This window comes from Paenibacillus periandrae (assembly GCF_022458865.1).
In the GTDB taxonomy this organism is placed as follows: domain Bacteria; phylum Bacillota; class Bacilli; order Paenibacillales; family NBRC-103111; genus Paenibacillus_S; species Paenibacillus_S periandrae.
In genome coordinates this window covers 173,015-213,594 of sequence record NZ_JAJNMU010000019.1, presented here as the reverse complement: position 1 = coordinate 213,594, position 40,580 = coordinate 173,015, and the positions used below count along the sequence as shown (strand labels likewise).

Here is a 40,580-nt window from a genome sequence, read left to right as displayed (position 1 = left end):
CCGAATCATCCGCTCTCACCCACGCTTTTTTAAGATGACTCAATTATACGGCAAAAAAGGTACAGGCTCTTCAACTTTCTTGAAGAACTGTACCTTTTTCTTAAAGATGGACTTTTTCAGTGGCCTCCGCGGCGCGATGGGGGTTTCTCTTGATCGGATTATTATTTTCACTCGTCTGCCCATACATCCTTCATGAGCTTTTTGATGCGGCTCTCTCTCTCTTTGGTAGCTGCAGCGTCCGTTACCCAGATTCCCTTCTGCTGCTCGACCGCATGTCCTGGCTTCACACCAGCTGCAACCTGACTCCGTGGAACATCAGTCATCACGCCCGCAATTTCAATGATGTAGTATTTGCCTTCAATGCGATCTACAATTCCTTTCAAGCTACTTCTCCTTCCTTTCCGTAGCAATCGTGACGTTCTTTCCATCCGATATGACTGACACCGTCCCCTGCAAATCATTGCGATACACGCTAACTCCTGCTTTTTTCAGGCGGGATAATATCGTCTTGTCCGGGTGACCATAATTGTTATCTTTGCCCGATTGAATAATCGCATATTGAGGCTTCACCTTGTTCAGGAAGGTTAAGGAGGTTGAAGTCTTCGATCCATGATGTCCTACCCCCAACACGGTCGATGACAGATCCACACCCGATTTGATCATATCCTTCTCACTTTCCGCCTCCGCATCACCCGTTAACAGCAGCGAAGTCGTACCATAAGTAATTTTCACGACAGCACTCATGTTGTTGGCACTGTCGTATACAGCTGCAGGTGCGATCATCTCTACTTGAACCTCTTTGTCCCAGTCCAACGTTAAACCGGCTTTGGCCGTTTGGACCTTGAGCTTTTTATTGCTGATCGATTCCAATAACGATTCAAAGGTACGGGTATTCGACGATATTTTGGGCATATATATACTGTCCACCAGCGTTTGATCAATGACCTTATCCAAGCCTCCGATATGATCCGCATCCGGGTGTGTCCCGATTACGATATCGAGCTTTGTGATTTGATATTGCTTGAGATAATCCAGCATGACTTGTTCTTTGTCGTTATTGCCTGCATCAATAAGCATCGTTTTGCCGGATGGACTGATCAGCAGCTGGCTTGCCCCTTGCCCGACATCCAAGAATAGCACCTGGAGCTTTCCATCCGCTCGTAAAATTGTCGTTGAACCCGCAGATTCATTAAAAACACTCATAGGTGAACAGCCCGTCAACACAACCAGGACGAGCCCCATTATCCAAACCTTCCATTGTGCCATACTTCAGTTAGCTCTCCTCGTGATGATTGTAGGACATTGGAATAAATAAAAGCCCCTAAGCTAGTTTATAACTCGGAGCCGTTCTTTTCAATGTTTTCCATGCAATAAATGTTCATCGTATGCAGGCTTTAAGCTGGTGGATATCATACTGGCCTTGCTGATCATCTCTCTAAAGCTCGAAGAAGCATAATTGTGATCGAACCCGTTAATATAACCAACTGCTGCCGAAAGGGTAATATTCATCACTTGCATCGGCTCCGACAACTGCTGAATCAGCTTCTCTACCTCCTGCAATTTCCGCGTTGATATAATGACGAACTCGTCGCCGCCATATCTGCATATGTAATCCTGTTCATTCGTTATGTTTTTAAGCAGGGTTGAAAAATGAATGAGTACATCATCACCGACTGGATGTCCGTGCTTTTTATTAATAAGGCCAAAATCATTCAGATCGATAAACAAAATATGAAACATCCGATTCAGAGCAACAAATTGATTAAACACATATTCCATATAAGCGGATCGATATAAGCCTGTTAGCAGATCCTCATATTTGCCAAGTGTTGTCTTCAGCACCTCTCTGGTTACAATGCCCTCTGCATGATTGCCATCCTTGACAATTAAACGTTTTACTTGATGCTGCTCCATGATGGAAATAGCATCTCCAATAAAGGTTGACTTGGGAATACAAATCGGATTTCCCGTCATCGCATCTGCGACGATCCGGTTGGGATGAACCGAACGTAAATCCCTGGAAGTCAGAATACCAGCAATTTTACCTTCATCATTCACCACAAGTGAATTGACACCGAGTTCATCCATCAGCCTGGCTGCGTATTGAACACTTTTGCCAGAAGTGATGTATTGCAGCTGTTCCGATATCAAGTCCTCCACCTTCAATTTAATTCTACCTCCCGTTCAACGAACATCCTAAATTTCAACTCGGCTCGCAGTACCATGCATTCATTCACCATACAATTGGCTTCCTCCATAATAATTTCCAGCAGCTGCTGCTGTTCCATCATTTCCAATAAGGAGCGACGAATTAATATTCCCTCCACCTTGGGGTGATCGATTTTTAATACTGTAAATTGTTCGGGGGAAAGCGCTTCCGCCATGCGCATAACAGCTTCGGGTCCCACTGGAGCGTGCTTGCCAATGATTAATAAATCCTGCATGGGGGGTAGTTCGAATTCACTGATAACCATGGACAAATTAGCTTTTCGGGAATAAGAAGACTTATTTCTCATCAATAACATCCTTAAACTATTTTGACTTGGGGGAACTTTCTTAAATATGTATTAAATATACATGAAAGTGCTACCAAAATCCACTATTAATCGACAATGATTACCATTTATTAGGCCTTATTTACCACTTTTATTACGATCCTCCGTTTAATAATACCAGGATGAAAGTATGATATAAAAAGCAGCTTCGATTAAAAACAAAAAAGGCGCTCATCGCTCGGTGGAATAGTGTTTGTCCGTAAGTCCGTAACACCACCCCAAAGAAAGGAGCACCTTTTATGTGAAGTTTACTTCGGTAACCTGGATAATAACGATTCCCCAAACGAATCCTGATCTACATAAAGTGTACAGCTGGGATGTGTACGAAGAATAGTAGACGGATTGGCTGTCGTTATCGGCATATTTAATGTACGGTGAACAGCGTCCCGTTTAGTCGGGCCAGGGACCATGCAAAACAGCTCAGACGCAGACATAAGGGCAGGTATGGTTAAAGTAAGCGCATGCGTCGGCACGGATTGCAATTCCGGGAAACATCCGTCATTCACCTGCTGCTGTCGGCATGCATCCTCCAGTACAATAGGTTTGATGATAGCCAGATCTGCAAAGTCTGCTACCGGCGGATCGTTAAAGGCGATATGTCCATTCTCTCCGATACCGAGAAAGACAAAATCGATCGGCGCCTCCTGCAACAGTTCCGCGTACCTGTGACATTCCATCTCTGCGTCTAAGCTGCCATCAATTAGATGCACAACACCTGGGTTCACTTTATCGAAAATGCTTGTTTTCAGAAATTCCGCAAAGCGCTGAGGCGATCCTTGCGGTAATCCTATGTACTCATCCATATGAAATGCGGTGATTCGCTCCCAGTCGAGACCCTCCTCTTGGCATAACTGCTCCAGAAACTCATTCTGAGAAGGGGCTGCTGCAAATACGATACGTACACGCTCCTGTTCCGCAAGTCGTTTGCGTACAGCCTGCGCCGCCTGTCGTCCAGCCGCAGCGCCCAATTCGCGTCTTCCTCTATAAACGTTCACCTGCAAATTATCAACCTTCAGACTTTGATGCGGCTTATCCAGCACGACTTCACGCTGCCTGTTAGAAGATTCATAGGTACCCAAAATAATTTCAAGCGCATGAATACCTTCTTCCCCTGGGATAATCGGTGCGCGATGTTCCTGAACAGCCAGAGCCATATCGCGAAGCTGCAGACGGTGTCCGTCAGGGATAACCTGGAACGGCTCAAAGGCAGGGATCTCCAGCTCTTCACCATTCACCTTTAGCAGCTCAATGTCGTCTTCCTTGTAAATGAGGGTTCCCCGTTCACCATGGATCTCCAGCCGTTGGCCTAAGTTAGGATATACAGTTGTGGTGATTTCCATGACACCCATGGCGCCATTATGGAAGCTGAGCAGGGAAACAGCGGTATCCTCTACCTCAATTTGTCTTAACATCGTGTTGGCCCGTCCATAGATGGATTTGACCGGACCCACCAGCCATTGCAGCAGGTCAACCGTGTGAATCCCCTGATTCATCATGGAACCGCCCCCGTCAATCGCCCATGTCCCCCTCCAGCCGGCACTGTCATAATACTGCTGGCTGCGGTATATTTTCACATAGGCATCACACAGACTTAATTTTCCCAGTCCGCCATTAGCGATAAACTGCTTAACAAATTGGGCGGCTGGAGACATTCTTCTTGGAAAAATCGTCGCAAGCAGAACACCCTGCTCCTTACATTCCTGAATCATCCGGTACGCATCTTCCATATGGATCGCCATGGGCTTCTCCACCACCACATGTTTGCCCGCTCTTGCGGCAAGCAGTGTTTGCTCAGCGTGGTATCCGCTTGGTGTACAAATGCAAACAACCTCGATCTCGTCATTCTGCAGCATATCCTCGAGCTGCACGTACAGCTGACCTCCATGCTTATCTGCAAATTGCCTTCCTTTCTCCTCATTCTTTTCACATATGGCAACCAGTTCCGCCTCTTCGATCTCGTGGATAGCATTTGCATGAATCTCGGCAATGACACCACATCCCAGAATGCCAAACTTGGTCTTCTTTACTGTGCTCATACCTGTCGCTTCCTTTCCTGCGTATTTAAATGGATAACAAGATCATCCGCCGTGACGGTCGCTTCGGACGTCTTGAGAATGTCATCCTGAGACACAGTAGCATCTTCTCCTTGAATACGCCGTATAAAGTCGCTTGTAATGGAATGCTTCGGCTGTTCGAGTGGAACCAATCCCATAGGCGATTGATTCGTCAATTGGATCATAACGGTATCCTTCTGCAGCAGAGGATCGCCTTGCAGACGGAGCTCGGCACAACCTTCGGTACCTGTTACGAAGATACGGCCATCCCCCCAAGTCCAGCTCTGGCTTGGCGTGTGCCAATCCGTATACAACTGGGCGGTGATACAATTCTCCAAGACGACCTGTACGCTGGCCGTGTTATAGAAGGTCGGGTATTCAGGCAAAATCGTTTTGCCGACATACCCGTTAATCGTTTCTATTTCTTTACCGGTCAACCATCGCAGAAGATCGAAATCGTGCACCAGCAGATCAATCAGAATCCCGCCAGACTGCTGTTTGGAGAAGAACCATTCCGGTCTTTTCGCGGCATCCAGTCGATGAGGCTTGCGCATGCCGATCGAGACGATATCGCCCAGTACCCCTTGATCAATCTGTTTCTTTAAGGTGTAGATTGCGGGATGAAATCGTTCGGTCAGCAGCATCCCGACTTGAATTCTACCCCGTTCGATCACTGCCTTCAGCCGCTCCAGCCCTTCTGCGCTCGTAACAGCCGGTTTATCGATCATGATAGGTTTGTCATGGCTTTCACATAACTCAATCACATTCATCTTTTGATCATTAATCGATGCACAGCCGACAATCGATACCGACTCACCCAGCAGGCTTTCTTTCTCTTTCACAAGAGGGATTCCGAATTTATCTGCAAAGCTTTGTGCCAGCTCCACATTCTCATCCTCGTAGATTCCGGCACATGTATATCCGAGCTCAAGCATCTCACTGATAAATATTCCGATATGCGCATGCTGACAACCAATAATTGAAAACTGACGAGCATTCATCATTGTAAATCCCCATTTCACACAAATATAATAGCAGAACAGGATAGAAGCCCATCGTTAGATAGTTTTCCACCTGTAAAATTATTCCATTAATTGTTTTTCTCGAAGATTTTGTCGGCTTCTTTACGGAAATCAACGACCGCCTCATCAATGGTCACTTTACCAAATTGCTGCTTTTGCACTGTTTGTTCAAACAGCTTGGTCACTTCACCCGTGCCTTTAGGTCCGCCATCATACATCGAAGGTTTATTGCTGGTTACATGCTGCAGCATTTTCACCATTTTCTTATCACGCTCATTGAATTTCGCGGTCAGGTACTCCAGCATTTTTTTATTTTCCGGCATGCCTCTTTCCGTTTCCAATATATCTGCCGCTTCCTTCGAATTCAGGAAAAAATCAAGGAACATTGCTGCTTCCTTCGGATACTTCGTTTTGGCCGAAGCGGAAAGGAACATCGCCGGTAAAATCGCACTGCCGGATTGTTTATCCTTCGGATAAGAAACCATATCGATTTTATCCTTCATCACATTCTCATATGCCGGGAACGTAGCTGTAAATTGAGGTCCCATGATGGGAACAATCCCTTTCATTAATCCATCCTTATTAGGATCAGCATTACCGATTGGCAGAAACGAAGCGGTCATGGTAGCTGGCGGTACAATGCCTTCCTTACGAGCGTCATCCCACATTTTCAGCCAGTTTGTGAACGTCGGGTCCGTGTAGCCGAGTCGGTTATCCTTATAAAGCTGCTCACCGACAGAAAACACATAATACATGTAGGCTTCCAGGGACGTCGACATATCGAATGCACCATATACTTTATCTCCAAGCTTGGACTTCACTTCACGTGCCTTATCAAAATATTCCTTCCAGGTCATGTCGAGCTTCGGAGGCTCAACCCCTGCCTGTTGGTACATTTCTTTATTGTAGATTAAGACGGAGGCATTATCGGAAACCGGCAATCCGGTCAGCTTGCCTTTAACCGTTCCTTGATTCTTCACAACATCCGCATTTAAATCATCAATTTTGAGCTCCTTACCCACTTGAGGAGTGAGGTCGGCAAGCACACCACGATCCGAATATTCCTTAATGTAGAGAATACTCATCTGCATGATATCAGGAACATTATTGCCGGCTACCTGGGTGGACAGCTTCTCCCAGTACCCATCAAAGCTCGTATATTCCGGTTTAATTTTGATATTCGGATGGAGCTGTTGGAACTTGTCAATGACCTTCAGCGTTCTGTCGTGCCGTCCTTGACTTCCCCACCAGGCAAATCTCAGCTCCACGTTCTGCTGGGCTTGCGTTTGTTTGGGATCGACTTTTTCTGAAGCGGTTGCATTTTTCTGCTCCGTAGGAACGCATCCGGCCATAAGGCCTCCTAGTAAGGTTAAACTTAGTAACGAGTTGAAAAATGTGCGGCTCCTTGCATGATGACTAGCCATTGTTGATACACCCCTTATCCATTTACTAGCTTACATCACTATTATAAAATTTGTGGATTTTAATAGAATAAGAGAAATCTACAAAATATATCGAAAATATACGGACTGTTTATTACTGGTTAAACTCGGAAGGATTTAATCCCGTATGTTTTTTGAATAATTGGCTGAAATACGCATGGTTCTTATAACCGACCAATTCAGAGATTTCAAAAATCTTATAGTTGCCGCTGAGCATAAGCTCCTTGGCTTTGCCCATACGGATTCGCGTCATATAGCTGTTGTAGTTTTCACCGGTTTCCTGCTTAAAGATCTGACTCAAGTAATTCCGGGTCAAATAAACCTTATCCGCCAAAACATCGAGTGTGATGTCTTCGGCATAATGCTCCTGCACATAGCGCATGATGAAATCAATCGTTTTGCGATGCTTCTGACTGCTCCTTCGATTCATAACCTCACAGATCGGGAGCAGCAGCTCACGTAGCCAGGCGGCAAAATCAGGAATGCTGTACAGAAGCTCAAGTTCCTTGTACATGTTGAAGCCGGCATGAATATCCTCGATCTGCAAGCCGTGATCATACAGAGCCAATGCAAGGATGCCAACGATATCGACGGAAAATTCCCTTAGTACGCTGATGCTCGGCACGTCGCCCTTATGAAGCGATTTGGTCAGCTCTGTGATTCGTTCCTCTACCAAATCCTCTTGGCCTGATATAACGGCATCGATGATAACCTGATAGCTTTCCATGGGACGGCGCGTAGCCGTTTTGGACAAATCCTTAACATCCTCGGCGACGATAAGCTGCTTATTCCGCATTGCTTCCCGCTCCGCCAACAAATCAACAGCAGCCGAATAAGATTTAGGAATGTCGGAAATATGATCCCCGATGAAGCCAACAGAAGCCCATACCTGCAGCTTTAAGTACTTTTGTATTTTTTCCAAAAATTCGTGCGCTATTTCCTTAACCTGCATCTTCACATAGTCCTTTTTCACATGAGATGGCGTCGAGACAATAACCGTAATTAAATTACGCTGAATGTCGGCCACGTACACGCCCTTCTTGCTTTGAGACAGCTCATCCACAATATTACTGATAGCATATGCAAACAGGGATACATCGCTCGGTTTAAAGCTCCGCTCCCGATTAATAAAAAATTCAATTAATAAAACGGTGAAATATTGTCCGGACAAATCGATCTTCAAATATTCGGACACTTTGCGATAAAATGGCGTATGGCAAAATTCCGGTTCAAGCAGCCCTTTAAACATCTGCTTTTTCGTGATCGGCAGGTTGTATTCCAGAAGCTCTCGCAGCTCCTTGTCTTCCCTCTCGGAAGCCACCCTTTTCTCAATTTTAAGTGCCGTTTCCTGAAGCACACGTTCAATTTCATCGAGTGTCGCCGGTTTGGATAAGTAATCGTTGACCTTCAGCTTTACTGCAGATTGTGCGTATTTAAAATCCTCATAGCCGCTCAGGATAATAACTTCCACCATATTTCCATCTTCGCGTACAGCTTTAAGCATTTCGATTCCATCCATCACAGGCATAAAAATATCGGTCAATATGAGTTCAGGTCGATAAAACCGGATCTTCTCCAATCCATCTCTGCCGTTCCTGGCGGTTGCCACCACCTCAATCCCGAATTCGTTCCAACGCACATTACGAGTAAGGCCCTGGATCGTGGTGATATCATCATCGATAATTACCGCTTTGATCATGAAACTGCTCCTTCGTAAGGTCTGGGTGAGTCTGTAAGCATTTTGGGCAAGGACAAGACAACCTTGGTTCCCACATCGATTTGACTATACAAGTGCACCCCAAAGTTTGCACCAAAATACAGCTGAATGCGTTCATGTACATTGCGTATGCCATTATGCTCTCTGCTTGGCTCAGCACCGCCCACATCCATCCCAATTCCGTTGTCTTCAATGGCCAAATATATACTCCGTTCGTCTTCCCATCCTGTAATCTTAATCATACCCTCACCTCGGGAATGAAGCCCATGAATCAGGGCATTTTCTACAAATGGCTGGATGATCAGTTTAGGCGTGTAGTAGGTTTTTAACGAATCCGGTACCGAGATATCGAACTGAATCTTGTGTTTATGCCTGATTCTTTGCAGCTCCACATAACAATGCAGATGCTCAAGCTCCCTCTTCACCGTAATGAAGGTAGCTCCGCTGGATAGACCGATACGCAGCATCTTGCCAAGTAGAGCCAACATTTGGCTGATTTCCTTGCTGCCTGATTCAATCGCATGCCAATTAATCATATCTAAAGTATTGTACAAAAAGTGCGGGTTAATCTGCTCCTGCAGGATTTGGATCTCTGCTTCTCTTTTTTTCAGATGCTGCTCTTCCACCTGAACGATCAGCCGATCTATACGCTGCGTCATTTGATTGAAATTTTCATTTAAATGTCCAAACTCATTCTCATAATCATTATCGATCTGAACGTTCAGCTTGCCAATTTTCATTAGGTTCATAGCATGAGTCAGTTTTCGAATGGGCGCGGCGAATTGTCGGGATAATAAGAACGCCATAATAATAGCGAGCAAAATACACAGAACAGCTGCAATAAAAATAACCATTTCAATTTTGCGGCTTCCTTTGGTAATATCCTCCCAGGGAATAACGTCCATCGTTATCCACAGCGTCCGATCCTGCTGATTCCAGATGATTAACTTCTTCTTCTCCAGCTTGACTACTGCGAATTGCTCCGATTCCGATTGTGCCAATATGGAAGCCAGTTCGTTCTTATGGCCCTCATAGGTAACTGCTTCTCCGGTCGCATCGTTGAATTCCGCAATCAGCCGGGAATGTGTATCAAGCACAAATCGGCTTACATGGGTGCCGCTGCTCGAAACAATCTTTTGCACAAACGGCATTTTTAAATTCACAACAAGAATGCCGATCTCCTTGCCTGAGGGAGACAGCACCTTGCGGGCAAAGCTGACAACAAGCCGATCTTCGGGAGCGTAGCTGCCTACCTCAACGGGGTGGGTGCCTATCCAGCAGTAGTCGGCATCCTTGATCTCGTTATACCAGGAGCTTCTTTCGATGATTTGATAATCGTACACGCCGCTGCCTGCAATCTGCTTGTCTACGCTGGTATCTTTGGCATACAGCTGTAAGGAGTGAATGCCTTCCTTGACATAGCTGGGTCGGCTCAGCATATCCACCATGTCTGAATTTTGCCCAATCCGCTCGAAGGATTGCTCGCTAAGCTGCAAGTAATGGATCAGCTTCGGGTTACTGGCGAGTACAAGTGAATCATATTCGACGGACTGCAGCTGAATATCCAGCTGTTTATTAATTTCGTTCAATAAAAGCTTTCTGGAAGAGATCGTTTGCTCCACGACCTCCTGATTCGTAATATAATAGCTTGTAATACCGAGAAGCATGATCAATAATGCTGAAATGATAATGAAGGAAGCAAAGAAAGTTACCTGGAATGAAAAGGTTTTAAATGGATTCTTCATGATAAAGATCACCTACTGTCCAGCCATTTAGCACTAGCATAAGGCCCGTGAACTCCTTTTGTAAACCCTTATCCTTTAATCCCCGTAGTGGTTATTCCTTCCACAAAATATTTTTGGGCAAGGATAAAAATGATAAAGCAAGGGATGACCGACAATAGCGACATTGCATACATGGGCCCCCATGTAACAGCCGAGGAGTTGTCCAGAAATAAACGCAAAGCGAGCGGCACCGTGTACTTCGCGGTATCGGTCAAATAAATCATTTGTCCCAAGAAATCGTCCCAGGTCCAGATAAAGCTGAATATCGCTGTCGTGATGAAAGCTGGTGAACAGAGCGGAAGTACAATTTTAAAAGCGATCCCCGGTGTAGAGCAGCCGTCTATCTTGGCGGATTCGTCCAAATCTCGTGGAATGCCACGAATGAACTGAATGATAAGGAACACAAAAAACGGGCTTACCGCCAAAAAATGCGGAACAATCAGCGGCAGTGTCGTCCCTACCCAATCAAAATATTTAAACAAAATATATTGCGGCACTAAAGTAACCTGTGCAGGAAGCATTAAGGTCAGCATCAAAATCGCGAACCACATGTTCTTCAGTGGGAAGTTAAGTCTGGCAAAGCCAAAAGCAACAAATGCGCTCGATATTAATGTCCCAATTACGGAAAGAACTGCGATGAAAAAGGAGTTGTAAAAAAAATGAGCAAAGCTGAAGCCAGGAATCGCTGTCCAGCCATTGGAGAAATTGTCCCAATGAAACTCACTTGGAATCAAATTCGCTTTAGGGATATCCTCATTTGATTTCAGAGAGCTCCCCACCAACCAGAAGACAGGGTAAATCATCACGATACTGCACAAGGTCAAGAAAATATACTGAACTAGATTTTGTCGTTTCACCCTAATCCCCATCCGATCCATATAATTAAATGTTTGTTAAGTCTCATAGTGAACCCATCGTTTGGCCGACCAGAAAATCAATGCTGTAAATACGGCAATAAACATAAGCAGGATCCACGCTAAGGCACTGGCATAACCCATGTTAAAGTAAGCAAATGCTTTCTGGTATACGTACAAAGCATATACCAATGTCGAATTGATCGGCCCGCCTTTAGTGACGATGAACGCTTGCGTGAACATTTGAAAACTGCCAATAATTTGCATAACCAGATTAAATAAAATGATGGGGGTCAGCATGGGAAGCGTAATCGCAAAAAACGAACGAATCTTGGAAGCTCCATCCACAGAAGCAGATTCGTAAAGATCCCGAGGAATTTGCTTCAGTCCAGCCAAAAAAATAACCATCGAGGATCCAAACTGCCATACGGCCAACAAAACCAATGTGTATAGTGCCGTCCCTGGCGTATTAATCCAGTCGATACCTTGAATCCCTACAAGGCTCAATAACTTGTTGAGAAAACCATCAGCACCAAACAGGTTTCGCCATATCGCTGATATCGCTACGCTGCCTCCGATCAGAGAAGGCAAATAAAATATCGCCCGGAACACAGACATACCGCGTATCGCACGAAATAGAAGCATAGCTACCATTAAAGCAAAAAATAATTTCAGTGGTACTGAAAGCACTACATACGTGAAGGTTACCTGCATCGCCTTCCAAAAATCTTTATCATCTGTAAAAATTTCATGATAATTCCCAAAACCGATCCAGGTTGGCAGCTCCAGCAGGTTGTACGCTGTCAACGATAAATAAAAGGATTGGGACATCGGCCCAATCGTGAGGACGAATAGTCCCAGCAGCCAGGGAGAAATGAATACATAACCCCATATGGGTTCAATAAATCTGTTGAATTTTGCCACTCCAGTTCACTCCCTATCATTTGATCTAGTAGTTTTATAATCAAATGTTAGCTTGAATAGCCGTATTAATAAATGAGGGAAATCTATAAATAATAATACAAATATACAGTGTTTCGGGGTTAATCACCCATTGATAGAGGAACAACCGATCTGCTATCAGTATAATTTGTCGAAAATTTATATAATATTACCTATTTTTGTAATTTTGCTACTATTATATTAAACTATGGAAAGGAGGCGATGGAATGATGAGGAAAAGAACCTGGTTACTCTTTTTGCTGCTTTGACTTTATTTATGGTAGCGCTTACAACAGCTTGGGCAGATGGTCGATACAATTGTCCTACTTGCACCTGCAATCAAAGTTCTCCCTGATTCAGCCTGGATAGACAGCCCGACATAAAATGATCATAGGAAGCACAAATAGACTGTTCCTTGGCTGCATGCAGCTGCGGGAACAGTCTATTCATTTAGTTAATCCACTCATTAATCACCTGGCTTCTAATCCAGGTCTACTTTATAAATACATGGAATCCCTTCCATATCGGATGTGAATATAATAAATGTGCCATCCGGTGAAAAGGCCGGGTGTGGATGCGCATCCTGCGTATTGCCATAGCTTTTCCAGCTGGTTCCATGAGAGCACAGCTTATATTCCTTGCGCTCCTGAACATCAACAAGATAAATAAAATGCTGTTCGGGAAGCTGCCCGTCCCCGACAATTCGGGAATGATCATGATTAGATATAAAATGACAATATTTGGATGAATCCATCCATATTTCCTCTTCCAACGTATCCGGGTCCATAAAACGAATACTTTCGTGCCATTGATAATCTTCATGCCGATATACAAATGCGAATTTGGAGCCGTCTGCGAGCCAGTATTCATGAGTGATCAATTCCTCATGAGTTTGCTCCTTGGCACAGCGCAGGTTTGTGCCATCAGCCTGAATCAGCCACAGCCTTGCATCAATCCGGTTACCGGGCCCCTCATGGCAAAATAATATCGTCGACGGATCATGGGGACGAATTTGTGGATGTCCCAGCCAGCAGTTCAGCTCCTCATGGACGATTCGACTCGTCTTTTGCTCAATATCGATATACATGATTCGGCAGTGCGGCTGCTTCGCCCACTGTAATTCAAAGGTGGACCAATCCCCTTTGCTGGCAATTATGTCACGATCATTCATTTCGACAAGCACTAGATAACGATCGCCCGAGCTTATCCCATTTGGTGTCCAACCCGCTTCAGTTTCGTAAAAAACCTCATCTTCCAATGTAGCCATATCCATGCGGATTAATTGATGCTCACGGCAGTATATGAGATAACGATCATCACTGGTAAGACTGCAGCCGAAATCTTGAACACCTGCCCCTTCCGTTAACTGAAGAGCGGATCCATCCTGCAAATCCATACGATACAGGTTGCGCTGCCCATTTCTTTCGCTGGCATATATGAGATAACGATTATCATTCGTTATCATCTTGTAATAGAAATAAGGATGATGATTCACTTGCTCAGGTGCAGTAAGCCGTGTCAATGTTCGACCCGTGTATGAATCGGTAAAGCTGTGAAATTCATTGTGTATGATGGCGCCTTTTGCCATTCCAATACCTCCCTGCCCATGATAGGACCTTGCAAGATTTACTTGGATCTCAGCATCTGCTGCTTCTCAGTCGGCTTAACCGGCAGGTGCAGCTGCAGCACAGTACCGCCAGTCGAATGATACTCGGCGTGAACCTCCCGGTTAGCGCCCTCTTCAGAACCATCATCCTTACGATCCACATAATTGGCTGTTGCATCCAGCTCGCCACTGTTTCCTTCGGTTAAGCGAAATGCGAACATAAGCAGCGCCTGCTGGATCTCGATAAACGAGAACCGCTTGCTTTCCCCCGCATAGATGACGTAGTCCACGCACAGCTTATTTGGTTCACTAACCAGTTCCCATGCCGGCTGCTCCCCATCAAATGCTGCAAACAATAACCTCACCCGCATCGTCTGATCCTCAATTCGAACGGACACAGACTCTGTATCAGCAGCAAAATCTTCGACTTCAATACCCTCCAGGCTTCCGCCAATTTCAAATCGAAGCCGCAGATCGGCTGCTTCAATCGTTCCGTCAATGGGATCGAGACCAATGTGGGTATCCCCGCCATTCGTGCAGAAGCCGATACCGAACAGCACATCACCTTGATCCTGCACACTGGAGTACACCGCAGATGAATAGTCGTAGCCATCGTGCAACAACCGCAGATGCATGTAGCTGAAGCTATCGCCGTTTCTCACATAGCCAAGCAGGTTGCGGCGCTGATTCCACATCACATCCTTGCTAAAGGTGCCTATACTAACAGCTCCACTCATATAAGTGGTGGCAATATTCAAGGCATGGCCTGCCTCGTCCTTTTGAATAACCTGCCGTTTCGTAGTGGTTTCGGTATGCTCGAATGCAGATAAATATGCCTTGGGGCAATGAATATCATTCCCATACCAATCCAGATTGTAGATGATGTCCTCATTCGGTTTCAATGAGAGCGTGCCACCGCTAGCCATTTGCAAAAATGACAGCACCTCCGGTGTCATTACCGTACTGTAGCTGCGACTGTGCGGTCCCGACCATTGGCGACTTGGAGCATGAAAATGCTCGGCCGTCATACGCCATGCCACATCCAGCATATCGGCACTGAGCTGCCTGGCTTCCTCATTAACCGTTGCCGTGTGTATGCTCGCCAGCTCCTGAATCGCGACAATCGTATAGGTCGGACTGTTGAACTCCTGAAAAGTACCCAATGCCTTCGTGTAATCACTGAATTTGCGCAGCCGCTCAAGTCCATACTCTGCATACGGCTTATGTCCGTACAGCTCTCCGGCAATTAGAGTTACAAATGCTCCCATAATCGCGATATTCGTGTAGCCGGGGCCTACATCGCGCTTCATAATCGCATCGCAGGCGCAATATACAGCCTGCTTAATCTGCTCCCTCAGCGTAGGGCTGAGCAGGTCGGCATGACGCTGCTCAGCTAACACAAGTCGTTTTCCGCAAAAGTCGGCCCAGTTCCAATCCGGTGGCGCCATCATCTCAAGCGGCTCCTCCATAAACCACGACCATATGCCATAAGTGGAGTGCTCCGGGTTCTGATCCTGTAGACCGATCACCTTGCTGAGGATCCCGGATGCACGCTCTGTATATTCTGCCTGCCTGCTGTCAAGCAATCCCAATGCGTATACCAGAGCAGCAAGTGTAGGGTGGGTATACGCGACATTTTTCAAGGTGCTGTGGTAACCAGGCGTATGGAACGGCTTGCGCACCATCTGCACCTCTGGGTTATATTGTCCGTGCCATACATCCAATTGTTTAAGCAGCATTTGTTTATGATCCAGCACCATGGTCCCTTTGAACACTCCTTTATTCTAATAATCAGGCTTTACTTGCCTTTTAAATTTTTCTCGTACCATTGCTGGGCTAGCTTATCGACATTATCACCGCCCAGACGTTTCCATTCCTTGCGCAGCTGTTCAATCCCCCACTGAGCATTGTATTGATTACCGCCGGTGATGACCTTGGTTTCGATCTCCTCAGCCAGTGGCGTAAACGCTGTTGCCGTTTCACTGAGCTCAGGGAACGTAGGGTTAAACGGGATATCCCTTCTAAACTTATTTTTCATAGCAACCTTCAACGATTCACCCTGAATCTTGGCGTATTCCTGTGATATGGCATCCTGTGCGGCCATCACGGCAAAGTCCTCCGGCTTCGGACTGTATTGGTCCAATACTGCGTATTCAGGGGCATATAGCAGCTCTTTTTTGTTTTTCTCGGCATCAATCGCTTGTGGCACACCATTAACCAGCTTATAATGAACGCCCTCTTGGCCGAATCTGACGTCGAACCAATTTTTATCAATCATCCAATCCAACAGCTTCACGGCTGCTTCCGGATCCTTCATATTTTTGTTAAATACGATCAGCTTGTTCGCAGGCGGCTCCTGAAACAGTCCGAACTTACCATACTTCGTGGACACAGGCTCCAAAGGAACCAGCTTGGCATCCGGTACATTTTGCTTGAGCTCACGATATTCTGCGCTAATATTCCAGCTCGCAAAGTACACACCGGCTTTCCCTGTCACTAACAGCTGCCTTTCCTTTTGGTAGTTCTTATCGGTAATATATTCCTTATCGACCAAGCCTTCATCAAACATCGTTTTCAGCAATGACAATACATCTGTATACCGGTCAGTAAAGTTTCCTTTAACCATCTTGTCATTTTCCAGGTACCACAGTCCGCTGTGCGCAGCAAACATCGCTTGAATAATACCGGTGTAATTAAAATTAAAAGCAGCGCCTAGCGTATCATTTTTCCCGTTGCCATCGGGATCCTTATCCTTAAACGCCCGCATCACCGTCATCAGCTCATCCATCGTTGTCGGGGTTTTCAAACCGAGCTTGTCAAGCCAGTCCTGACGAATCCACATCGCATGGTTCGCTATCGCATCGACACCGCGCGCACTGGTAGCAATATAGGTTTTACCATCAAACATCGTATACGGCTTCAATTCCGGGTGCGCTTTCAAATAATTTTTGTAGGAGGTACTGTACTTTTCAATATAATCGTCGATTGGCTGAATCGCTCCCTGATCCTTCAGCGTCGACATATAGTCACGGCCAAATTCCCACATCAGGTCCGGCGCCTCGCCTGCAGCGATTAACGTATTCATCTTTTGCGTGGATTGCGTTCGTACGACAGGCACCCATTTGACATTGATACCTGATTTTTCATTGATATACTTGGTGACACGGTTGCTTTCATAGGTTCCTTCGTCGCTGGCCACCTGTCCACGATCCAGGATCGTAATGCTGACCTCCTGCTTTTTCTTTTTATCGGCCCCATTTGCTGCCGTATCCGTCTTCTTGTTGTCTCCTCCATCCGTACTGCATGCAGCGATCGGCACGATAGCCAAAGCGCCTGCCAGCATAAGAGCCATGTGTTTCTTGTGTAACATCATGATTTCGCCTCCGTTTGTTGTATGTTTGAGCCTTGCATGACTACCCTGCTGCGATCTGGATCAGCCTTTAATCGATCCGATCAATACCCCTTTGACAAAATACTTTTGTAAAAACGGATAAATACACAAAATCGGAGTGACAGATATAACGATGGCTGCCGCACGTATGCCCTCAGGTGTAACGAGATTTTGCATCGTCGCTCCCTCACCACCGCTTGTGGCGTTCGCATTGAGCAGATTCTGGCTTGTTGTATCAATCATTTGCAGCAGCTTGACCATGAGGGACAGCTTGCCCGAGCTCGTAATAAACATCAGCACGTTCATATACGAATTCCACCAGCTCACCGCATAAAATAACGTGAGTGCTGCAATGATAGGCATCGATAGCGGAAGAATGATTTTCCAAATAATGAACAGGTCATTAGCACCATCGATCGCTGCCGACTCTTCCAATTCCGCAGGCAAATTTTCAAAAAACGTTTTCATGACGAAGAAATTGTACGTACTCAACAGCCCTGGAAGCCATAATGCCCAATACGTATTCATAATCCCCAATGTCTTGATCAAAATATAGTTCGGAATCAGCCCGCCACCAAACAGCATCGTGAAGGTAATCAGCATCAGAATCAAATTCCGCCCCTTCAACCGTTTCCTGCTGAGCGGATAAGCGGCAATAATCGTTGCGATAATATTAAATAACGTTCCGAGCACTGTGATTACTACCGTATTTTGCATCGCCTTGAACAGCTGGCCATCATCAATCAAATTCGAAAAAGAGGAAAAATTGATTTCCTTAGGCCATAAAAACACTTCACCGGACATCACAGCGCGCGAACCGCTCATCGAGGTAGCCAGCACGTGGATGAATGGAAACAAAGTCATCATAGCCAGCAGGGCCATTAGCGTATACAACGTGCCGTAGAGGATTCTTACCTTCATTGACTGTCTGCCTATCACCTTATTTCCCCCTTTACCACAGCCCGTTTTCACCCATGGCTTTAATAAATTTGTTCACGCTTACAATCAAGATCAAACCGATAATCGATTGAAACAGTCCGAGAGCTGTCGTATAGCTGTACTGCATGCCTTCAAGTCCAGCGTGGTACACATAGGTGCTGATGACATTGGATACCTCATATACGGCTTTATTTTGCAAAATATAAATGTGCTCGAAGCCGACATCCATCATCTGTCCCACGCGCAAAATCAGCAGAATGGCAATCGTACTGCGGATTCCAGGCAGCGTTACGTGCCAAATTCGCCTCAGCTTGTTTGCTCCATCAATTTTGGCCGCTTCATACAGCTGAGGATCGATACCCGCCATAGCCGCCAAATACAGGATCGTTCCCCACCCGGCATTTTGCCAAATTCCTGACAAAATGAACATGATCGGCCACCAAAAGTTGCTCGCCATAAAGTAAATCGGCTCAATCCCGAGCAGCTTGACCAGCGCAATGTTGACGACACCTGTAGAAGGGGACAACAGCGCAATTACGATACCTCCCAGCACAACCCATGAAATAAAATGCGGGATGTACAGCAGGTTCTGGATCGTCCGCTTATACCATTCTACACGGACCTCATTCAAGATAATGGCCAATACAATAGGCACAGGAAAAGCAAACACAATGCTGTACACATTCAGCAGCAGCGTATTTTTCAATACATTAAAGAAATCCGGACTCGTAAACAGCCGTTCAAAATGCTTGAGCCCTACCCATTGGCTGCCCCAGATGCCATCGGCGAACCGATAGTTTTTGAAGGCAATGATCTCTCCGAACATCGGCGCGTACTTAAAAGTAAAATAGTAAGCCAATATCGGAAGCAGCAGCAGGTACAAATATTTATCCCGCTTGAGATATTTCCATGCCAGCTTCATTCGAGTCGGCTGCGCCGATTGATGTAGACCCGCTTCTGCGGACGCCCCGCCGATTTGTGTTTTCAAAGCTGCACCTCCTTTCTGTTCTCCAGGATTACACCCTCATCGTAACGGTTGATGCTCCATTTGAAAATGTTCACTTTTTATCCTCTGCACCTTTTTTATGGTTTTCCCTGAATTCTCCTGGTGTTTGCCCCGTATATTTCTTGAAAATTCGTATATAGCTGTGGGTGCTGTTGTAGCCGACACTCTCTGCTATCGTATTGATTTTCCGCTTCGGATCCATCAGCAGCTCCTTCGATTTTTCCATCCGGATTTGAATCAAGCTGTCCATAAAATTCGTTTCTGTCGTTTCCTTGAACAGCTTGCTTAAATAAGGAACACTCAGCCCGAATTGGGAAGCTAGCAAATTAAGCGACAAATCGCTGTCCATATAATGCTGCTCCAAATACTCCTGCACCTGCTTGATGGTATCATTGGTGCCTCTGCTTGAGCGCTTCTCCTCGGTGTGGACAATCAACTGCTGCAGGAACGCAGCGATATAGCTTTTGATATCGTCAACGCTTACGCAGGACTCAATCCGGTTATAAATATTTTCCTTCGGATCGAGAAATTCCTTGACCTCCATGCCTTTATCCGAGATCACCTTGATCGATTTCATAATCAATTGGATGCACATCTGCCTGATCATTTCTGGCGGTACATTGCTGGCGATAATTTCGTCAAATATTTTCTCCACCTGTAAGCCTGTCTTCACCTTATCCGTTTCCTGAATAAAGTTAACGACGGCATCGCTCATACCGGAAATCCGATAATATTTGTCGTTGAGATTGTTGCCTGCAATATCATCGATCGATATAACCGTGTTATCACCCATAACGAGCTTATATTTTAGCGCGCTCAACGCTTCCTGATAGGAAGCATGGATACCATCCAGATACAGATGAGGACGACCGATACCAATCGTAACGGTCTGCTTGAAATGACCTTCAACATAATCCTTCACCAGATCGGCTACTTGCAGTGCCTGAATCTGGTTGCCCTGGGCATCGTCCTCCTCGAAGCTCATAATGACAGCAACCCTGCCGTCCGTTAATTCCACCGATACACCCTTACACACGCCGTCTACCAATTCCTCAGCCACATTGCTAATGGCATAGGTGAACAAATACACATCACGTGACGAAGCAATATCCTGGATGCGGTCCAGCTCAATAGCCATTACGACAAAATGGACAGGGCTCAGCTCAATACCAAGCGTATCAAAATACGGCTTCATCCGGTTGTAGTTCGTCTTGTCTCCCATCAGCAGGCTCATAATCAAGCGCCATTTCAGGGCTGGCAGGCTCTCGTGCATCTGCTTTTGCAAGGATTCGTTGTCAGAAATAACCTGCTTGAAAAATTTCTCCATATACGTCAAATCTCCGGCTTGACCCAGCTTCTTCTCCGTAAACGAACGGAAAAAGCGCTCCAGGGGACGGAATGTATAATTGCTAACAGCAAATACAATCACGATCGCCAGTACAAACATGCCTACCGCGACAGCCAACAGCAAATTGCGAATGATTTCCAGCGGACGGTTCATCTCTGGGTTCGGTATGATACTTACATATTTCCAGCCGTTGTAGGCAGACGTCAAATAAAAGGTCGTGTAGCTCCCGTTGTCCGTACTATGAGTCACATAGCCGCTGCCCGATAATTCACTCAGTGAAGGAGCCGACTTGATGCTGCTCACATGCTGGAACAATTGCTCCTTGTTTTGTGAGGAAATAATAATTCCCTGCTCATTCATGACCATGGTTTGCCCGACCCGCTGCTTATCGACATCCTGTATCAGATTGGAGATCGTGCTCTCCTCGATATTGACGATAATCGCCCCTTTACGAAATTGCGGCATACCGATCAAAGGAAATGAACGAACCAAGGTAATCACATTTTTTTCAAGCAGCAGTCCGGTGTTAATCTCCGCGATTTTTCTCGTATCCAGCCACTGCTGGTACCCTTTCATCGACATAAAAGCATCCTTCCACTTCATGTCATAAAAATCCGCTTCATCCGAAAACATAGTTCCGGTCAGCAGGCTTTTGCTTTCCATCGAATACAAATAGAACGAGGAAATATTGCTGTTAGCGAACATCAGCGTCTTGAACCGGTCATTCAGCACCCGAAAATGATTAAAGCGCAGCTCATCATTCAAGTAACGGCCGTTCAGAAAAAAAACAACCTCCGGCTCCTGAATAAAATTAATCGTGTTCGTATCAATTTCCCTCAGCATCATTTCAATCTTTTGCTGGGTCAGGTTCAGCAGTGCAATATTCGTGTTGCGCAGCTGCTCCTCCAGACTGCCCTTGGAGCTCAAATAGGATAGCCAGACGGTCGATGAAATGATCAGTAAAAAAAACAGTCCGTAAATAACCTTGAATCTTGCAGAAATACTTCCCTGTAACAAGCGCATGCGGTCGGCTCTCCTTAGAATAAAGTGGGATTGAAATCGAATGGACAACATGTAGTCACACCTGCGAAATGCCTCTAGACAAATTTTACCTTATACTAATAATAGCATTGACATTTCATACAAACCATAGTTGGATTTTCACGAGTCCTTCAACATTTCAACTCTCACGACAATTCCCGCGACACTCCATGGCTTTGCTTCATTCTATTCGCTTTATATATGGTATAGTAGGCTGCAGCCGAATAAGCAGTTAAACCGATATCAACAGCTATAAGCAAATCATAATTATTAAACAAATCGTAGTTAACGCCACCCAAATACCCGGAGAAAACACCACCCAGATGATGAACAAGGATCAGCACGCCCGTCTGCAGCCCTATCGATTTATGGGAAGCCTTCATAGCTTCTGTAGCTACAAGAATACCACCAGGAATAGCTCCTAAATAGCTTGCGCCAAACAGCAGAGCAAACAGGATCGGTGACCATTCAAAGTGCATCATTAAAAATCCAAATGCAATAATTCGAGTGAAATATAAAATCGATAAGGCTAACAATCTGTTGATACGATCAATCAGGAATGAGAAAAATAATCCTCCCGCGATTTCCAGCAAGCCCAGCAAGCTCAGTGAAGATGCAAATACGGTCTCATGTACATGGGCAACCTGCTGAATGGCAATAAAATGCCTCTCAACCGTTCCCATATTAAAGCCGCACGTAAACAAAGCAATCATGACGACGACCAAGGTAGGATTTTTGCAGTACTGAATGAAATTAGGAATCCATCTTTTTGCATTTTCCAACAGCTTGAGCTCTTTGGGAGCTTGCTTATCCTGAAGCTGCTCGGCCTCGGCACCCTGCTCAACACGATTCGTACGGACAAAAAAGAGGATAAACAGGATCGATCCCCAACCGATAACAAATAAGATCCAGTACAATTTCGTCCAGCTTAACCATGCCTCATAGTAAACAAAAATAGGGGTCAATACGGCAAGTCCCAGAGAGCTTGCACTGCTTGCAATCATTAAAGCCTTGGCTCTATGATTTGTAAACCAGTCCGCTACCAGAACATAAATCGAAGATGCATTCATTCCTCCCAAGCCAGACAGGATGCCGAAGCCGATAAAATAGCCTGCTGGAGTATTTGCATATAACACGGTTAGTATGGCGATGTTGCCTATAAGTCCTGTGAGCAGCATGATCTTTTTGTATCCGTATTTATCTACCAGCCAACCGCCGATAGGTGCGCATAGTGCCGAAATCAACAGGTTTACAGACCACGTTAAGCCAAGAAAAGCTCTTCCTACACTTAAATATTCAGAGATATCATTCTGGTAATAAGACTGGACAAACCGACCGATAGATCCAAAAAAACTGAACAACCACAGTAAAGCAATCAGCATCCATGCATAATTTTTTTCCTTCAACATGTTAGACTCCCCCTAATTGGCTTAAGTTCTTAGCACGTATTTCGAAGCTTAGCATTTTGACCGAGGGACGTAAATCGTCCCGTATAGACATTTTACGTCCCACAATAACAAAAAAATAATGAAGCTTAGCTGCTTATGTGTGTTTCTCTAATATGAACAATACCTTAAATCGGGAATAGTTACAATATAAAAATGAGCCATCGGCACCTATTTTTTTCCACTTCCAGACAAAAAAAAGAGAGCCGCCAACGGGGCGACTCTTCAAGTGTTTATATTAAAAAGGGGGTCTTGTTTATTATAATACACGACGAAGATGTTAAAACCATAACAGATATATTTCAGTTGTGTAACAATTTTGAAAGCGCTTATTAATCAGGTTAAGTAACGATAGGTAATTCAAATGTTTTGCCATATTCTATTAGCAAATTTGAAGTATTTGATAGTAAAATGGAGTAAATCAATGATAAAACTTCTCAAATCAATGATAATTACTATCAAAACGCTGATAAACAGTATCAATTAAAGTATTTGCCAAAATTCCGACCTTGACGTATAATCCATCCATAGGTTACTTATTCGTTAAGGAGGCGTGCTTCATGTATGATTATCATCATCTGGGTCATGTAAAGGAACAATCCAAATCCAAAAAAACATTGTGGCTTACCCTTATATTAACTCTTTTCTTCACTATCGTCGAAATCATTGGAGGTCTTCTGTCCAATTCCCTGGCCCTGTTATCTGACTCCGCCCATATGATCTCTGATGTATTGGCGCTTGGACTCAGTATGATTGCGATCTATTTGGCCACACATCCACCGAATGCCAGATTTACTTTTGGCTATTTGCGGTTTGAGATTGTGGCTTCTTTCCTGAATGGGCTCGCCTTGGCCATTATCTCCGTCGGGATATTTGTTGAGGGTATCACGCGCTTTATCCATCCCCAACCGATTGACTTTAAGCTGATGCTTGTCATATCTTCCATCGGTCTGGTTGTCAATATCGTACTAACGGTCATCCTGAGCCGCAGTATGAAGGAAGAAAATAACTTGAACATCCAGAGCGCATTGTGGCATTTTATCGGCGATTTGCTAAGCTCGGTTGGTGTTATTGTATCCGCCATACTTATTTATTTTACTCAATTGCAGTGGTTTGATCCGTTAATCAGTATTTGTATCGGCGCGATTATTTTCATGGGCGGCTTGAAGATCATTAAAGCTTCTTATTTAATCCTGATGGAATCCGTACCAACGCAATTTAATCTGGATGAAATCCGTGCTGCGATCGGACAGGTGGAAGGTGTTGAGGACGTTCACGAAATGCATTTATGGGCGATTTCATCTGATCATTACTCATTGACCGCTCATGTATTCATCAACGATAACATTCAGCCATTTTGCATCATACTAGCTATTAACGAAACCTTGAAGGAGCATTACGGGATCACGCATTCCACGATTCAAATGGAAAATGCCAATATACATCCTCACGGAGAGTATGGCAAGCAGTTTTTACTGCATCGTGAAGAGGAACGAGCAGAGGTGGAATTAGCCCATCACAATGAAAAAAGGAACCTCACCCCCACTTAAATAAGTAGAGCTGAAGGTCCTTTTTTACCCTTCAATAATCTTGAATTGACTTATCTATCGTACCAGTAGCCCTGAATACCTTTTTCCAGTCGAACCAATGCTTCCAGGTAATAATAATCTCCCCAAATCACATGATCATCCGGTGCATGACCACTGCGAACGCTGTAGGAGCCACGATCCAGCAAGCCCTCTGCATCCGGTTGTCCAATTGTTGCATAGCTGTTGACCAGACCCTTCATCGAGCGCTGCAGCCCATCCTCAAATAAAGCACGATCTGGATCGTCCGCTTCCAAATGCGTCAGCAATTCAAGAAGGCCTGCTGAGGTAATCGCCGAAGCGGAGCTGTCACGTTTCGTATCAGCATTGATGGGAGCGTCGAAGTCCCAGTACACAACATCATCCTCCGGTAAACGTGCCAGAAAGTACTTTGCCAATCGTTTGGACGTTTCCAGATACAACGGATCCTTTGTATAACGGTAGGATAAGGCAAAGCCATAAATACCCCAGGCTTGTCCGCGAGTCCAGGTAGAGCCGTCCTTATAGCCCTGATGCGTGCCGCCTCGCAGGGATTCCCCATTCTCCGGGTCAAAATAAAACGTGTGATACGAGGAATCATCGCCACGAACCAGAAAACGGCGCGATTTATCAGCATGCAGGACAGCAATCTCCTTGTATTTCTCGTCGCCCGTTTGCTCATAGGCCCAATACAGAAGCGGTAAATTCATCAAGCAATCGATAATGATCCGACCGCCATTTTGCGGATCGCCTTCAGGTCCCCAGGCTTGTAAGTATTGTCCCTTTGGTCTCCAACGCGCCAGCAGAACATCCGCCGCCTGAATCGTTAATTGCTTCGCGGCTTCATCGCGTTCAATAATCCATTGCGCTTTGGAAGACAGGGAATAGAGAAAGCCAATATCATGATGATCGAGCTTGGTGTTTGATTCCAGACGACCGCGGAAGCTGTCTACCGTTCGAAGGGCAGCTTCTTTAAATACGGGATCACCCGAGTACTCATAGCACAACCACAAAATACCGGACCAAAACCCGTCCGTCCACTCATCATTCGGGTTCAGGTCATATTTCCCATTGCTGCTGACATGCGGGAATAAATCGCCAAACCGGTTAATATTTGCTCTCGTTTTAACCAAAACATCTTCAATCGCTTTCTTCCACATCCACTATCACACTCCCAGTTTGATTTATTTTATTAAACAGGTACTATAGTTGATTCAACTTTTGCTTGAAGTCGACAGTCGTGGCAGCATGGCCATAGGAATACGCAGCTCATGCTCAATGGAATCGGGAAGTGCGGGAACCCCTTCATCCGTATCCGGCTCCTCACCCAATTGCCGAAGCATCAGTGTTATGGCGTATTGCGCCTGCTGGCTGTATGGAATATCGAGTGTTGAGATAGGCGGATAACAGGCGCTGGAAACAGGATCATTATTGATTCCAAAAATTTTGTACTGCTCAGGAACCCGATAGCCTTGCTCCTGCACCGCTGACATAAAACGAAGAGCTGCGAGATCGTCAAATGCCAAAATACCGATAGGTCCCTTTCCCCCACTGATTTCCTGCGTCTGTTTCACAAGCTCCGACATCGGTCTATCTTTCAGGTCCACAATTCCAGAAGCGACAGATTGTGTATTCAGCTCAGTTAATCCCTGCAGAAAGCCCTTTAAACGCTGCTCATTCGTAGCCTTGGAGCGTACGGAGCTGAGATAGACCAATGCTTCGCAGCCTTGTTCGACCAAATGATGGACAGCCTGTACACATCCATCCGCGAAGTTAAGATTCACAGCGTGAATGGCGATGTCCTGCGGCCAATTCCAGGCATTAAACAGCACGAGCGGTGTTCCGTCGCCGACAATTTGACGGGTCGTATCAGGAGTCATTGCAAGCCCGTGGCAAAACAGCCCATCCACTCTGCGCTGTAATAAAACCTCCAAATGGCGTTTCTCCATATCCGGATCAAAGCCCCCGGCAGAGAAAACGGACATATGATAACCGAAGCGATGCGCGGTCCGCTCCATTTCTTCAGCAAAACGGCCATAATAAGCATCATAGTTCGGTATCATCAGCCCGAGCTCGAAGGATTTCCTGCGGCTCAGGTTAGCCGCCATCACATTTCGTCGATACCCAAGCTCCTCAGCGATCTTTTCAACCTTGCGAATAGTCCCCTCCGACATCGGAACCTTGCGACGGTTAAGCACATTGGATACGGTTGCAATGGATACACCTGCCGCATCCGCAATATCGACAATCGTGATCTGACGATTTTTGCTCAATGAACCACCCCTAGAACCTAAAATTTAAACGTTTAAATAAATTGTAATCATAAAACGTCTATTCGTCAATATTTAAAATAACGCGAGGATAATGTAAAAAAGACCCCTTCATCACGGATGAAGGAGTCGGTCTGTGAATACTACCTTTATAGTCCCAACCACTTGGCAAACAAATGTTTGGTTGTATCTTTGTTCATAGCCGCAATAGAAGTGGTGAGCGGGATTCCCTTCGGGCATGAACGCACGCAGTTTTGCGAATTACCGCAGCCCTCAATGCCGCCATCCTCCATCAAGGTGTCCAGACGCTCTTCCGCATTCATCTCACCTGTCGGATGAGCATTAAACAAACGAACCTGGGAAATGGCAGCAGGTCCGATAAAGGACGTTTTATCATTCACGTTCGGGCAAGATTCCAGGCATACCCCACAGGTCATGCATTTGGACAGCTCATAAGCCCATTGACGTTTGGATTCAGCCATCCGCGGTCCTGGTCCGAGGTCATACGTACCATCAATCGGAATCCATGCTTTTACTTTTTTGAGTGCATTGAACATCCGCTCGCGGTTGATAACCAGGTCACGAACAACCGGGAACGTACTCATCGGTGCGATACGTACCGGCTGTTCCAGCTTATCCACCAATGCTGTGCATGCTTGGCGCGGCTTACCGTTGATGACCATTGAGCAAGCTCCACATACTTCCTCCAGACAGTTCGATTCCCAGCATACCGGTGTTGTTTTGTCACCCTTGGCATTGGTAGGATTACGCTGCACTTCCATCAGGGCACTGATGACGTTCATATTAGGACGATATGGAATTTCGAACTCCTCAGTATAAGAGCTGCTTTCCGGAGAATCCTGACGGGTTACAATGAATTTCACTTTTTTGTTAGCTGTATTCGTCTCAGCCATGATTAGTGTCCTCCCTTCTTCTTATCCGTCGAATAGTCGCGTTTACGTGGCTCGATCAAGGATACGTCAACATCTTCATATTCAATGGTTGGGCCGTTTGGAGTCCATTTGGCTTTCGTTGTTTTCAGGAAACGTTCGTCATCACGCTCGGTGAATTCCGGTTTATAGTGAGCGCCGCGGCTCTCGTCACGCATTAAAGCTCCCAAAGTCATCGCATGTGATAATTCCATCATATTCCACAATTGGCGGGTAAAAGCTACACCCTGATTGTTCCAGCGCGCTGTATCCGTCATGCTGATATTTTGGTAGCGCTGCTTCAATTCGTTGATCTTGTCCAAGGTTTCCTGCAGCTTCTTGTTGTAACGAACAACCGTCATGTTGTTGGTCATCCATTCGCCCAGTTCCTTGTGAAGCACGTAAGCATTTTCCTTGCCTTCCATTTTCAACAGGCTCTCATACTTATCCTTCTGCTTTTTCAGGTCCCGATCAAACACAGTCGTTGCAACATCTTCTGTGTGCTTGCTCAAGCCTTTAATATATTCGATAGCCTTTGGACCTGTAATCATCCCGCCATAAATAGCGGACAACAGCGAGTTGGCACCGAGGCGATTGGCACCATGATACTGATACTCGCACTCGCCACAGGCGAATAAGCCGGGAACGTTGGTCATTTGATTGAAATCGACCCACATGCCGCCCATGGAGTAATGAACCGCAGGGAATATTTTCATCGGGATTTTACGCGGATCATCGCCCATGAATTTTTCATAAATTTCAATAATTCCGCCAAGCTTAACATCCAGTTCTTTTGGATCCTTATGGGAAAGGTCAAGGTATACCATGTTTTCGCCGTTGATGCCGAGCTTGTCGTCTACGCACACTGCGAAGATTTCGCGGGTTGCAATATCACGGGGAACCAGGTTACCATAGGCTGGATATTTTTCTTCCAGGAAGTACCAAGGCTTGCCGTCCTTGTAGGTCCAAATCCGACCACCTTCACCACGTGCAGATTCTGACATCAGGCGCAGCTTGTCATCTCCCGGAATCGCCGTAGGGTGAATCTGGATAAACTCGCCGTTTGCGTAATAAACACCTTGCTGATACACCGCACTAGCCGCTGTACCTGTATTAATAACCGAATTCGTTGATTTACCGAAAATGATACCAGGACCACCTGATGCCAAAATAACCGCATCTGCAGGGAAGGACAACACTTCCATACTGCGCAGATCCTGAGCAGTAATACCGCGGCATACGCCATCGTCATCGATGATAGCTCCAAGAAATTCATAATGCTCATATTTCGTTACAAGACCTGCGGTTTCCCAGCGACGAACCTGCTCATCCAATGCATAGAGCAATTGTTGTCCGGTAGTTGCTCCGGCAAATGCCGTACGGTGGTATTGGGTGCCTCCAAAGCGGCGGAAATCCAATAAACCCTCTGGTGTACGATTGAACATAACGCCCATACGATCCATTAAGTGGATAATACCAGGTGCAGCATCACACATTGCCTTAACAGGCGGTTGATTGGCGAGGAAGTCTCCTCCGTATACGGTATCGTCAAAATGCTCCCAGGTGGAATCGCCTTCGCCTTTTGTATTAACGGCGCCATTGATTCCACCTTGCGCACAGACGGAATGTGAACGTTTAACAGGAACTAATGAAAACAGGCTAACGTGAACGCCTGCCTCAGCGGCTTTAATGGTGGCCATTAAGCCGGCCAAACCTCCGCCAACTACGATTACTTTTGAATTAGCCATTGCTGTGTATTCCCTCCTTAACCTTTAACCGGCATCGGCAGATTTTGGAACTCAGGACTTAAAAATGCGGTCAAAGACATGATGAACATAATTGTCATCAATACGAATACGCCCATCCATACAAATGTAGAAATTTTTTGCGCCCGCGGTCCGACAGTGACTCCCCAGCTAACCAGGAATGACCACATACCGTTACTAAAATGGAACACCGCAGCCACAATCCCGATACAGTACAATACAAAATTGATCGGATTGGTTGCAATATGATGCATTTGCACGCCGATTTGCTCCTGCGGCAAGCCCAATGTAATTTGAAAGCGTGTTTGAAAGAAGTGCCATGCAACGAACAAGAACGTAATAACCCCTGTCACGCGCTGCATAAAAAACATTTGATTGCGGAAATATCCATAGTTAGATACGTTATTCCGTGCCGTATAAGCTACATATAAGCCGTAAATGGCATGGTACAGCAGCGGAATCCAGATTCCTACAATTTCGAGTGCTAATGTGAGAGGCAGATTGTGCAGAAAATCCACATGCTCCAGGAATGCCACATGTCCGCCTTTTGAAGCGGAGTAGTTGGTTATTAGGTGTTCGATCAGAAAGAATCCGACCGGGATAACACCAAGTAATGAATGCAGCTTACGATTTAAATACGAATTTCGAAACATTAGAATGCGTTCCCCCCTTAAGTAGTAAATAGCCGTGTTCACACCATTGTCAAAACCATATTTCATTGTACCCCCGCAAGAAACAAGCGTCAACAAGTTCGCTACGCCTATTTTCCATGATTCGACAACGTTTTATGCAGTTATAGACAAATTTTGTGAAGATTACGTGACCTATACATCGTACTCCTTTAGTGCTTATAATGGAAGTGCCGATTTTTTATAATCACTTATGTGTTATAAGCATAACAGAAAGCAGGTTATTGGATGTTTGAGAATATCGATATCTTCGCCATTGTCGTCGAAATGGAGAGCTTGAATAAGGCTTCCCAAACGTTAAATATTTCACAGCCGGCCTTATCGAGAAAAATTATGCGTCTGGAGGAGGAGCTCGGAATCCAGCTGTTTCACCGCAAAGGCAAACGGCTGGAAATTACCCGTGCCGGACAAATCTGCTATGAGTATGCGTTGGAGCAGCGCGCTATGGGGCGCAAGCTGCAGCGTTCTCTGGAGGTATTCAAAACGACTGATAAGCCCTCCAGTATTATTATCGGGGCCAGCCTCACCACACTGCAGTCCACCTTGCCTGATCTGATTACGATTTATGCCAAGGACTACCCGCATACCGATATTAAAGCCATTACCGGAAAAACCCATGAGATCGTCCCGATGGTCAAGGAGCGCAAGGTGGACATCGGCCTGGTGGCCTCCAAGATTGAGCACCCCGGGCTGCAGTGTATTCCGCTTTTCGATGACCGTCTATGTATTGTGCTGCCGGATAATCATCCTTTTGTGGATAAGGCGACCATCCATATCGAAGACCTGCACGAGCTGCCGATGATATTATTTTCACGCGGCACCTGGTATCGGATTCTGATGGACGAGCTGTTCCAGCGTTATTCGCTGCATCCTGATGTCAAAATGGAGATCGATTCCTTCGAGGCGATCATTCGTCTCGTATCCACCTGTAAAACCGCGACCCTGCTGCCCGAATCTTACCTTCGCCGTCATTTTCTGGAGGAAAACGAGCTGGTCGTCCGCTTCATCCCTGCTCTGGATCAAACAACAAGAACGACCTCACTGCTGTTCACAGAGGAAGCCGTTCATCATCCATCGGCACAACGGTTTATTGAAAAAGCCAAAAGTCACTTTAACCGGAGTGATTGAGCTCCTCCGAATCTGTAGCCGTATCAGTTTCAATGACTCCCAGCTTTCGGGCCACGTAGGCCGTCGTACCTGCCTGCAACAAAATCGTGAAGAGCACAGCAAGAAATGTTACCGAAGCTATCACATCCGCATACTTCACGCCAAGACCAACCACCATACCGGATAAGGCCGCAGGAATGACTCCGGTCTCACGAACCCAGAACATGAATACGAGCTCTCTCCAGGTCCAGCGTGCCTTACGGTCCGGCAGCGCCGAAGCCAGTACAGTTAACGGACGTGCAATAAATATGAAAACAGCGATGACCCCGAGGCTCGGCCACAGATTAGCCCAGATTACGCCAAAATTCACCTGACTGCCAAGCATAATAAATATCAGCATCCGCATGATAACGGTTATATTTTCACTAAAATGTCCCATCTCTTGATGCTTGTCCTGTAAATCCAGCTTGAAAATATGCACATTTCCCCAAATGAGCCCTGCTGTAAAGGTAGCCATAAACCCGCTGACATGAATCGTTTCACCCAGCAAATAAGCAGCAATAGCTGTAACCACCATCGCGATAGTGGCGTAATCCCGCATCCACCCGAGCTTGCTATGCGCCGTAATATAAACCAAGATGAAACCTATTGCAGCCCCTACCAGAATACCGCCAAGCGCGGTAACCAGAAACTGCATAACACTTGCCGATACAGAGATCGCCTGTCCTCCGATGATGACAGCCAGTACGGAAAACGTCAGAATCGACCCGGTCGCATCATTGAATGCCGATTCACTCTCAACCGTTTCTCTCACCTTGGTACGAATCCGCACCTGCTTGAACACGGGGATCAGCGTTGCCGGGTCAGTAGATGAAATGATAGCCCCAAGCAGAACTGCGTACAATACAGGCATGTCCAGCAGCCAATGTGCGGTCACAGCGACAACCCCGCAGGTAATCAGCACACCGGGTACGCTTAGCAATGTCAAGGTCAGCCACACTTTTCGAAGACCGGACAACCGGATATTGCGACCGCCATCAAATAATATCAAGACTGAACCCAAGGTTAATATAAACTGATTCGTAAACGAGCTACTGGTCTCCGTTACAAGATGCAGGCCCTGGCCCACGACCATCCCGGCAATCAAAAATAAAGCGACATCCGGAAGCTTCAGCCAGGCGGCTAATTTACCGGACAGCATACCCATGCCCAATATAAATATCAATAAGAACAATACATGGTAAACCAGCTCACTGACCTCGTTGTTCAACTCAACACACTCCGAATCTGATTCACAAGGCTATCAACATGCCCTACAAGCGATCACTTCACGACTTCATTTTCAAACGATTCGATCTGCGAGTTCGTGCCTATGATGACCATAATATCCCGTTCTTCCAATAAATCATTAGCCGTAGGCGCTATAATGACGCCTTCCTTCTTATTAATAGCAACGACACTACAGCCATATTTAACTCGTAAGTTCAGATCCTTTAGCGTTCGCCCCGACATTCGCTTTGGTACCGACAGCTCAGCAATCGTATAATCCCTCGACAGCTCGATAAAATCCAACAGGTTCGGTGATACCAGCTGATGCGCTACACGAATTCCCATATCACGCTCCGGAAAAATCACCCGGTCTACGCCGATTTTACTCAATACCTTACCGTGCAGCTCCGATAATGCTTTGGTGACAACAAGCGGTACCCCTATATCCTTGAGCAAAATTGCTGTTAATATACTTGATTGAATATCGCTTCCAATCGCCACGATCACGCAATCAAAGTTACGTATGCCCAGTGAGCGAAGCACCTCCTCATCTGTAGAGTCAGCGACGACAACATGGGTTAACACCTCGCTCATTTCATCAACCGCTTCTTCGTCCTGATCAATGCCAAGAACCTCATGACCTAACTTGGTTAGCTCTCTGGCCAAACTTGACCCGAATCTCCCCAAACCAATTACTGCATACTGCGTGCGCTTCATCCTGCTTTTCCCCTATCCGATTGTAATTTTCCCCTCAGGGTATCTGTATAATTCTTTTTCAGTTTTGGGTCCGAGTGCATACGCCAAGGTTATTGGCCCCAAACGGCCAGCAAACATCGTCAGTGAAATCAATATTTTACCAACCATTGTCAAATCCGTCGTTAATCCCATCGTCAGGCCTACCGTGCCAAAAGCCGAGGTAACTTCAAAGAGTATCATTAGAAACGGATGACTCTCTGTGGTGGATAATATCATGGCCACGAAAATCACAAGGAATAACGCAATCATCGTTAGCGTGATCGCCTTTAGAATCCGCTCCTTACCCAACCGATAATGGAACAATACGATGTCTTCCTTGCCGCGAATCATCGCCACAATCGCACCGATCAGCGTCATAAAGGTCGTAGTCTTGATCCCGCCGCCTGTTGAGCCTGGGGAAGCACCTATAAACATCAGAATTATCATAAAAAATTGGGAAGCCTGGCGCATCGCTCCGATATCGACCGTATTGGCCCCTGCTGTTCGCGGCGTTACCGATTGAAAGAATGAGGCCCATATTTTCCCTGACCAGTCCATTGATCCTAATGTTTTGGTGTTGCTGAATTCAAAAGCATACATCACCACAGCTCCTGTGAGGATCAGCACACCTGTTGTGCTTAATACCACCTTGGAATGGAGCGACAGCCGTTTTACTTTTCTATATTCAAGCAGGTCCGACATGACGATAAAACCGATACCGCCCAACACTATAAGTCCCATGGAGACGATGTTGACAACCGGGTCGGCCGCATACGAGGTCAGACTGCTGAAAGGTCCGCTGACCGAGCCGAACAAATCGAACCCTGCATTATTAAAAAAAGAAATCGCATGCCAGATTCCAAAATAAATACCTTTTGCTGGACCGAGATCTATTGACCAGCGGATGGAAAAAATGATCGCAGCTATCAGCTCTATCGTAAGCGAGTAGCGGATTACCTTACGAATCAGGCGCACAATCCCCTCCATACTCCCTTGGTTCATCGCTTCCTGAAGAATGAGGCGTTCCTTCAAAGAAATTCGTTTTTTCAACGCAAAGGCAAATAAGGTCGCCATCGTCATAAAGCCGAGTCCGCCAATCTGGATCAACGTGACAATGACGATTTGACCAAACATGGAGAAGTACGTGCCTGTATCCACAACAACAAGCCCCGTCACACAAGTGGCGGATGTCGCTGTAAACAAAGCATTAATAAAAGATAATCGTTCCCCCGTCGCCGACGAGACTGGAAGCGTAAGCACCATGGCTCCAATCAAAATAATCGCGGCAAAGCCCAATACCAAAATTTGCGGAGGTGTTAATTGGATTTTTTTTAGCGTCAATTTCATTTCTCACCTCACAAATATTTGAAAAACAGCAAAAAAAAGACACCGGAAACCCAATGTCATCTATACAGGTTCCTGCCATAAAGCCTACGAGGTTAGCTGACGGATTCGGGTTTACAGGTACCCTATCAATTCCACGCTCATGAATGGAATCGAATTCACCCCTTACTACTACAAATGGTTCCCCCGTTTTCGGAAAGAAATTCGGCTTCTGTATTCAATTGATATGAATTATAAGGCTAATCCTCCATAAGTACAAAGTCGTAATAACTCGAAAAGCAGGGATATTCCGATTCTAATTAGAGCTGGCAGGCATCAAACTGAGTATTCGCTTGGGTTTTCAACGTTTATCCCCGTTATGCTTGGTAATGCATTGGATTTGATCAGACATGTATGCTAAGTTTATGGAATACAATAATCAAGCCTTACCATTTCTTCATTCCAAGGAGACCGCTATGATCAATCGTTCGTCGGATAGACCGCTGCAGCTGCTGGCAGTTGTCGGAATTATCCTTTATTTTACCGTCATTCTCATATCCTCATATTTGTCTGGGCCTCCTCCAGCCAATGAAGAGGCAGATGGCGTACCGACTATTACCCAGCAGGCAGCCGCTGACACCGCGGTCCTTTTTGCCAGGCAGCATTTCGCATTATCAGACGTTCATAAGACAAGCACGTTATACCAGACTCATTCCGAACGAAGCGGATACCTGCAGAAGGAGCACTTATTCAAGTCTTATACGGAGCGATATACCCAGCTGCCTCTGGACTACTACGAGGTTGAAATCAATGATCTTGCCAGCTCCAAAACTTATTACATCGATATCAATTACTCCAATCAGAAGGTGCTCGGCTGGAAAACGTATGTGTCGCCATCGACCAAAGCAGATACGGTATCTGCGCCAGGAGTGGATCCTCAGCTGCTTGCCGAGCAAACCATCAGGGAACAGGGCTACTCGCCAACCAATTTCACTTTACTGGACACCGTCCCCAACCTGAACCAAAAGAATAATGCGACCACTCCATCCGGGCGTGTGCTTGTATATGAAAGCAAAACCGATCTGATCGGACAGGCAAAACTACAGCTTACACTCAATATCTCGAAGGGTCAGGTTGTTTCCTTCCAGCCAGATTTCAAGATCCCGAGTGCGTTTGGGGAATGGAAGGAGCAGCAAAATAGCAGCGCCTCTCTGATGACCAACATCAGTATGGGTATGTCGTTAATTATGGCGGCCACCGCTCTATTCATTATCATACGCTATCGGCGCCAAATCACATTTCGCCGCGGCCTGCTGCTGACTTTGATTTTTCTAATTATTTATATCGGAAACAATTTCAATATGCTGCCGGCTTTCCGAACCTCACATACGGCGGGTCCATCCCAGTTTGAGGCACTCTTTTACTTGTGGTTTCTCAACATTATAATTGCGATGATGGCTGTTAGCGTCTATCTCTCCATTCTTGCGGGCAGACAGATATGGTCCCGTTTCAGCTGGAATCCACTGCCGGCTTGGCAGGACCCCGCCTTTGGGAGCCAGGTATGGATGGCGATGACTCGCGGCTATCTGCTCTGTTTCTTTATTCTCGGCGTCCAGCAAGTGCTGTTCTTTATAGCCGAGCATGCCTTTGACGTATGGTCCGTGAATGATGCTGCCGATTCCGTGCTGAACATGACCATCCCTGCACTATTCCCTCTTATGGCCTGGGCAGCGGCGATCTCCGAAGAATCCGTATACCGCTTGTTCGGTATTGCATTTTTTCTCAAAATCGTCCGAGTTCGTTTTCTCGCCATACTGCTTCCGAGCATCATCTGGGCGATGAGCCATACCCAATATCCAATTTATCCGGTCTATACCCGTCTTGTTGAGGTCACCGTTATAGGTGTCATATTTGGATATGCCTTTCTTAAATACGGGTTTATGACGGTACTGTTTGCCCACGCCTCGATGGATAGTATTTTGATGGGGCTCTCCTTGTATGGTCTCGGGGATTGGATGCATATCGTTGTTGGCAGCTTTTATCTGATATTTCCTGGTCTTGTCGGCTGGCTGCTGTATCGGCTGCATGGCAACAAAAAAAGACGGGCACTATCTATGCCTCGTCTTGATCCTGATTAAGCGATTGTAATATTTGTGTGGCCAGCTTTTCACCGATACCCAGAAGCCGGAAATCTTCAATGCTGGCTTCTTTTATTTTTTTCATCGAGCCAAAATGCTTCAGCATTGCCTTACGCCGCTTCTCGCCAATTCCCGGAATCGAATCCAGTTGGGAAACGATCATCGATTTAGCACGCGTTTCGCGGTGGAACGTAATAGCGAAGCGATGGACCTCGTCTTGAATACGCTGGAGCAGATAAAACTCCTGACTATCACGCGGCAGCGGAACGATTTCTGCAGGGTCCCCCATGATCAGCTGAGCCGTTTTGTGACGGTCGTCCTTCGCGAGTCCACAAACCGGAATATAAAGACCCAGTTCATTTTCCAGCACATCGATAGCCGCCGAGATTTGCCCTTTTCCTCCATCGATAACGACCAGATCAGGCAGTGGCAAGCCTTCCTTCAAAACGCGCTCATAACGGCGTCTTATGACCTCACGCATCGTGCCGTAATCATCCGGGCCTATGACTGTGCGGATTTTGTACTTACGGTATTCCTTGCGATCCGGCTTGCCATCCGTAAATACAACCATAGCAGAAACGGGGTCAGAGCCTTGAATGTTTGAGTTATCGAATGCCTCAATACGGCGAATGACGCCTGTCCCAAGCCAATCTCCGAGATTCTCGACAGCCATTACGGTGCGCTGCTCATCGCGGGCAATTAACCGGAACTTCTCGTCCAGACTGACACGTGCATTATCACCGGCCATCGCAACCATATTTTTCTTCGAGCCTCTGCGTGGATAATGCACCTTTACCTTGAGCCAGCTCTCCAGCGCTTCCTTGACATCCTTCTTCGCAACCTCAATCTCGGGTCCTGCCTCCGATTCTTCGGTCTCCGGTTGTTCAGAGCCCGACTCCTGGCTTAGCTCAGACTGAGGGCTGGTAGGCTCAGCCGGTTCCGTCTTGGCCGTCACCGCAGCTGCCGGCAGCACCGTTACAGCCTCCAGCGGTAAAAATATTTCCTTCGGAAGTGCCGGATTCTCACTATAGTACTGCGTAATAAAGGTTACAAAATCATCATACTCATCGCCATAATAAGGAAACATCGAAGCATGCCGTTCAATCAGCTTGCCCTGACGCATATATAATATTTGGACGCACATCCAGCCTTTATCCACCGCATAGCCGAAAATGTCGCGGTCCATCGCATCTGTCGTCGTAATATTTTGCTTTTGCATGACCTGATCAATATGAAGCACATGATCGCGCAGCTCCTTGGCCCGTTCAAAATTCAGCTCCTCGGACGCCTCCTGCATCTTGCGCGTCAAATCCTTCTTGATCTCATCATGACCGCCGTTTAGAAAACGCGAAATTTCCTGTACCATCTGCTCATACGTTTCTTGATCAACCTCGTACTCACAGGGAGCTATGCATTGGCCCAGATGATAGTACAGACAAACCCGGTCAGGCAGCTTTTTGCATTTGCGCAGCGGATACAGCCGATCCAGCAGCTTCTTCGTCTGCTGCGCCGCGAACGCATTCGGATACGGGCCAAAATATTTCCCTTTATCCTTCAGCACACGGCGAGTAACCTCCAGCCGCGGATGAGTTTCATGCGTGATTTTGATATAGGGAAAGGACTTGTCGTCCTTCAATAATACATTATAGCGAGGATGATGCTTCTTGATCAGGTTGCATTCCAGAATTAATGCCTCGACATTACTGGCCGTGACGATATATTCAAAGTCGGCAATTTCATTAACAAGCGCATAGGTTTTGGCATTATGACTTCCGGTAAAATATGAGCGTACCCGATTGCGCAGCACCTTCGCTTTGCCGATATAGATGATCGTGCCTTCCTTGTTTTTCATCAGGTAGCAGCCTGGCTTCTCTGGCAGCAGCGCCAGCTTACTGCGAATTTGCTCTGCCCTCTGCTTACGTTCCTGCTCATCTTCATGTGTAGACATCACATTTCCACTCCTTTAAGCACAAAAAAAGCTCTTTTCCAGCATAGCAGAAAAAGAGCTTTTACTCCATGAGTTTTGCGTAGCAAAACTTACTTCGTAAGCATTCGCTTTAAGTTTTGCGTAGCAAAACTGACTTGGCACATTATTGATGCTTCGATACAACGTTCTTCAAAGCGTCCTTCGATTGAAAGCCTACCACTTTATCAACAGGTTGGCCATCTTTGAAAACGATAAGCGTCGGGATGCTCATTACACCAAAACGGGAAGCCGATTCCGGATTGTCATCCACGTTAACCTTAGCGATTTTCAAGCTTCCAAGCTCTTTATCCAGCTCTTCTAAAACAGGAGCGATCATTTTGCAAGGTCCACACCATGGAGCCCAAAAATCAACCAAAACCGTGCCAGATCCTTCAACTTCATTCTTAAAGGATTGATCTGTAACATTTACGATAGCCATAAAAAGTTCTCCTTTATCCGATAAAATAGGTTGTCAACATGTAAAGTATACCACAATAGACCCTATTTTCAACCGCAATACCGCTTGGCTAACTGTTTCCAATGCAATCCGCCTTTATCTTGTCACAATCAATTAATGTGACGTACAATTTTCCCTTCTCCATGCTTTACATTTATCTGTGAAGTTGGGTATACTGAATGTAATTCTTCAACCATCGGTTTTACTCAATCCAAGGAGGAATTATTGTTATGAACGAAGTAAATCACCCCGAGCTTCATATTAACGAAGAGCCGAGTAATGATTTTCTGGACACGGCGATTGGTTTCGGTGTATTTTTCGTCCTTTTGCTGCTCATGGGCGTAGCCGCAACAGTTATTACGCTGCTAATGAAGTAGGAATCGAGCTTGGTTCAAGCCGATGATACATCAGTAAAGTCTGTTCCTTTTGGGAACAGGCTTTTTTTGTGTCGATATCACTGGAGAAAGCCCGCTCTCATGTAGAGACGGACTTTCATTATGCATAGAATTGCGAATCACTTGCCGCGCTTGTTGTAGCCGTTCACCATAATGACCTCCACAAAAGGCCGAATCCGATCCATAATTCTTCTTCCTTTGAACTCTTCATCGCCATCCTTGCTGGTGAAGCTGAAATGCTGCTCCAATGCGTCCAAATCATGATTTGACGTAAAGAAGGTTGGCTTGCGGTTCATTCGGTAATTCAATATGGCACCCATTACATGGTCGCGCAGCCACGGGTTCAAATTTTCCGCTCCCATATCGTCAAATACGAGTAAATCCGTATCTTTGAGTGCATCGATGGTTTCCTTCAGCTTCTGCGGGTCCTGGAACATTGCCTTTAAATCTTCGGCAAAATCGGGCATGTACACAATAGCACCCGTGTAGCCGCTTTTCGCCAGCTCGTGAAGCAGATAGCACATCAGAAACGTTTTTCCGGTGCCGAGGCTTCCAGCCAAATAGAGACCCGAGCTTTGCAAGCCTTCATCACGGGTTTTCATAATGTAACGAATCAGACTGTCCACAGCTTCCTCACGAGCAGGGTCCTTATCGAAAATTTCCATCGACGAGTAGCCTTGCGACAGTGCCCGCTCATCTACATAAAAGCTGCGGATCCGGCTGCGGATAGCCTCTTGATTTTGTCTGGCGATCTGCTTCTTACAAGCTACCTTAGTGTCATACAGATGAGCTTTACCGGCTTCCGTCTCGACCGATAGCAGCGTA

At 46.0% G+C, this 40,580-nt stretch carries 34 protein-coding genes and 1 riboswitch (1 of these 35 cut by a window edge); of the genes, 5 read left to right on the top strand and 29 right to left on the bottom strand.

The features are described 5' to 3' along the window. The coding region (locus LRL21_RS29595) for a hypothetical protein (RefSeq protein WP_240419356.1) at positions 1–196 on the top strand (196 nt) is incomplete at its 5' end. On the opposite strand, the gene LRL21_RS29590 is transcribed toward LRL21_RS29595, so the two are convergent. From LRL21_RS29590 to LRL21_RS29500, 18 genes are all read right to left on the bottom strand, one after another. After that, positions 168–383, bottom strand: coding sequence for a DUF3006 domain-containing protein (locus LRL21_RS29590; protein ID WP_240419355.1), 216 nt, complete (start codon positions 381–383; stop codon positions 168–170). The two genes, LRL21_RS29595 and LRL21_RS29590, sit on opposite strands and share 29 nt — an antisense overlap. Before the next feature lies 1 nt (position 384). Continuing rightward, positions 385–1,266: a ComEC/Rec2 family competence protein gene (locus LRL21_RS29585; protein WP_240419354.1), complete on the bottom strand. Its 882-nt coding sequence runs from the start codon at positions 1,264–1,266 to the stop codon at positions 385–387. 87 nt (positions 1,267–1,353) lie between these two features. Continuing rightward, entirely contained in the window at positions 1,354–2,160 is an 807-nt protein-coding gene (locus LRL21_RS29580; RefSeq protein WP_240419369.1) for a diguanylate cyclase, read from the bottom strand. A gap of 2 nt (positions 2,161–2,162) precedes the next feature. Then, the gene (locus LRL21_RS29575) at positions 2,163–2,516 is read right to left on the bottom strand and encodes a hypothetical protein (protein WP_240419353.1); all 354 of its coding nucleotides are present in this window, start codon (positions 2,514–2,516) and stop codon (positions 2,163–2,165) included. A gap of 287 nt (positions 2,517–2,803) precedes the next feature. Further along, positions 2,804–4,591: a Gfo/Idh/MocA family oxidoreductase gene (locus tag LRL21_RS46395; RefSeq protein ID WP_338044693.1), complete on the bottom strand. Its 1,788-nt coding sequence runs from the start codon at positions 4,589–4,591 to the stop codon at positions 2,804–2,806. Next, complete coding sequence (locus tag LRL21_RS29560; RefSeq protein ID WP_240419352.1) at positions 4,588–5,613, bottom strand: Gfo/Idh/MocA family protein; 1,026 nt, start codon at positions 5,611–5,613, stop codon at positions 4,588–4,590. Before LRL21_RS29560 ends, LRL21_RS46395 begins: the two co-directional genes overlap by 4 nt. A gap of 86 nt (positions 5,614–5,699) precedes the next feature. Further along, complete coding sequence (locus tag LRL21_RS29555) at positions 5,700–6,983, bottom strand: ABC transporter substrate-binding protein (RefSeq protein ID WP_240419351.1); 1,284 nt, start codon at positions 6,981–6,983, stop codon at positions 5,700–5,702. A 184-nt stretch (positions 6,984–7,167) separates the two neighbouring features. Next, positions 7,168–8,772: a response regulator gene (locus LRL21_RS29550; protein WP_240419350.1), complete on the bottom strand. Its 1,605-nt coding sequence runs from the start codon at positions 8,770–8,772 to the stop codon at positions 7,168–7,170. Further along, positions 8,769–10,535 carry a cache domain-containing sensor histidine kinase gene (locus tag LRL21_RS29545; protein ID WP_240419349.1) on the bottom strand — a complete coding sequence of 589 codons (1,767 nt, stop codon included), beginning with the start codon at positions 10,533–10,535 and terminating at the stop codon, positions 8,769–8,771. Before LRL21_RS29545 ends, LRL21_RS29550 begins: the two co-directional genes overlap by 4 nt. A gap of 68 nt (positions 10,536–10,603) precedes the next feature. Next, positions 10,604–11,443, bottom strand: a complete 840-nt coding sequence (locus LRL21_RS29540; RefSeq protein ID WP_240419367.1) for a carbohydrate ABC transporter permease — start codon at positions 11,441–11,443, stop codon at positions 10,604–10,606. Between the two features lie 24 nt (positions 11,444–11,467). After that, on the bottom strand, positions 11,468–12,352 hold the full coding sequence (locus LRL21_RS29535) for a carbohydrate ABC transporter permease (protein ID WP_240419348.1): 885 nt from the start codon (positions 12,350–12,352) through the stop codon (positions 11,468–11,470). A gap of 499 nt (positions 12,353–12,851) precedes the next feature. After that, complete coding sequence (locus LRL21_RS29530; protein WP_240419347.1) at positions 12,852–13,958, bottom strand: oligogalacturonate lyase family protein; 1,107 nt, start codon at positions 13,956–13,958, stop codon at positions 12,852–12,854. Positions 13,959–13,996: 38 nt separating this feature from the next. After that, entirely contained in the window at positions 13,997–15,751 is a 1,755-nt protein-coding gene (locus LRL21_RS29525) for a hypothetical protein (RefSeq protein WP_240419346.1), read from the bottom strand. A 23-nt stretch (positions 15,752–15,774) separates the two neighbouring features. Next, complete coding sequence (locus tag LRL21_RS29520; RefSeq protein ID WP_240419345.1) at positions 15,775–17,349, bottom strand: extracellular solute-binding protein; 1,575 nt, start codon at positions 17,347–17,349, stop codon at positions 15,775–15,777. Positions 17,350–17,409: 60 nt separating this feature from the next. Beyond that, a complete protein-coding gene (locus tag LRL21_RS29515; RefSeq protein ID WP_240419344.1) occupies positions 17,410–18,306 on the bottom strand; it encodes a carbohydrate ABC transporter permease in 897 nt (298 codons plus the stop codon). 13 nt (positions 18,307–18,319) lie between these two features. Then, a complete protein-coding gene (locus tag LRL21_RS29510; protein WP_240419343.1) occupies positions 18,320–19,294 on the bottom strand; it encodes an ABC transporter permease in 975 nt (324 codons plus the stop codon). Between the two features lie 70 nt (positions 19,295–19,364). Beyond that, a complete protein-coding gene (locus LRL21_RS29505) occupies positions 19,365–21,683 on the bottom strand; it encodes a helix-turn-helix domain-containing protein (RefSeq protein ID WP_240419342.1) in 2,319 nt (772 codons plus the stop codon). Positions 21,684–21,847: 164 nt separating this feature from the next. Further along, positions 21,848–23,110 (bottom strand): MFS transporter, encoded by a 1,263-nt coding sequence (locus tag LRL21_RS29500; protein ID WP_240419341.1) that lies wholly within the window; start codon positions 23,108–23,110, stop codon positions 21,848–21,850. 596 nt (positions 23,111–23,706) lie between these two features. Here LRL21_RS29500 and LRL21_RS29495 point away from each other — a divergent pair. Beyond that, complete coding sequence (locus LRL21_RS29495) at positions 23,707–24,696, top strand: cation diffusion facilitator family transporter (RefSeq protein WP_240419340.1); 990 nt, start codon at positions 23,707–23,709, stop codon at positions 24,694–24,696. Between the two features lie 50 nt (positions 24,697–24,746). Here the strand turns inward: LRL21_RS29495 and LRL21_RS29490 are convergent, their stop codons facing one another. The 5 genes from LRL21_RS29490 to LRL21_RS29470 form a co-directional block, all read right to left on the bottom strand. Further along, on the bottom strand, positions 24,747–25,871 hold the full coding sequence (locus tag LRL21_RS29490) for a glycoside hydrolase family 88 protein (protein WP_240419339.1): 1,125 nt from the start codon (positions 25,869–25,871) through the stop codon (positions 24,747–24,749). Between the two features lie 54 nt (positions 25,872–25,925). Continuing rightward, the gene (locus LRL21_RS29485; protein WP_240419338.1) at positions 25,926–26,984 is read right to left on the bottom strand and encodes a LacI family DNA-binding transcriptional regulator; all 1,059 of its coding nucleotides are present in this window, start codon (positions 26,982–26,984) and stop codon (positions 25,926–25,928) included. Positions 26,985–27,130: 146 nt separating this feature from the next. Further along, positions 27,131–27,895: a succinate dehydrogenase iron-sulfur subunit gene (sdhB, locus tag LRL21_RS29480; RefSeq protein ID WP_240419337.1), complete on the bottom strand. Its 765-nt coding sequence runs from the start codon at positions 27,893–27,895 to the stop codon at positions 27,131–27,133. Positions 27,896–27,897: 2 nt separating this feature from the next. Further along, positions 27,898–29,658, bottom strand: a complete 1,761-nt coding sequence (gene sdhA, locus LRL21_RS29475) for a succinate dehydrogenase flavoprotein subunit (protein WP_240419336.1) — start codon at positions 29,656–29,658, stop codon at positions 27,898–27,900. Positions 29,659–29,675: 17 nt separating this feature from the next. Beyond that, entirely contained in the window at positions 29,676–30,329 is a 654-nt protein-coding gene (locus LRL21_RS29470; protein ID WP_076232342.1) for a succinate dehydrogenase cytochrome b558 subunit, read from the bottom strand. Between the two features lie 264 nt (positions 30,330–30,593). On the opposite strand from LRL21_RS29470, the gene LRL21_RS29465 reads away from it, so the two are divergent. Then, positions 30,594–31,493: a LysR family transcriptional regulator gene (locus tag LRL21_RS29465; RefSeq protein ID WP_240419335.1), complete on the top strand. Its 900-nt coding sequence runs from the start codon at positions 30,594–30,596 to the stop codon at positions 31,491–31,493. Here the strand turns inward: LRL21_RS29465 and LRL21_RS29460 are convergent. From LRL21_RS29460 to LRL21_RS29450, 3 genes are read right to left on the bottom strand one after another with little or no spacing between them, the layout of a single operon-like run. Then, positions 31,477–32,742, bottom strand: coding sequence for a cation:proton antiporter (locus LRL21_RS29460; RefSeq protein ID WP_240419334.1), 1,266 nt, complete (start codon positions 32,740–32,742; stop codon positions 31,477–31,479). The genes LRL21_RS29465 and LRL21_RS29460 overlap by 17 nt on opposite strands. A 53-nt stretch (positions 32,743–32,795) precedes the next feature. Further along, complete coding sequence (locus tag LRL21_RS29455; RefSeq protein WP_240419333.1) at positions 32,796–33,458, bottom strand: potassium channel family protein; 663 nt, start codon at positions 33,456–33,458, stop codon at positions 32,796–32,798. Positions 33,459–33,470: 12 nt separating this feature from the next. Further along, positions 33,471–34,823 (bottom strand): TrkH family potassium uptake protein, encoded by a 1,353-nt coding sequence (locus LRL21_RS29450; RefSeq protein ID WP_240419332.1) that lies wholly within the window; start codon positions 34,821–34,823, stop codon positions 33,471–33,473. Between the two features lie 66 nt (positions 34,824–34,889). After that, positions 34,890–35,040: riboswitch (cyclic di-AMP (ydaO/yuaA leader) on the bottom strand. 235 nt (positions 35,041–35,275) lie between these two features. On the opposite strand from LRL21_RS29450, the gene LRL21_RS29445 reads away from it, so the two are divergent. Then, positions 35,276–36,937 (top strand): CPBP family intramembrane glutamic endopeptidase, encoded by a 1,662-nt coding sequence (locus tag LRL21_RS29445; protein WP_240419331.1) that lies wholly within the window; start codon positions 35,276–35,278, stop codon positions 36,935–36,937. Here LRL21_RS29445 and uvrC read toward each other — a convergent pair. After that, on the bottom strand, positions 36,912–38,885 hold the full coding sequence (gene uvrC / locus LRL21_RS29440; RefSeq protein ID WP_240419330.1) for an excinuclease ABC subunit UvrC: 1,974 nt from the start codon (positions 38,883–38,885) through the stop codon (positions 36,912–36,914). The genes LRL21_RS29445 and uvrC overlap by 26 nt on opposite strands. A 142-nt stretch (positions 38,886–39,027) precedes the next feature. After that, on the bottom strand, positions 39,028–39,342 hold the full coding sequence (gene trxA / locus LRL21_RS29435; RefSeq protein WP_076232354.1) for a thioredoxin: 315 nt from the start codon (positions 39,340–39,342) through the stop codon (positions 39,028–39,030). A 248-nt stretch (positions 39,343–39,590) separates the two neighbouring features. Here trxA and LRL21_RS29430 point away from each other — a divergent pair, with 248 nt between their 5' ends. After that, positions 39,591–39,737, top strand: a complete 147-nt coding sequence (locus LRL21_RS29430) for a YqzM family protein (RefSeq protein WP_240419329.1) — start codon at positions 39,591–39,593, stop codon at positions 39,735–39,737. 137 nt (positions 39,738–39,874) lie between these two features. Here LRL21_RS29430 and dnaI read toward each other — a convergent pair whose 3' ends face one another. Next, on the bottom strand, positions 39,875–40,580 hold the 3' portion of the coding sequence (gene dnaI / locus LRL21_RS29425; protein ID WP_240419328.1) for a primosomal protein DnaI. It continues 245 nt past the right edge of the window; 706 of the gene's 951 nt are visible here — the last part of the coding sequence; its start codon lies beyond the right edge, outside the window; it ends in the stop codon at positions 39,875–39,877.

What these genes read in the sequence shown, in the direction of transcription:
- LRL21_RS29585 (WP_240419354.1), bottom strand. Translation starts at nt 1,266, where the DNA reads ATGGCACAATGGAAGGTTTGGATAATGGGGCTCGTCCTGGTTGTGTTG.
- LRL21_RS29575 (WP_240419353.1), bottom strand. Translation starts at nt 2,516, where the DNA reads ATGAGAAATAAGTCTTCTTATTCCCGAAAAGCTAATTTGTCCATGGTT.
- LRL21_RS46395 (WP_338044693.1), bottom strand. Translation starts at nt 4,591, where the DNA reads ATGAGCACAGTAAAGAAGACCAAGTTTGGCATTCTGGGATGTGGTGTC.
- LRL21_RS29560 (WP_240419352.1), bottom strand. Translation starts at nt 5,613, where the DNA reads ATGATGAATGCTCGTCAGTTTTCAATTATTGGTTGTCAGCATGCGCAT.
- LRL21_RS29555 (WP_240419351.1), bottom strand. Translation starts at nt 6,983, where the DNA reads ATGGCCGGATGCGTTCCTACGGAGCAGAAAAATGCAACCGCTTCAGAA.
- LRL21_RS29550 (WP_240419350.1), bottom strand. Translation starts at nt 8,772, where the DNA reads ATGATCAAAGCGGTAATTATCGATGATGATATCACCACGATCCAGGGC.
- LRL21_RS29545 (WP_240419349.1), bottom strand. Translation starts at nt 10,535, where the DNA reads ATGAAGAATCCATTTAAAACCTTTTCATTCCAGGTAACTTTCTTTGCT.
- LRL21_RS29540 (WP_240419367.1), bottom strand. Translation starts at nt 11,443, where the DNA reads ATGGGGATTAGGGTGAAACGACAAAATCTAGTTCAGTATATTTTCTTG.
- LRL21_RS29530 (WP_240419347.1), bottom strand. Translation starts at nt 13,958, where the DNA reads ATGGCAAAAGGCGCCATCATACACAATGAATTTCACAGCTTTACCGAT.
- LRL21_RS29520 (WP_240419345.1), bottom strand. Translation starts at nt 17,349, where the DNA reads ATGATGTTACACAAGAAACACATGGCTCTTATGCTGGCAGGCGCTTTG.
- LRL21_RS29505 (WP_240419342.1), bottom strand. Translation starts at nt 21,683, where the DNA reads ATGCGCTTGTTACAGGGAAGTATTTCTGCAAGATTCAAGGTTATTTAC.
- LRL21_RS29500 (WP_240419341.1), bottom strand. Translation starts at nt 23,110, where the DNA reads ATGTTGAAGGAAAAAAATTATGCATGGATGCTGATTGCTTTACTGTGG.
- LRL21_RS29495 (WP_240419340.1), top strand. Translation starts at nt 23,707, where the DNA reads ATGTATGATTATCATCATCTGGGTCATGTAAAGGAACAATCCAAATCC.
- LRL21_RS29490 (WP_240419339.1), bottom strand. Translation starts at nt 25,871, where the DNA reads ATGTGGAAGAAAGCGATTGAAGATGTTTTGGTTAAAACGAGAGCAAAT.
- sdhB (WP_240419337.1), bottom strand. Translation starts at nt 27,895, where the DNA reads ATGGCTGAGACGAATACAGCTAACAAAAAAGTGAAATTCATTGTAACC.
- sdhA (WP_240419336.1), bottom strand. Translation starts at nt 29,658, where the DNA reads ATGGCTAATTCAAAAGTAATCGTAGTTGGCGGAGGTTTGGCCGGCTTA.
- LRL21_RS29470 (WP_076232342.1), bottom strand. Translation starts at nt 30,329, where the DNA reads ATGTTTCGAAATTCGTATTTAAATCGTAAGCTGCATTCATTACTTGGT.
- LRL21_RS29465 (WP_240419335.1), top strand. Translation starts at nt 30,594, where the DNA reads ATGTTTGAGAATATCGATATCTTCGCCATTGTCGTCGAAATGGAGAGC.
- LRL21_RS29455 (WP_240419333.1), bottom strand. Translation starts at nt 33,458, where the DNA reads ATGAAGCGCACGCAGTATGCAGTAATTGGTTTGGGGAGATTCGGGTCA.
- LRL21_RS29450 (WP_240419332.1), bottom strand. Translation starts at nt 34,823, where the DNA reads ATGAAATTGACGCTAAAAAAAATCCAATTAACACCTCCGCAAATTTTG.
- LRL21_RS29445 (WP_240419331.1), top strand. Translation starts at nt 35,276, where the DNA reads ATGATCAATCGTTCGTCGGATAGACCGCTGCAGCTGCTGGCAGTTGTC.
- uvrC (WP_240419330.1), bottom strand. Translation starts at nt 38,885, where the DNA reads ATGTCTACACATGAAGATGAGCAGGAACGTAAGCAGAGGGCAGAGCAA.
- trxA (WP_076232354.1), bottom strand. Translation starts at nt 39,342, where the DNA reads ATGGCTATCGTAAATGTTACAGATCAATCCTTTAAGAATGAAGTTGAA.
- LRL21_RS29430 (WP_240419329.1), top strand. Translation starts at nt 39,591, where the DNA reads ATGAACGAAGTAAATCACCCCGAGCTTCATATTAACGAAGAGCCGAGT.